This window comes from Rhodoferax sp. TS-BS-61-7, assembly GCF_002943465.1.
GTDB lineage: Bacteria > Pseudomonadota > Gammaproteobacteria > Burkholderiales > Burkholderiaceae_C > Allorhodoferax.
In genome coordinates this window covers 227,002-282,275 of record NZ_PTQY01000005.1, presented here as the reverse complement: position 1 = coordinate 282,275, position 55,274 = coordinate 227,002, and the positions used below count along the sequence as shown (strand labels likewise).

The window sequence follows — 55,274 nt, the reverse complement described above, 5'->3', positions numbered from 1 at the left end:
TTATAACTGTATTTATACACAGTATATGGAAAACACTCCTGCTATCAAAATCAAGAACAGGCTTGCAAGCCCCAGCGGGGGTTGCCACGGCTCTGGCTTTTGGCGGCTTTGCTAGAGTGGCCCGCATGACCGCCCTGCCCGCCTTCTGCACCCCCGTCCCGCTGGACAAAGCCTACCGCCTGCTCAACCACGGCCCCACCGTGCTGGTGTCATCCGCCCACGCGGGCCAGCACAACGTCATGGCCGCAGCCTGGTCCATGCCGCTGGACTTCAGCCCGCCCAAGGTGACGGTGGTGATCGACAAGGCCACGCGCACGCGGGCGCTGGTGGAAGGCAGTGGCTGGTTTGCGCTGAACGTACCGGCCCGCGCCCTGGCCCAGGCCACGCTGGGCGTGGGCAGCGACAGCGCGGCCAGCACGCCCGACAAGCTACGACGCCATGGCATCCAGACCTTTGCCGTGGAGGGCAGCGAACTACCGCTGGTGCAAGGTTGCGTGGGCTGGCTGCTGTGCAAGCTGGTGCCCGAGCCGCACAACCAGCACACCTATGACCTGTTCATCGGCGAGGTGACCCAAGCCTGGGCCGACAGCCGCGTGTTCGTCAACGGGCATTGGGAGTTTGACAAGGCGCCGGATGCGTTGCGGACCTTGCACTATGTGGCAGGGGGACAGTTTTTTGTGATTGGGGAGGGAGTGAAGGTAGATACCTAAAAACAACGGCATCCGGCACCCATCGGACTAGTCTTCGCAGCAAAAGCCTTACAGAGACTAGAATTTCCGGACAAAAACCAAGGGAGGAAAACATGAAGAAACTTCACGCCATGGCCATCGCGCTGGCCGCAGCAAGTGCATTGCCAGCTTGGGCATCCAGTGGGTCGCAGGCCTCCATCGGGCCGATTGCTGTGACCGTCTATGACTTGAACTTAACGGATGGCATCACATCCTCTGTCACCTTCTCGCCCAACAACAAGGCCGAAGATACTGCGGTTGTTGCGAACACATTCCAACCCAAACTCAATCTCCAAGACCGATACGTCTCTCTTGGAGACCATCCGTGGGACACACTAAGCGAATCCGCACACACCCCTCTGGCATGGGCCACCGCATCCTTGACAGGTGCGACATCGGCGACGCCCATCGGGGCACAGCTATCGATTGCGGGAGGGGCGCAAACACCTGCTCCCTCAGCCAATTACCTATTTGACTACGCGCTATACGAAAGTTTCTCGACCGTATACGACACAAGCTTCACACTGTCTGCCAATTCCAAGGTCACTTTCTCTGCTCTTGTCTCCATAGCAGGCTACGCAGACAACAGGGCAAACATTTTCCGCGATGGGGACTCTGCGTTTGCGCTAGCCACCCTCGATCTCACCGGGATAGGAATCAACGGAACTGGCATTCAGCGTAGCTACTCTGGCCTTAGCGAAACGACATATGGCAGCTATGCAGGTAATCGAACCAGTTTTTCTTTTGAACGCCTGGTGAACGTATCGTTCGAAAACCAAACAGATCACGACCTTGCCGGATCCATTACTGTCTTGAGCTGGATACAAGGCAGGTCATATGCCATCGCAGCCGCACCAGTCCCGGAGCCAGAAACCTATGCGCTGTTTCTGTCTGGTCTCGGCCTCGTAGGCTGGGCGGCTCGTCGGCGAAAAAAGAGCCTATAAAGCACAACGCGCCGGATTCAGGATTGCGATTCAACAGGAGCTGCGGCTCCTGTTTTTGATTTCCTGGCAGTCAACCCAACTGGTCGCCAAGAACCCAAAACGCTTCATCCACAACAGTGCTGCCTCTTACGGCCTCCGGTAACTCACCTGCTGCTTCGCCCAGTAAGTCGACTTGAGGCTATCCAGCCGCACCGTCCCGCCCGTAGAGGGCGCGTGCACAAATCGCCCCTCCCCCACATAAATGCCAGCATGCGTAGCGCGGCCGTTCTGCGCGAAGACGACCAGATCACCCGTGCGCAGACTTGGCGCTGGAATGCTGGTACCCCAATCAATCAACCCCGTCGTAGAGCGCGGTGCCACGACACCGGCGCGTTGTTTGTAGACATAACCGATGAGGCCGCTGCAATCAAAACCGCTGGCGGGCGTGTTGCCGCCATAACGGTAGGGTGTACCCACCAAACCAATGGCCATGACGGTGACGTCGTTGGCTTGTTCCAGCGTCAGGCGGCCAGCGGGCTGGGGTGCTGCCACCGGCGGTGCTGATGCCTGCGGCACTGAAGAGCACCCAGCCAGAACGACCAGCACACCGGCCATGAGCACCGCGCAGATAGGTGAAAACACACGGCCCGCCAATCGCACCGCGGCGCCCCTCACAACCCGTCCACCTTCTGTCCAATCTCGGGCCAGCGTTTGCGGATAAACATCCAGGCCACCAGCCCCAGACACATCATCAGCACCGACGATGCAGCTAGCCCGACGGTGGAGTGCATGACCAGCGGCGAGATGACACCGGCCACCAGGCCGTTGGCACTGGACCCCACAAACATCTGCAGGCTGGAGGCCATGCCGCGGCGGTCGGGGTGCAGGTCCAGCACCAAGAGGGTGACCACCGGCACCATCATGGCCCATCCGAAGGCGAAGATGGCGATGGGGAACAAGGCCCAGCTCACGTGGGCCTTGAAAACGAGGTTGGCCGCCAGGTTGAGCAAACCGATGATGAGCATGATGAGGAAGCCGTTGCGGATCTGCCGTTTGGGGCTGACCTTGCCGGCCACACGGCCGCTGACAAAAGCGCCGCCCATGATGCCGCTGATGGTGAGCACAAAAAACCAGAAGAACTGCTGGGGCTGCAGGCCCAAGTGGTCGCCCAGAAACACCGGCGCGCTCAGCACATACAAAAACATGCCGTTGAACGGAATGCCGCTGGCCAGCGCCAGCAGCACAAAGCGCGGGTCGGAGCCGAGCTGCCAGTAGCCGGCCATGAGGTTTTTGGCATGGAAGTGCTGGCGGTCGGCAGGGCGCAGCGTCTCGGGCAGCAAGAAGTAGTTGGCCACCCACAGCGCCACGCCCACCGCGGTCAGAAACCAGAAGATGCCGTGCCAGCTGGCGTGCACCAACAGCCAGCCGCCCACCATGGGCGCAATGGCCGGGGCCACCCCAAAAAAGATGGTGACCTGGCTCATGACCTTTTGCGCCTGCGAGGGCGGATACACATCACGAATGACGGCGCGCGACACCACAATGCCCGCGCCGGTGGACAGGCCCTGCATGGCGCGGAAGAAGATGAGCTGGCCAATACTCTGCGCCAGCGCGCAGCCGATGGAGGCGATGGTGAACGCCGCCAGCCCCCACAGCACCACCGGGCGGCGGCCAAAGCTGTCCGAAAAAGCCCCGTGGAACAGCGCCATGAAGGCAAACCCAAACAGGTAGGCCGACAGCGTTTGCTGCATCTGCACCGGCGTGGCGCCCAGCGACTGGGCGATGCCCGAGAACGCGGGGATGTAGGTGTCGATGGAGAACGGACCCAACATGCCCAACAGGGCCAGCAGGATGGAGAACGCCCATTGCGGGGCGCGCCAGAGTTTGAGGGCGTCGGGGTTCATGGCGAGGGGAAAGTGGGCTGTGCAGCGGGCTATTGAAACACGGCCAGCGCGGGCATGTGTTTATCCAGATCAAGCCAGCGCCAGGCACGCGGGTTTGCAGGTTATGCTTTATTTGCCCATCAAACTAAAGGATGTGTGTGAAGTCGCTGATTGCTTTCGTGTTTGGATTGCTTGTGTGGCCTGGTGCAGGGGCTGCTGACATTGCCGTGTTCAGCGGCGATGGTTCGCCGCCCAAAATGTACGTGCAAGAAGGCAAAAACCGCGGCATTCTGGTCGACATCCTGCAATACGCAGACCAACAGCTACACGACGACAGCCTGCGTCTGGCGCTCTACCCCTGGGCCCGCGCGTACCTGCAGGCCTCGTCGGGAGACGGCGGCATTGTCGGTTTGTCATGGACACAGCGCAGGGACGATTTGTTCGATTACTCGGAGCCGCTGTTTTTTGACGAGGTGGTCGTGGTGGTGCGCAAGGGGAGCGAGTTTCCGTTCAGGACGCTGAGTGATCTGCGTGGCAAGCGTGTGGGCATTGTGCGGGGTGCCAGTTATGGCGAGGCTTTTGAGAAAGCCCGCGATGCGGGCGTGTTTGTGGTGGATGGCGACAACGGGGCCAGCAACCGCTTGCACAAGCTCGTGGCGGGGCGCATTGACTGCGCACTTTTTAATGTGGGCAAGGCGGGTTTTGAAGAAACCTTGCGCATCCACAAGGAGTTTTTGCCCTTCAAAAATTCTCTGGTGGTGCTGCCCGTCCCACTGCGCAGCGACCCGAACTTTCTGGCGTTTCCCAAAAGCATGCACATGCGGCCTTGGTTGACCGAGTTCAACCAGGTCATCAAACGCGGCTACACGCGCGGCGATATTCCCAAAATCATTGCACAGAACCTCGGCTCCTAGCCTGCACCGGCTTGCCCGCAGCTCAGGCACGCACATGCCCCGAAAAGGCGGCATACTGCGCAGAGCTTTCGCATTGCGTTGGAGTGCATGAGAAGGAGATGGCCTTGAAAAAAATCCTTGGTGTTCTGCTGGGGCTGTTGCTGGCAAGTGCGGCCTGGGGCATGGAACTCACTATCTTCGGCGGTGACAGCTCTCCCCCCAAGATGTACCTGCAAGACGGCAAAAACCGCGGCATCCTGATCGACATCCTTCAGTACGCGGACCAAGAGTTGCGCGAAGACGAGCTGCGCATTGAGCTCTACCCCTGGGCCCGCGCCTACCGTTATGCAAGCAGCGGTGTGGGCGGAGTTGTGGGCCTGTCATGGACCCAGGAGCGTTCTGCCCTGTTTGATTACTCAGACCCGGTGTATGTGGACGACGTGGTGATTGTGGTACGCAAGGACAAACAGTTCAGCTTCAAGGAGCTGGCCGACCTGCAAGGCAAACGCGTAGGCCTGGGGCGCGGTGGCAGCTACGGCGAGGCGTTTGAAAAAGCCCGCGAGGCGGGCCTGTTTGTGGTGGATGGCGACGGTGGCGCCGCCGACCGCATCAACAAACTGGTGCTGGGTCGCCTGGACTGCGCACTGTTCAACGCGGGCAAAGCCGGGTTTGAAGAGCTGCTTCGCAGCAACAAGGCCCTGGAAGGGCTGCGCGACATGCTGGTGGTACTGCCCGTGCCGCTGCGCAGCGACCCGAACTTTCTGGCGTTTCCCAAAAGCATGCAGATGAAGCCCTGGCTGGCCACGTTCAACCAGGTCATCAAACGCGGCTACACACGCGGCGACATTCCCAAAATCATTGCGCAGAACCTCGGCTCCTAGCCGATGCCGGGCCGCTGCAGCGCTGCCACACGCGCCTGAAATCGCGCGCCGAGGCAAACCCACAGGCCTGTGCCAACCGCTCCTGCGACAGCGTGGGGTTGTGCGTCAGCATCTCCTGCGCCCGCGCGATGCGCAGTTGCTGCTGGTAGGCCACCACACTGATACCGGTGTGCTGTGCAAACAGGCGGCTCAGGTGGCGCGGGCTCACACAGGCCACCTCCGCCAGCTCTTCCAACGTCCAGCCACGTTCGGGCTCGCGGGCCACGGCGTCTTGCGCGCGGTGCACTGCAGGGTGCATGTGGTTGCGGTGCGCCAGCCAGGGCGACATTTGTGGGTCGTGCGCGCCGCGGCGCTGGTACATCACCAACCGGCGCGCCACACGGGCCGCCAACTCGGGGCCTGCGGCCTGCTCCACGATATACAGCGCCAGATCAATACCGGTGGTGATACCGGCACTGGTGAGCACCCGGCCGTCGTCCACAAAGATGCGGTCAGTCACCACCTGGGCGGTGGGGGCGCAGGCCTGCAGGTCGGTTATGAGGGTGTGGTGGGTGGTGCAGTGCCGCCCATCCAAACAACCGGCCTGCGCCAGCAGCAGCGCGCCCGAGCAGATGCTGGCCAGCCGTGTATCGGTCTGCGGAGCGGTCTTGAGCCACTGCACCACGGTGCGGGCGGCCTCCGTGGCGTAGTCCACCACCTCGTTGCTGTTGCCCACCACCAGCACCAGGCTGCGCGGTGGCAGTTGCGCGGGCAAGGGCTCCAGCCCCGACAGGCTGGTGCTGAGCGAGGTGCTGATCTGCGCCTGCGGCCCGCAGGTATGCAGCGCAATGGGGGCGCCCATGTCACGCGCCATACGCAGCGCCTCGGCCGGGCCGGCGTAGTCCAGCATCAGCACATTGGGCGTGAGCACCAGGTAGATGGAAAGTGTCAGGTCTTCCATGCCGCACCTTTCAGGCGTGCAAACAGCGGTGCGCCAAACACATTCACCAGCAGCCCGGCCATGAGCAACGCGCCGCCCGCAAAGTGAATCGGGCGCAGTGCCTCGCCAAACACCAGCCAGCCCGTGCTCAGGCCGACGATGGGCACCAGCAGCGTGAACGGCGCCACGCGGTTGGTGGGGTAACGCGACATCAAGTGGGTCCACAAGCCGTAACCCAGGAGCGTGGCAGCCCAGGCCAGGTAGGCGATGGCGCCCACAGCGGCCAGGTCGATGTGTTGCAGGGCTTGCAGCATGGCGTCGGGCCCTTCCAGCCAAAACGAGAGCCCCAAAAACGGCAACGGTGGTACCAGGCTGGCCCAGACCACAAAGGCCAGTTGGTTCATGGGGCCGTAGCGCCCTACCGCGCGGGTGACGATGTTGCCGCAGGCCCACATGACCGCGGCCGCAATGGTGAGCACAAAGCCCAGCAAGGGCATGGATACGCCATTCGCAGCACCGCTAGCGCTGCCAATCAGCACCAGCCCCACGGCCGCCAGCAACAGGCCCGCCATCTGGTTGGCCTGCCAGCGCTCCTTGAGCCACCAGGCCGCCAACAGCAACGTAAAGAACGACTGCGACTGCAGCACCAGCGAGGCCAGACCCGACGGCATGCCCACATGGATGGCGCTGAACAGAAACGCAAACTGCCCCACCGAGATAGTGAGGCCGTAGGCCAGGTACAGGCGCAGCGGCACCTTGGGCGGCTTGAGAAACAGCAGCGCAGGGAATGCCGCCAACATGAAACGCAGCGCCCCCAGCAGCAGCGGCGGTATGCCCACCACGCCCACCTTGATGACCGCAAAGTTGACGCCCCAGACCAGGATGACCAACAGGGCCAGCCCCAGGTCTTTGGGCCGCATGGGCAGGCCGGCGCTCATGCAGTGGCCAGTGCAGGGTGCGGTGGCGTCACACACCCCTGGGGTTTGAAGATGCGCTCGGTCGATGGCGGGTTGTTGAGCAGCTTGCCTGCCGGGCGCACGGGGCGGCGCACCAGTTCACCGCCGCAGTTGGGGCAGTTGCCTTGCAGGTGCGTATCGGCGCAGTCCGCACAAAACGTGCATTCAAACGAGCAGATGCGGGCATTGGTGGCCGCGGGGGGCAGGTCCACATTGCAGCATTCACAGTTGGGGCGCAATTGCAGCACGGGATTCTCCTTATTTGGATGACGGGGCCAGACCGGCCAGGCAGGTGTCTACATCGACGATGCGCGCAAAGCGGTCCGCCAACACCAGCTCGGTGCGCGTGGTGATCTCTTCGGCGCTGAAGGTGCGGCCACTGCCGGCGTGCGTCATGGGGAAGGTGAGCGTGGCCTCGGACACAAAGTCCACGTCGTAGCCCAGGTCCGCACCCACGCGGGCCGTGGTCTCGCAGCACTGCTCGGTGCGGATGCCGCTGATGATCAGTTTGGTCACGCCCTGGCGGCGCAGCCACAGGTCCAGCCCCGTGTCGGTAAAGGCGTTGTGCGTGTGTTTGTCAAAACGCACCGCCGGGTCACCGGGCAGCCAGGCCAAGGGTTTGACAAACCCCGACTCGGGCAGGAAAGGACCTGCGCGCCCCACATGGTAGATGTGCACCACGGGCACACTGGCCGCGCGGGCACCGGCATCCAGCTTTAGCAACGCCTGCTGGAACGGGGCGTGAATGCCTTGCGACCAAAAAGGCATCTGGGCGAAGGACTCCTGCACGTCAATGACGATAAGGGCGGCTTTGGGGGATGAGGACTTGGACATGGTGTTCTCGGTGCGATGAAAGATGGACCCATGCTAACGGAGCATGCCCGACGCAGAAAGCACCTGCGCAGACCACAAGAGGACAAAAAATGCCAAGTTTTCGCATGTAAATGATTAGGGTAAATACTGTAAAACCGCGTTTTTGCAGGGAAATAGTCGCCCAAAGCTCTCTACTGCCGCCAAATCACCAGACAATGCCGCAAGTATTTTAAAAACAGGAGACAAATCCATGGCCCAAGCCAAACTCATCCTCGACTACGTTTACGACCATGAGGCCACGCTGGCCGACCAGGTCTACCTGACCCAACCCGTGGGGGGCGGCCAGGTCAAAGACTACACCTGGCGCCAGGTGATGGACGAGTCGCGCCGCATGGCCACGCACCTGAAGGCGCAGAACCTGGCGCCCGGCGCACGTATTGCCATCCTGTCCAAAAACTGCGCCCACTTCATCATGGCGGAACTGGCCATTTGGCTAGCCGGCGGCACCACGGTGGCCATCTTCCCCACCGAGACGGCCGACACCGTGCGTTACGTGCTGGAGCACAGCGAGGCCAGCCTGCTGTTTGTGGGCAAACTCGACACCTTTGACCAGCAGCTGCCCGGCATTCCGGCAGACCTGCCCCGCATTGCCTTCCCCCTGGCGCCCAAGAACAGCTTTGAGAGCTGGGACGCCGTGGTTGCCCGCACCCAGCCCCTGCAAGGCAAGGTGGCGCGCGCAGCCACCGACATTGGCATCTTGATGTACACCTCGGGCTCCACCGGCCAGCCCAAGGGCGTGATGCACAGCTTTGAGCGCATCACCGCGGCGGCCGAAGGCATCAACCGCGACACCAAGTCGCGCATTGGCGCAGATGTGAAAAACCGCATGCTCTCTTACCTGCCCTTGGCACACGTGTTTGAGCGTGCCTGGGTGGAAAGCGCATCGCTGGTCGATGGCAATACCCATTTGTTCTTCGCCGAGTCGCTGGAGACTTTTGTACAAGACCTGAACCGCGCCAAGCCCGTGACCTTTATCTCGGTGCCGCGGCTCTGGCTCAAGTTCCAGCAAGGCGTGTTTGCCAAAATGCCGCCCAAAAAGCTGGACCGACTGCTCAGCATTCCCATCCTGGGCAAGATCGTCGGGCGCAAGGTGCTCAAGGGCCTGGGCCTGGACCACGCGTTGCTGGCTGGTAGCGGCTCTGCGCCCATTCCGGCTGAGCTGATTGCCTGGTACCGCCGCCTGGGGCTCAACCTCATTGAAGGCTACGCCATGACGGAGGACTTTGCCTACTCGCACAACTCCACCGACAAGGTGAACGCCCCCGGTTGTGTGGGCGTGCCGCTCAAGGGCGTGGAAGTGCGGCTAAGCGAGGACGGCGAGGTGTTGATCAAGTCGCCCGGCCAGTTTGTGGGTTACTACAAACGCCCCGACCTGGACGCTGAAGTCTTCACCGAAGACGGCTTCTTCCGCACCGGTGACAAGGGCGAACGCCGCGCCGACGGCCTGCTGCGCCTGACCGGCCGTGTGAAAGAGCTGTTCAAGACCTCCAAGGGCAAGTACGTGGCACCTGCGCCGATTGAAAACCGCATCAACGCCTGCCCGCTGATCGAGCTGAGCATGGTGTCGGGCGTGGGCCAACCCTCGGCCTACGCCATGGTGGTGCTGGCCGAAACCGTGCGCCCCACGGTCAAGGACCCCGCCGTCAAAGCCCAGATCACCGCCGACCTGACCCAGCTGCTCAAGGACGTGAACGCCGAGCTGCCGGATTACGAGAGGCTGCAGATGCTGGTGATCGCCCCCGAACCGTGGTCGATCGAAAACGGCTTCCTGACCCCCACCATGAAAATCCGCCGCAACCGTATCGAAGCGGCCGTGGAAACCCAGCTGGGCAACTGGTACGCCGGCAAAGGCACGGTGCAGTGGGCCTGAGCGCCACCCACCTGCTTTTGAATGGACAAGGGGCTTCGGCCCCTTTTTTGCGCCCAAAAATCAAGGACACGCGGCTTTACACAACTTCATCCGATTCCTATTGGGGTCATTGAACTTCCCTTTAGCACTCAACCCCTACGAGTGCTAATATGAAGTTTGAACACAAGGAGGTTCTGCATGTCCACACTGCTCGCTATGCCCCAAACTGCCCTGGCCCCGGCCAATCCGTGGTCGCTGGTGCCGCCGCTGGGGAACCTGGATGCCTATATTTCTGCCGCCAACCGCCTGCCCATGCTCACGCTGGAAGAAGAGCAGGAGTTTGCCCGCAAGTTCAAGAATGACAATGACCTTGACGCTGCCGGTAAGTTAGTGCTCTCTCACTTGCGCCTGGTGGTGTCGGTGTCGCGCCAGTACCTGGGTTATGGCCTGCCCCACGGCGACCTGATCCAGGAGGGCAACGTGGGCCTGATGAAGGCCGTCAAGCGCTTCGACCCCGAACAGGGCGTGCGCCTGGTGAGCTACGCGCTGCACTGGATCAAGGCCGAAATCCACGAATACATCCTGAAGAACTGGCGCATGGTCAAGGTGGCCACCACCAAGGCCCAGCGCAAGCTGTTCTTCAACCTGCGCTCCATGAAGCAGCGTTTTAAAGGTGAAGATGCCGCCGCCGACCTGGACACCCACCGCGAGACACTGAACCCCGCCCAGGTGGACGCGATGGCACGCGAGCTGAATGTGAAGCCCGAAGACGTGCTGGAGATGGAAACCCGTCTGTCCGGTGGCGATGTGCTGTTGGACCCCTCGCCGTCTGACGACGGTGAAGACGCGTTTGGCCCCATCGCCTACCTGACCGACACCAACCACGAGCCCGTGGCCATGATTGAGGCGCGCCAGCGCGATGTGCTGGCAACCGACGGCATTGCCACCGCACTGGCCAGCCTGGACGACCGCAGCCGCCGCATCGTGGAAGAACGCTGGCTCAAGGTGAACGACGACAGCTCGGGCGGCATGACACTGCACGACCTGGCAGCCGAATACGGCGTGAGCGCTGAGCGCATCCGCCAGATCGAGGTGGCGGCCATGAAGAAGATGAAGACTGCCCTGGCCGCCTACGCCTGAGTAGCAACCCCGAGCCAGGCGCTGCAGCGCTTGCGCGACAATGCCCCTGCAGGCCCCCACCGCAGGGGCCTTTTTTATTCTGGAGACACCTCACCATGCAACGCCGTACGCTCACCATTGCTACACTTTCTATAGCTGCTTGCGCACTATCCACGGAGGCTTGGGCCCAAAAAACACCTCAAACCGCGGCCTGGCCGAGCAAGTCGCTGCGCATCATCGTGGGCTTTCCCGGTGGCTCCTCGCCCGACCTGACGGCGCGCGCCTTTGCCGAGCCGCTGTCCAAAGCGCTGGGCCAGCCGGTGATTGTGGAAAACAAGGTGGGCGCGGCCGGCAACATTGCGGCCGATGCGGTGGCCAAGGCCACGGACGACCACACCATCGGCTTGATGATCAACGGCAATATGACGATTGCCAAGCTACTCAACCCCAAGCTGAGTTACGACCCGCTCAAGGACCTGCAGCCGATCAGCCTGCTCGGTGTGTCGCCCTTGGTACTGACGGCACCGGCCAACGCCCCAGGCAACAACGCCGCCGAGTTTTTGCAGGCCGCGCGTACCGCCGGCGACCGCTGGAACTACGGCACCCCCGGCATGGGCACCGTGGGCCACCTGGGCATGGAACTGCTCAAGTCGCAGGCCAAGATTGCCCCGGTGCATGTGCCCTACCCCGGCTACCCGCAGGTGGCCACGGCCATGATTACCGGTGACCTGCACCTGAGCCTGCTGCCCCCGGCGCTGGCCAACGCCCAAATCAAGGCCGGCAAGCTCAAGGCGATTGGAGTGACCGCCAGCGTGCGCAGCCCGCTGGCGCCGGAGATTCCCAGCCTGTCCGAAGCGGGTGTGAAGAACTTCAACCTGGAGATCTGGAACGCCGTGGCCGCCCCCAACAGCCTGCCACCGGCAGCCGCGGCCAAGCTGGCCACACTGTTCAGCGAGATTGCGCGCAGCCCCGAGATGCGCCAAAAGTTGTTTCAGCAGGGCTGGACGGTGGTGGGCACCACGGCTGAGGGCCTACGCCTGCGCGTGAAGTCTGACACCGCGTTGTTGGGCGGAATCATCGCCAGCCAGGGCATCAAGATCGACTGAACAAGACGCCAGCCACTATAAAAATAGGAGCTGCTTGCGCTTATTCCACGGGGGCTAGCAGTCTATTTGGCTCTTATTTTGTTCAGGAACTGCTTTTGAGCAGCTGGGCGATGTCGGACGCCAGCACCTTGGCACCGCTGCCATAACGCGTGAACAGGCGCAGATTTCCCTGCGGGTCGTAGATGTAGCTGCCTGCCGAGTGGTCCATGGTGTAGCTGGTGGGGGTCTTACCCTCCACCTTTTTGTAATAGACCTTGTAATCCTTGGCCAGCACGGCCAGTTTCTCGGGCGTGGTGGTCAGGGCCAAGAAGCTGGGGTCGAAGTTGCCCATGTAGGCCTTGAGCACCTCGGGCGTGTCGCGCTCCGGGTCCACCGTCACAAACAGGCCTTGCAGACGGTCACCGTCTTTGCCCAGCAACTGCTTGACATCGGCCAGCTCGGCCATGGAGGTGGGGCACACATCGGGGCACTGGGTGAAGCCAAAAAACATCACCACCACCTTGCCCTTGAAATCGGTCAGGTGGCGCAGCTGGCCGTTGTGGTCGGTCAGCTCAAAGTCCTTGGCGTAGTTGGCGCCAGTGACGTCCACCGAGGCAAACGAGGGCTTTTGCTCGGAACAGGCAGTCAAAACGGCCATAGCGCCCATGGACAGTGCGCCAGCAGCTATCGATTTAAGAGCAAAACGTTTATTCATGGCAGGGCTCACAGAAGGTAATGGTCTACCAGCAGTGCGGCAAACAGCACGCTCAGGTGGATGAGGGAGAAGCGGAAAGTGGCGCGTGCCAGCTCGTCCGAGTAGTTGCGCAGCAGGCGCACGGCGTACCAGCAAAAGCCGGCGCTCAAGCCCAGCGCCACCACCAGGTAAAGCCAGGAGCTCATGCCATACACAAACGGGAACACACAGGCCGCCGCCAGGATGATGGTGTAGAGCAGGATTTGCAGGCGCGTGAACTCGCTGCCGTGTGTGACTGGCAACATGGGCAAGCCGGACTTGCGGTAGTCCTCTACCCGGTACAAGGCCAGCGCCCAGAAGTGCGGCGGCGTCCACAAGAAGATGATGAGAAACAGGATGAGCGCCTCGGGACCCACGTCACCCGTCATGGCGGCCCAGCCCAGCACCGGCGGCATGGCGCCCGATGCACCGCCAATGACAATGTTTTGTGGTGTGAGCGGCTTGAGGATGACGGTGTAAACGACCGCGTAACCGACAAAGGTGGCAAAGGTCAGCCACATGGTGAGCGGGTTGACCCAGACATACAGAATGGCCGAACCGGCGACGCACAGCAGAGCCGAGAAAATCAGGGTTTGCGTGTCGCTGAGCTCACCACGCGCCGTGGGGCGCCAGGCGGTGCGCTTCATCTTGGCGTCAATGCCTTTTTCCACAATGCAGTTAAATGCTGCGGCCGCACCCGCCACCAGGTAGATGCCCGCGCAGGCGATGGCGGCCAGGCCGATTTGCGGGAAGGTGGGCACACCGGGCACCGCCAGCACCATGCCGATGAGGGCACAGAAGACGATGAGCTGAATCACCCGGGGTTTGGTCAGCGCATGAAATTGGCGCAGCACCGAGAGGTTGGCCGTAGAAGCGTTCGCAGTCATTCCGTTTTTCCGTTCAAGGGGGGCTGGCCCGCCAGGGTCAAAGTCCACACCAGGGTTACCAGCAAAGCCCCCGCGCCACCCGTGTGCAACACGGCCGCCAGCAGCGGCCAGTCCAGCACCACATTGCTCAGGCCCGTGGCCACTTGCAAAAGCAACAAACCACCGAGCCAGCGCGCAGGCTTGTGCAGCGCCACCACGGCACGCAGGCGCCAGGCCAAACTGGTCAGCAACAGCACGGTGCACACGGCCAGCAGGCGGTGGGTGAAGTGAATCGCGGTCAGCGCTTGGAAGCTGATGTGGCCGCCATCCTGACTCACGCCAAGGGGCCGCCAGAGTTCCAGCGCACCGGCAAAGTCCATCGCCGGCCACCAGTTGCCCTGGCACATGGGAAATTCGGTACAGGCCAGCACCGCGTAGTTGGTGCTGACCCAGGCGCCGGAGGCAGCTTGCAGTACCAGCATGGCCAGTGCGGCGGCGGCCCAGGGCTTGACCCAGGACGGCACCCCGGCAGCCACCATGCCGCCGTTGCGCACCACCTGCACCGTCAGCAGCGCCAGCAGCAGATAGGCGCCCAGCAGATGCAGGCTCACGATGGCGGGAAACAATTTCATGGTCACCGTGAGCGCGCCAAACGCGCCCTGCACACACACCCATACCAGGGTAAAGGTGGGCAACCACGGGCTCACGCGGTGTTGCTGAAGGTAACTTTTGCGGCCCAGCCAGGCCGACACTGCCAACACCAGAATCAAGCCCCCCACACCCGTGGCCAGGTAGCGGTGCACCATTTCCACCCAGGCCTTGCTGTGTGTCACCGGGCCGGTAGGCATGGCGGCCTGCGCGGTGGCAATGGCGTCGCGGGCGCCCAGCGGGCTGGCGCTGCCGTAACAACCGGGCCAGTCGGGGCACCCCAGGCCGCTGTCGGTCAGGCGGGTGAAGGCGCCAAACAGCACCAGGTCAAACGTCAGAAACAAGGTGATGATGGTGAGCGCCTGGTAACGCCCCATGGGGCTGGTGCGCCGGTGGCGCAGCAGCACCCACAGCAGCGGCACGGCAGCCAGCGCCACACCAACCAGCAACAGGCGCAGCAGGGGCGACAGGTCGTACAAGGCAGTGGACATGGTGTGCGCGGCCCCCGGTCTTAACGACCGGCCTTGTCCCAGAAAGCGGCAGCACGCATCAGGCGGTCCAGGTCACGCTTGGCCTTGGGGGCGCCTTCGGCATCCAGTTTGGGCGGAAAACGCATCATCAGGTTGCCGATCGGGTCCACCACATACAGATGGTCGGGCACCGCCGCGCCCTCTTGGGCCACCAGCCAGGCGGTCAGGTCGGCCTGCGGAACACGCAGGACGGTGGCGCCCTTGAGCGCGGGCAACAGGGCCTCCGCCACGGGCTGGGTGTCATTGATCAGCCAGACCCAGTCCAGACGGTCTTTCTCTTTGCCCAGCCCCTCGCGCAACTGGCGTTGCAAATACAGGCGTTGGGCACAGTCGGCATTGCAGTCGGCGCCGGCCACACTCACAAACAGCCATTGGCCTTTGAGGCTGCGCAGGTTTACGGAGGTGCCGTCCAGTGCCGTCCCCACTACATCAGGCAAAGGCCGCTGCGGGTCAACCAGCGTGCCGAAGTTGCGCCGGCCCTCGGGCCGCACCACGTAATAGGTGAAGTAGGAGGCAATCACCGGTGCGGCGCAGACCAGCAGCACCAGCAGCATCTTCCAGCGCCCGCCCCGCGTGCGGCCGCCATCGGCCAACCCCTGCTCGGGGACTGGCAGGGAGTGCACGGTCAGGCCCAGGGGGTGGTCGTCATTCGGGTTGGCGCGAGACATGGGAATCCTTGGAAACAAATAAAACGGGACGAAGCTGAAACCACGCGTACAACACCACGATCAGGGCCGCCAGTGCAAACCACTGCGCCGCGTAACCGTAATGTTTGTCGACACCCAGATTGATTTCAGGCCACTCTCGCAACAGGCCTTCGCTGGCAGCACCGGTCTGCACCACGCTCAGGTCTTGTACAAGCGGCAGGCCCGTTTCCTGTTGGAACTGGGCCAGGTCGAGATTTTGCCGGATTGCGCCCGCGGACGAAGGACCCGGCTCGTAAAGCTTGGACGGAGGCGGGGCCATCCGGCCTTCCAGCACCACCTCTGCGACCGGGGTGTGCACGGTGGGCAAAGCGGTGCGGTCTTCAAAATTGCGGGGTGCCCAGCCGCGCTGCACCATCACCACGGCAGGGCTGTCGGCCAGTTGCAGCGGGGTGAGCACAAAAAAGCCCACCCGGCCCTGCATTTGCCGGTTGTCCAGGTAAACCGTACGCTCGGGCAACCAATGCCCGCGCAGGCGCACTGTGCGGTACACCAGCGTGTCACGCTGGGTCGCCTGCAGGATGTCGCCGGCCGCCAGCGCCGCTTTGCTGCCCTGGGTCTGGATGGACTGGGCCAAGGCCTCTTTCTGCGCCGCACGGTCCAGCTGCCAGCGCCCCAACGAGACGGCCAACGCCACCGCAGCAACCGCGGCCATTCCCACCACCACGCGACGCCAACGCAGACTCACGGGATAATCCCCCGCATGACCCTACTCGTCGCACTTGCGTTCCTCGCCATCCTGGCCAGCCTGGGCGCTGCCCTGTTTTTCATGTTGCGCGGCGGCCAGGCGCACAGCAACAAGTCACGCGGCATGGCGCGGGCGTTAGCCTTGCGGGTGGGCTTTTCCATTGTGCTGTTTGTGTGCATTTTGTTGGCCTGGAAGCTGGGTTATATCCACCCCACGGGCATTCCGCAGGGCAGCTAAACCGCTCCATTAAAAAAGGCACCGCAAGCGGTGCCTTTTTTTGTGCGGCAAATAGTACTTAGAGCCAGTACACCAACACGTACAAGCCCAACCACACCACGTCCACAAAGTGCCAGTACCAGGCGGCGCCTTCAAAACCGAAGTGGCGCTCCGAGGTGAAGTGGCCCTTTTGCAGGCGCAAGGTAATGAACAACAACATCAACATGCCCACAAACACGTGGAAACCGTGAAAACCGGTCAGCATGTAGAAGGTAGAACCGAACACACCCGAGCTGAGCTTAAGGTTGTACGCGGTGTACGCGTGGTAATACTCATACCCTTGCACAAAGAGGAAAGTCACACCCAGCAACACGGTGGCCCACATGAAACCAATGGTCTTGCTGCGGTTACCGTCCACCAAAGCGTGGTGGGCGATCGTCAAAGTCACACCAGAGGTCAACAGCAAAGCAGTGTTGATGGTGGGCAACCAGAACGGTCCCATAGTGGTGAAGGGTTCCACAATGCCTGCCGGCGAAGCCGTCACACCGGCTACCAGGCTGGGCCATACGGCTTTGAAGTCAGGCCAAAGCAATGCATTTTCCAGGCTGCCCAAAGCGGGCACCGAGTGGGAGCGTGCCCACCACAAGGCCGTGAAGAAGGCGCCAAAAAACATCACTTCGGAGAAGATGAACCAGCTCATGCTCCAGCGGAAAGACAGGTCGATCTTGCGACCGTACTGCCCGCCTTCGCTCTCGGCAATGGCGTCACCAAACCATTGGTACAACACCACCAGCCACCAGACCATGCCCAGCGCCAGGGAATATTTGCCCCAGTCTGCGCCGTTGATCCACTGGCCTGCACCCAGAATCACAAAAAACAGCCCGGCAGCTGCCATGACCGGGTGGCGTGAAGGGCCGGGTACAAAGTAGTACGGGGTTCCACCATGCGTTGTTGAACTCATTTTTGCTCCATTCCTTCTCTAATCCAAATCTCTGAAATGCGCCAATCGATGGCCTACGCGGCCACGACCCATTTCGCCAAACTGATCAAACCGACTACCAGCACCACTGCACCGACCAAGCCCACCAGCACCACATGCAGGGGGTTCACTTTGGCCAGATCGTCGCGGTAGCCTTTGCTACTGCGGATACCCAAAAAAGACCACGCCACCAGCTTCACGCTGCGCAGAAACGAGGCCTTGGGCTTGTCCGCCGTATTCACACCATCGGCAGCCATCAGGAGCCTGCGCTTTCTGCAACCGAGGGTTTTACGATCGCAACCGGGGCGGGGGGCGTTTTGCCACCGACCTCAAAAAAGGTGTACGACAAGGTAATCGTACGGACATCTTTGGACAGCTTGGGATCAATCACAAACACCACAGGCCACGACTTCTTTTCACCGGGTTCCAGCGTGTACTGGTTGAAACAAAAACACTCCAGCTTGTTGAAATGCGCCGAGGCCTGCATGGGCGCATAACTGGGAATGGCCTGCGCCGACATGCGGCGGTTTTGCACATTCTGGAATTCGTAGACCACCGTCGTCAGTTCACCGGGATGTACTTGTAATGAACGCTGCGCGGGTTTGAATTCCCAGGGCCCGCGCGCATTGGCATCAAACTCCACGGTGATGGTGCGGCTGGTGTCCACCTGGGTGTTACTCGCCTGCGCCTTCTGGCCGGTCAGCATCTGCTCACCCAAGGCCAGCACATTGATGCCCGTCATTTCACAAATGGTTTTGTAAATGGGGACCAGCGCGTAACCGAACGCGAACATGCCAACGGTGATCACCGCCAGCTTGCCCAACATGCGGGAGTTTTCGCGCTTGAGGCCCATGCTCATTTACCCAGCAGAACCAGGCGTGCCATAAAGCCCACAAAAAACAGCACCGCCACCGAGGCCAAAATCAGGCCCAGGCGTAGATTGGCTTTCTTTTGCTCTGGCGTAGCCATTAACCGATCACCTTGGTCGCTGTGGCGTCCAGCTTGGGTGGGTTCTCGAACGTGTGGAACGGTGCAGGCGATGGCACTTCCCACTCCAGGCCTTCAGCGGCTTCCCAAGGCTTCTGGGGCGCTTTTTCGCCCTTGCCCATCATGGCGGGCACCACGATACAGACGAAGAAATAGACCTGCGCCAGACCGAAGGCAAATGCGCCCACGGTAGCCACGGCATTGAAATCAGCAAACTGCATGGGGTAGTCGGCATACCGACGTGGCATACCCGCCAAGCCCAGGAAGTGCATGGGGAAGAAGGTGATGTTGAACGCAATCAGCGACCACCAGAAGTGGATCTTGCCGCGTGTTTCGCTGTACATCACGCCCGTCCACTTGGGAACCCAGTAGTAGAAACCGGCGAACATGGCATACAGGGAACCTGCCACCAGCACATAGTGGAAGTGGGCCACCACGTAATAGGTGTCTTGCAACTGGATGTCGATGGGCGCCATGGCCAGAATCAGGCCGGTGAAACCACCCATGGTGAATACGAAGATGAAGCCCACCGCAAACAGCATGGGGGTTTCAAACGTCATGGAACCCTGCCACATGGTGGCGATCCAGTTGAAGATCTTCACAGCAGTCGGCACCGCGATCAGCATGGTGGCGTACATGAAGAACAGCTGGCCTGTCACCGGCATGCCGGTGGTAAACATGTGGTGGGCCCACACGATGAAGGACAGGATGGCGATGGAAGAGGTGGCGTACACCATGGAGGCGTAGCCGAACAGCTTCTTGCGGGCAAAGGCGGGAACAATCTGGCTCACGATGCCGAAGGCCGGCAAAATCATGATGTACACCTCGGGGTGGCCGAAGAACCAGAAGATGTGTTGGTACATCACCGGGTCACCGCCGCCAGCGGGGTTGAAGAAGCTGGTGCCGAAGTGGCGGTCCGTCAGCGTCATGGTGATCGCGCCAGCCAACACGGGCATCACGGCGATCAGCAAATAGGCAGTAATCAACCAAGTCCAGGCGAACATGGGCATCTTCATCAGCGTCATGCCAGGCGCGCGCATGTTGAGAATGGTCACGATGATGTTGATCGAACCCATGATGGAAGAAGCACCCAGGATGTGCATGGCAAAAATACCAGCGTCCATGGAGGGGCCCATTTGCAGGGTCAGCGGTGCGTACAGCGTCCAGCCGGCAGCGGGTGCGCCACCGGGCATAAAGAAGGAGCCCACCAGCATGCCAGCCGCAGGAATCATCAGCCAGAAGCTGAAGTTATTCATACGGGCGAACGCCATGTCGGATGCGCCGATTTGCAGCGGAATCATCCAGTTCGCAAAACCCACGAAGCCCGGCATGATGGCGCCGAACACCATGATCAGGCCGTGCATGGTGGTCAGCGAGTTGAACAACTCGGGATTCACCAGTTGCAGGCCGGGCTGGAACAGCTCAGCGCGGATCAGCAAGGCCAAGATGCCGCCGATGATCAACATCGTGAAGCTAAACAACAGGTACAGGGTACCGATGTCTTTGTGGTTGGTCGCAAACACCCAGCGCTGCCAGCCCGTGGGGGCGTGGTGGTGGTCGTCATGGGCGTGGTCGTGGTGGTCTAGTACGGCGCTCATTCTGATGTCCTTCTCAATTCTTTGCGTTCTGTTGGGTGCACATTACTTGCGCAAGGCCAACACATCAGCTGGCTGCACCAGCTGGCCCGTCTTGTTAGACCAGCTGTTTTTGGTATAGGTGATGACGGCGGCGATGTCGGTGTCGCTCAAGGACTTCCAGGCAGGCATCGCACCGTTGTTTTGGCCATTCAGGAGCACCAAAATCTGCTTGCTCTTGTCAGCGTCCAGCACCACGGCAGAGCCATCCACCGGCTTGATGGCGCCAGCGCCCTTGCCGTTGGCCTGGTGGCAGGCTGCGCAGTTTTGTGCGTACACCTTCTCGCCACGCTTGCTGATGTCGTCCAAGGTCCAGACCTTGCTCGGGTCGTCTTGCTTGGCAGCCATTTTCTTTTGTTCGGCAGACACCCAGGCGGAGTAGTCTTCTGCCGACAGCACCTTCACATGGATGGGCATGTAGGCATGTTCTTTGCCGCACAGCTCGGCGCACTGGCCGTAGTAGTCGCCGACCTTTTCAGCACGGAACCAGGTGTCGCGCACAAAGCCGGGGATCGCATCCTGCTTGATACCAAAGGCTGGCACCATAAAAGCGTGGATCACGTCATTGGCAGTGGTGATGATGCGGACCTTTTTGTCCACGGGCACGACCAGCGGGTTGTCCACTTTGAGCAGGTAGTTGTCGATCGACTCACCCTTCTTGGGGCCGCCCGCATCAGACATGGCGCGCTGGTCGCTATCCAGGGTAGACACAAAACCGATGCCTTCACCTTCGCCCTTGAGGTAGTCGTAGCCCCATTTCCACTGCATGCCGGTGGCCTTGATGGTCAGATCGGCGTTGGTGGTGTCTTTCATGGCAACCACCACCTTGGTGGCAGGCAGGGCCATCAGGATCACGATAACAAAAGGAACAATGGTCCAGATGATTTCCACGGTGACCGACTCATGGAAAGTCGCCGCCTTGTAACCCTGGGACTTGCGGTGTTTCCAGATGGAATAAAACATCACGGCAAACACGGCGACAAAAATGACCGAGCACATGATGAGCATGAACCAGTGCAGCCATTGCTGTTCGCGGGCAATGTTGGTCACCGCAGGCGGCAGATTCAATTGGTTGACTGCGGGCCCGCCCGGCAAATCATTGACAGCATGTGCCAAGCTCAGTGCCGCTGTGCCAACCCACGCGCCCACCGCCAGCAAGGGGGTAGCCAGTTTGTTCAATATGCTCTTCATCGTATTCACTTTTCTAAGCCCCAAAATTACCAAATGCGCTGCAGCTGCACGCGGCCCGTCAGGCTGCGCGCAGCGCGAGTCGGATTTCTTTGGCAAGCAGCGGACGCAGCTCTGGCCTGATAAACCGACCTACCCGGATAGTTTTGCCACGCCCTGACAACTCGATCAAAGATCCGTTGCCAGCCCGCGGCTCGACCCTTACCCATTCCCTCGGAAACTCGGCACGCTCCAGCTTGCCCGCACTTTCCCATTCCACCACCAGCTGCCCCTCCTGCAAGGAGATATGCTCGCCGTCGGTGGCATGCCGGGCATACGCCAGAAACGCCAAACCCACTGCGACCAGCTCAAGGGATGCAAAGGGAATCACCAAGGGCGCGCCCTGGAACCAGAAAAACATCCCGATCCCAAGCGACACCACACACAGTGACACATACAGCCAGACCAGTTGCAGTGGCGTAACCGAGCAGTTACGCCGCAAAAACCACTGAACGTGCCGCCCTTGTACCGTCGCAAAGCGAAAAACCAGATTCGTCATGCGTCTTGCCCGAAAAGGCCCGGTCGTTACCGAACCGGGACGAGACTGCAGGGGGAAATGCCGTTACCTCTTATTCCTAGCATTGTAGTGCAGACAACCTGTTGATCCGCCTCAAAAAGGCAAACCACCAGCCTCGGGTAATCGCCTAGGCACCACCCTTGGGGCCCGCAGGGCCGTGCTTGAGAACGGATCGCATTTGCTCCAGTGACACGGTCGTCTCGGCCTGGATGTTCAGACGGGGTGCGGGCTTGAAGGCGTGCCCATAGACCACCTCAAAGGTGAGCTGCAAACGCCCATCACCTGCGGGCGAGGCGAGTCCTTCTGCCAACGCGGCATGCAGGCGTGCCAGCCAGGCGCGTGAGCGCAAGCCCGCAAACCGCTGGGGGTGCAGGTTGCGCCCCAGCGAGCGCAATTCGGCCAGCAGACTTTGGGGTGTGGAATAGGTCAAGGTGATGCGCTCCATGTCCATCACCGGCTCGGCGAAGCCCGCATGGACCAGCATGTCGCCCCAGTCATGCATGTCGGTGAACTCATGGCCCGCCACCGGCCAACCCAGGCGCGCATAAACGGCGCGCAACTCACGCAGCGTGTCCGGCCCCAGGCACGAAAACATGGCAAACCCATCGACCGCGATCAGGCGGTGCCACTCGGCGATGAGCGCTTCGGGGTCAGCCGCAGTATGCAAGGCCATATTCGCCCACAACATCTGCACCGGCTGCGCAGGCGCCTCAAACGTCACCGCAGGCCCCGTCCAGCCACGGGGATTCCACCAGGGTTTTGCTATTAAATTGCGAGCTGCTTGCGCACGACCTGCGGTGCTTTCAAGCACAAAACAGTCTGATTCCGGGTAACGCTTGCTGAGCAAGGCTTGGGCCTGCAAACCACCCTGCAGGGCGCCCCAGTGCACCCACTGCCGGGGTTTTTGCACGATCCACTGCAGGCGTTCCTCCATGCGACGCGCCACCTCTTCGTGCAACCAGGGCGACTCGGTCTGCTGCGGTGGCAGGGTGGCCCAGCGGGTGGCGGCAACGGGGTCGATGGTGGGGGGGCGCTGGGTGCTCATGGGGTGGGTGCGGAAAGCGCTGGCGAGTATATTGCCTGCATGTTCCTCCAGCTGCTCCAGGGGGTATCGCAGCGCCTGCCCAGCCGGTGTGCCGTGTGCCACGCCTGGCCGGCCCATGCCGTGTGTGAGGACTGCGTGGCCCAGTTCGCGCAACCCGTGCACCGCTGCGAGACCTGTGCCCTGCCCCTGCCCGCTGGCATGCCGCGCTGTGGCACCTGTATCACCACCCCACCGCTGTGGGACGCCGCGCTGGCCGCCGTGCCTTACGCTTACCCCTGGTCAGGCCTGGTGGTGGAGTTCAAGTTCCAGCAGCACCCGGCCTGGGCCCGTACCCTGGCCACGCTGATGCGCAGCGCCCCCTGGGTGGAGCCGGCCCTGGAGGCCGCGCACTTGGTGCTGCCCCTGCCCTTGTCGGCACAGCGCCTGCAGACGCGTGGTTTCAACCAGGCACTGGAACTGGCGCGCCACCTGGCACCCGGCAAGGTCCACACCGAACTGCTGCTGCGGGTGCGCGACACACCACCCCAAAGCAGCTTGCCACGCCACGCACGCCTGCGCAGCGTGCAAGGGGCGTTTGCCGTGGAACCTCTGCGCGTGGGTGCATTGCGGGACCGGCACGTGGTGCTGGTAGACGATGTAATGACCAGTGGCGCCTCGCTGCACGCCGCCACGACCGCCTTGCGCACAGCAGGAGCCGCGCACATCACGGTACTGGTTTTTGCGCGAACCGAATGAATGGCCCCCACGGTCGCGCGACAATAGCAGCCATGTTCCATATCGTTCTGGTCGAGCCCGAAATCCCTCCCAACACGGGCAATGTCATCCGCCTGGCGGCCAACACCGGCTGCACGCTGCACCTGGTGGAGCCGCTGGGGTTTTCCATGGACGACAAGCACATGCGCCGTGCGGGGCTGGATTACCACGAGTACGCAGCGCTCAAGCGCCATGCGGACTGGCAAACCTTTTTGGACACCGAGCAGCCCGCCCCGGATCGCATGTTCACGCTGACCACGCGCGGAACGCGCAGTCCTTACGCGGTGGCATTTCAGCCGGGCGACTGGCTGGTGTTTGGTTCGGAGACCAAGGGAATTTCAGACACGGTGCGCGCTGCGTTTGACGCCCCGCGCAGCCTGCGGCTGCCCATGATGGCGGGGCAGCGCAGCTTGAACCTATCGAACGCGGTGGCCGTGACGGTGTTTGAGGCCTGGCGGCAGCAGGGGTTTGCCACCCCCAGCGTTTAAGGGTACTGGCGCGCCAGCGATTCGGCCACGCAGACCGGTTTGGGCGAGCCCTCGCGCTCAATCGTCACTTCCCAAGTCTGCTGGCGGCCGCCGTTGTCGATGGGGTCGCTGGCCAGCAGTTTCACCTGGGCACGCAGGCGGCTGCTCACCGGCACCGGGGCGATAAAGCGCACCTTGTTCAAGCCGTAGTTCACCCCCATGCGCGCCTCGGTCACGGTGATGGCGCTTTCAAAAAAGCGGGGGATCAGCGACAGCGTGAGGAAACCGTGTGCGATGGGTGCACCAAACGGGCCAGCCTTGGCGCGCTCCACGTCCACATGGATCCACTGGTAGTCGCCCGTGGCTTGGGCGAACAGGTTGATGTGTTCCTGGGTGACGGTGATCCACTCGCTGGTGGCCACGTGTTGGCCCACCAGGGCGGAAAGTTCGGCTAGGGTGGCAAAGGTTTTCATGCTGTCCACTGTAGCCAGCCGCGGCGCACCGGCGTGTCCGCCGGGTGACAAACAGGCCTTCTGTTCTGACTACTTGGCGTTCAACCAGCGGCAGATGGGTTCCCACTGCACCAGGTCGCGCTCTACGCGGCCCGGCGTGACGTCAAACACCGTAAGCCCGCGGGCGGCAAGCTGGATGTAGTTTTGCGTGTCGCGCACAAAGCCCAGCACCGGCAGGCCCAGACTGTCGACAAAGGTATGCAACTGGTCGGCTGCGCGGGTGCGCTCGTCCACGCGCATGCCCACGATGCCGATCTGCGTCTTGGCGGCATGGGCGCTGTCGGCCAGCTCGTCCAAAAAGGCGCGCGTGGCAAAAATGTCGAACACGCTGGGCTGCAGCGGCACCACCACCTTGTCGGCGAGTTTGAGCACTTCCTTCAGCCGCTTGCCATGCAGGCCGGCCGGGGTGTCCAGCACCACATGGGTGGTGCCCTTGGGCGGTTTGGCGATTTGGTCGTCGCCCACCTCCCAGCTGCTGATGGGCCGCGCCGCGGCGGGCCGCAGCGTGAGCCAGAGCCGGGAGGACTGTTGCCGATCGGCATCCCCCAGCATGACGGCATGCCCCTGGGAGGCAAAGTAGCCCGCGATCTGGGTGGACAGGGTGGACTTTCCCACCCCGCCTTTGGGATTGGCGACAACAACCACGGGCATACACGACTCCTTGGAGGGTGGAACTGCGCTATGTTATCGGCATGGACACCGAACACCAAGCACCGCCCGCCACACCGACCAAACCCGTTTACGTGGTCGCCGCCCACCCCAACTGGCGCGAATCCCGCGTCAACCGGCGCCTGCTGCAGGCCGCCCGCGCCGCCGACACAGCCACCGTGTGTGACCTGTACGCGCGTTACCCGGACTACAGCATTGCCATCCCGACGGAGCAGGCCAGGCTCCAAGCGGCACAACTCGTGGTGCTGTTGCACCCGGTGCAGTGGTACTCCATGCCCGCGCTGCTCAAGCTCTGGCTGGACGAGGTGTTGACCCACGGCTGGGCCTATGGCGGCGGCCACGCCCTGCAGGGCAAAGACCTGTGGCTGGTGGCCACCACCGGCGGACCCGAGGGTTCGTACCACCCCCAGGGCTACAACCGCTATTTCTTCGATGCCTTTTTGCCGCCTTATGAGCAGACCGCCGCCCTCTGCGGCATGCGTTTTCTACCCCCGATGGTGCTGCACGGCGCACACCGCGTGGACAGCGCCGAGGTGGACAGCCACGTGGCCATGTTCGCCGAGCGCCTGGCCAGCTACCCGGCATGGCCCGAGCTGGACGAGATGGAAAGCTGCCCGGCCTGTGTGGTGCCTGACACGGACCGGCCGACCCATAGCGACTTGAGCGTCGCCGGGCCGCCCCAAGACGCGAGGGCCCCCTCGGGGGGCAGCGCAGCACACGCAGTGGCAAGCGTGGGGGCCAGTAACTAATGGAACACGCACCGACCTGGCTGATCAACAGCTTCATCTATTTAAGTGCGGCGGTGATTGCCGTGCCACTCTCCAAGGCCGTGGGCCTGGGCTCCATCATTGGTTACCTGGCGGCGGGCATTGCCATTGGCCCCTGGGGCCTGGGCCTGGTGACGAATGTGGAAGACATCCTGCACTTTGCCGAGTTTGGTGTGGTGCTGATGTTGTTCCTGGTGGGCCTGGAGCTGGAGCCCAAGCGGCTGTGGAACCTGCGCCGCTCCATCTTTGGCTGGGGCAGCCTGCAGGTGCTGGGTTGTGCGCTGCTGCTGGCGCTGGTGGCCATGGCCTGCGGCGTGGGCTGGCGCCTGGCCGTAGTGGCCGCGCTGGGCCTGGCCCTGTCCAGCACGGCCATTGCGCTGCAGGTGATGGGCGAGCGCAACCTGCTGCCTACCCGCAGCGGCCAGGCGGCGTTTTCCATCCTGCTGTTCCAGGACGTGGCAGCCATCCCCATCCTGGCGCTGCTGCCACTGCTGGGCGTCGTTTCAGTGACAAATGAGGCCTCAGCCCCCATGGAATATGCGCAAGCAGCTATCAAAATCATAGCTGTCATTGCCGGCATTGTGCTCGGTGGACGCTTGCTCATCCGCCCGCTGCTGCGCTGGATTGCGCGCTCCAAGACGCCCGAGATCTTCACCGCCGCGGCGCTGCTGCTGGTGGTGGGCATCTCGGCGCTGATGCTGCTAGTGGGCCTGTCCATGGCGCTGGGCGCTTTTCTGGCCGGCGTGCTGCTGGCCGAGAGTGAATACCGGCGCGAGCTGGAAACCGACATCGAACCCTTCAAGGGCCTGCTACTGGGCCTGTTTTTCATCGCCGTGGGTATGAGCATCGACTTTGGGGTGCTGCTGCAATCGCCCGGTGTGATGGCGCTGGTGGTGCTGGGGTTTCTGGCCGTCAAAGGCCTGGTGATTTACGCGCTGGCGCGCCACATCCAGCTGCCGTTCCAGGAGCGCCCGGTGTTCACCCTGCTGCTGGCCCAGGGCGGCGAGTTTGCGTTTGTGGTGTTCCAGGCGGCGGCGGGGGCCAAGGTGTTCCCGGCCGAGACCGCATCCCTGCTGATTGGCGCGGTGGCCGTGTCCATGCTGCTGAGCCCGTTGATCCTGGTGGCGGTGGACCGGCTGCTGCTGCCGCGCTACGCGAACTGCGGCGTACCGCAGCTCGAGGAAATCTCCGAGCAGCAAGAGGCGCCCATCGTGATTGCGGGTTTTGGCCGCTACGGCCAGATCGTGGGCCGCCTGCTGACGGCCGAGGGCATTGCTACCACCGTGCTGGACCACGATGCCGAGATGATCGAAGTGGCGCGTAACATTGGTTACCGCGTGTTTTATGGCGACGCGACCCGGCTGGACCTGCTGCGCACCGCGGGCGCGGCCAGCGCCAAGGTGCTGGTGGTGGCGGTAGACGATGTAGAACAGTCGCTGGAGATTGTGGACCTGGCGCAGGCGCATTTTCCGCAGCTGCAGATTGTGGCGCGGGCGCGCGACGTGACCCACTGGAACCAGTTGCGCGACCGCGGTGTGATGCTGGTGGAGCGCGAGCTGTTCGAGTCCAGCCTGCGCAGCGCACGCAGCGTGCTGGAGCTGCTGGGCCACGAGCCCCATGCAGCGCGCCAGACCGCACTGCGTTTTCGCCAGCACAACCTGGACCTGTTCGAGAAGCTGCACCCCCACTACAAAGACAGCTCCAAGCTGATTGCCGTGATCAAACAAGGCCGCCAACAGCTGGAAGAGCAGATGGCGCAGGAACGTGCCGAACAAACCCAGCGCCGGCCCCACAACTGGGATAGGTAATATGCGCCCATGAACGCCGCCAATTGGAATCGCACCCGGTTCGCCTGGGTCAGCACGCTTAAATTCAAAATTGTGGCCATGGCTGCGGTGACCGGGGTGCTGTCTGCGGTGGTCACGGCCCAGTTGGTTCTAAGTACGACGAAGAGCAATATCCAGCAAGTCCTGCTGCAAAGCAACAGTGACGATGTGCAGCGCACCGCCGAGCTACTCTCCACCAAACTGGACATGCTGCAAGGTTCGCTGTGGGCCGTGGCCCGCCAGGTGCGCCCCGAGTTGTGGAGCCAGCCCGAGGCCATGACCCGCTACCTGGCCGACAAGCCTGCTGTGGGTGCCCTGTTTGACAGCGTGCTGGCAGCCCGGGCCGACGGGGTCATGCTGGCACGGCTAGTCAAGGGACAGGCATCGACCGAACTGCCCAACATCGCAGACCGGACCTACTTTCAGCAAAGCCTCAAAACCGACCAGCCTGTGGTGTCCGAACCCCTGGTGGGCAAGGTGAGCAAAACACCCATCCTCATCATCTCCACCCCTGCGCTGGGCGCGGATGGCAAGGTGGTGGGCGTGATCGCAGGCTCGCTAGGCCTGCAGTCCACCAGCCTGTTCTCTGACGTGACACACCTGGCACGCGACACCCCATCGCGCACGCTGGTGATGGACCGAAAAGGCGTGCTGCTGGCCCACCCGGATCCCACACGGGTGCTGGGCCGGGCCGCGGACGAGGAGGGCCTGCGTGCGGTGTACCAGCGCTGGAGTGATATGGGCAGCCCCATCGACACCACCGGCAGCGCCGTACTAAGTGAAGACCACCTGGTGTCCATGGCCGGCATTCCGGTATCTGACTGGGTGCTGGTGCGGCTTACCCCACGGGCCGTGGCTTTGCAACCGGTGCAGGCTGCGCAAGCCACCGCCTGGCAAGCCGCCATGGGTGTGGGCCTCTTGGCCGCGGCCCTGGCGGGGGTGCTGGCCTGGTACTTGACACTGCCCATCTCCAAGTTGCGCAACCGGGCCGAGCGCATGCTGGCCGAGACCGCCCCCTCCAACGAGGGCTGGCCCCGCGATGGCGGCGAAGTGGGCGAGCTGGCGCTGGCCTTTCAACACGTGGTGGAACACCGGCAACAAAAACAAACCGAAACCCAGGCCCTGCTGATGCAACTGGAGGCGGTGCTGGACCATGCCGAGGTGGGCATTGCACTCACCCGCAACGGCCATTTTGAGCTGGTGAGCCGGCACTTTTGCCATATTTTCCGCTGCGAAAAACACCACGCCATCGGCCAGCCCACCCGCATGATCCACCCCTCCGACGAGGCCTACCAGGCACTGTCGGCCCGCGCCCACCCCTCGTTCATGCAGCACGGCGCTTTTGACGGCGAAGTGGAGCTGATCCGCCGCTCGGGCCAGCTGTTCTGGGCGCACATGCGCGGGCGTGCCGTAGTGCCCGGTGACCGCTCGCAAGGCACCATCTGGACGGTGGAAGACGTGACCGAAGCGCGCGAACAGCGCGAGCGCCTGGCCTGGACCTCCAGCCACGACTCACTCACTGGTTTGGCCAACCGCCCGGCCTTCGAGACCCTGCTGGAGCGCGCCACGCTGAACGCCAACACCGAGCCGTTCTGCGCCATGTTCATTGACCTGGACCACTTCAAACAGGTCAACGACACCGGTGGCCATGCCGCCGGCGACGCCCTGCTGCGCGATGTAGCCCACGCACTGGCCGCGCAGGTGCGCCAGACCGACACCGTGGCCCGGCTGGGCGGCGATGAATTTGCCGTGTTGCTGAGCCGCTGCCCCCTGCCGCAGGCCGTGGCCCTGGCCGAAAAATTGCGTAGTGCCGTGGTGGCCTACCGCCTGGCCTGGGAGGGCCAGAGCTTTGGTGTGGGTGCCAGCATTGGCCTGGTGCAGGTCAACGGCAGCTTCACCACCGCGGCCGATGTGCTGCGCGCCGCCGACGCCGCCTGCTACACCGCCAAACAGGCCGGGCGCAACTGCGTGGCCGTGTTCGACGCCCAAACCACCACCCCCAACCCGGAAATGCGCTAAGCCCTTGGCGCGGCACGCCCCCGAATCACTCTTTTGGGGGATGGTGCGCCACTGCCCGGGCCGTTAGCATCGCAGCAGTTTGAATACCAATAATAGGGAGACAAGTTTTGCGTTTTTGCAGCACCGCACGCACCACCGCGTGCCTTCTGGCCGGCCTGGCGGCCGGCATGACCAGCACCACCAGCCACGCCCAAGTGGCTTACGACAAGATCGAAGTGGGCACCACCCTCACGGCCAGTGGCATTGCACTGGGCTTGTTTTCCAAACCCATTCCGCTGCCGGAAGGCCAGTGGGAAGTCGTGAGCAAACACGAAGAAGCTCTGTCCCTTACGGGCGGGCGCAGTGACAGCCCGGGCACCACCCCACGGGTATCGCTCACCCTGCGCAACCTGGACCGCCAAGGTGGCCCCCTGTTTGCGATGGCGCTGAACTTCACGCCCAACTCCCTGCCCATCAACTGGGGCAACCAGCCCTGCACCACCGACAACCCGGTAGGCCTGGTGGACGACTTTGGCCTCAACGCCAGCGCCATGCTCTTCGCCTGCGCCCGCGGCGATGCTATCTCCAACTTTCGGCAACTCCTTGCCAGCGCGCCCAACCACCCCAACAGCTGGGTGAAGTCCACGTTGGCAAGCCTGACGCCCTACGCCAGCGACTTCCCGGTCAGCGCGGTGCTGATCAACGTCTATGGCAACAAATTCCGCGGCAAGTCCATGGGCATCACCTTCCTGCTGCGCGCCGATGCCAACCTGGATGCGAGCCTGGCCTACCGCGGCCACCTGCAGGGCTGGATACACGAGACCGGCACCCGCTGGATGAAGGTGCTGGACAACGAGGCCACCCCGCTGCCCGGCCCTGCCACCTACTGGGCTTCCAAATAAGCGCGTGTACGGCGGGCTGGCTCAGGCCAACCCGTCCCACAGCAGCTTCACACCAGTCAAGAACATGCCGGCGTACAGAAAGCGGTAGAAAAGCTGCTGGCTGATGCGCCGCGCCAGGCGCACGCCAATCCACACACCCACCGGGGCGATGGGCAGCAGCACCAGGCTGGTGGCCATGTTGCGCATGTCCAGCAGGCCCAGCATTCCATAGGGAATCCATTTGCTCAGGTTCACCACAAAGAAGAAAAACGCCATGGTGGCGGTGAACTTGAGGGGAGTGAGCTTGAGCGGGATCACATAGGCGTTGATGGGCGGGCCACCCGCATGGGCAATGAAGCTGGTAAAGCCCGAGGTGGCGGTGAGCATGGCGCCCAGCCAGCGCGGCGGTGGTGCGCTGTCGGGCTTGGGCGGAAACAACAAGCGCTGCGCCAGAAACAGCAGCGTGAAACCGCCCACCAGCGCCGCCACCGTGTGCGGGTTCAGCACCTTGAACAACAGCGCGCCGATGGCGATGCCCACCAGCCCACACGGAATCAGAAACTTCAGCAACGCCAGGTCAAAGTCTTTGCGAAACGCCGCCATGCCCAGCACGTCCATGAGGAACAACACCGGCATCAGGATGGCGGCAGCCTCGGGCACCGTGACGGCAAGCGCCATCATGGGCACGGCCAGAGAGCCAAAACCCGCGCCAAAGCCACTTTTGCTGATGCCCAGCAGCAACACGGCGGGGATGGTGACGGCGTAGAAAAATGGATCGGTGATCAGCGGAAAGGTCATGAATATGGGTGTTTTAGGGCTCTAGCCCCCGTGGATACTGCGTGAGCAGCTTCCAAAACCATAGCAACCAGCCGCCCTACACACGCGCCAGCACCACCGCCATGCCCTGCCCCACACCGATGCGCATGGTACACAGGGCCCGGCGCCCGTGCGGCCCTGGGGGCATGCCCGCAAGGCCGCACCGGAGTGACAGACGCGTGCTAACCTTGGCCCCATGTTCAGTCCCTCCCAAGAAGACGTACGTCGATTTTTTTGCTCTACTTATGCCAAGGCCCGCTCAGGTGTTGCGCTGGAAGCTATTGAAACCATAGCATCCCAGTGGATGGACGAGCACCCCGAGTACGCCGCCGACTTTGCCGATGTGGACACCGCGCTGGCCACCATGTACGAGGCCACCGAGGGCCGCACCAACCCGTTTTTGCACCTCTCTATGCACCTGTCGATCAGCGAGCAGTGCAGCATCGACCAGCCGCGTGGCATTCGCCAGGCGGTGGAGCTGCTCACGCACAAGCGCAACTCGCTGCACCAGGCGCACCACGAAGCTATGGAATGTTTGGGCACCATGCTGTGGGAAAGCCAGCGCGCCGGTCGCCCACCCGACGGCAATGCCTACATTGCTTGCGTGCAGCGGCACGCTACCAAAGACTGATCAGGCCCGGGCGGCTGCGAGCAGCCCTTGCACCCAGGCCTCGGCCTCGTCCGCCGTGGCAAACACCTGACAGGCCGGCCAACCGGCGTGTGCAAAACTCTGCACCAGCAAGGCGGGCATGAAGTGGCTGCCCTCCACCTCGGGCGCCATCACAAAGGCCGTGCCCACCGGGGCCAGGCCTTCCTGTACAAACTTGCGCAATTCCCCGGTCAACGCCGTCAGCGCTTCGGGGCCGGCCAGTGCACTGCCGTGCACGATGACCACTTCGGCACACGGCCCCTGGGCACACAACAAGGCATAGGCCTGGTGCAAGATGGGTCCGATCGCCTCGGCCAGTTCCCGGTTAAACGGCCCCACCACGTCGGTGCGCAACACGTCACCATCAATGCGCCAGTCTGCCCGTCCATGGGGGCGAAACAAGGCCTTGCCAAGACCCTCGGTCGAGAAAGGCTGGTCGCGGGAAATAGTCATGGCACCAGTCTAGGAGCGATGACTCACCGCCACAAGCAGGGAAAACCAGACACAAAAAAGCCGCTCAAGAGCGGCTTTTTTGGGGAGGTGCTGTCCGGTTTAACGGAAGCGGTTTTGAGGCACGACCTTGAGGTCGGTTGGCAGCTTGCCCAGGTAATTGGACAGCTCTTTGAGCTCGGCATTGGTGAACTGCTTGGCCACACCGCCCATGATGGCGTTGCCGCGGCCCACTTGGGCGTTGCCTTCTACCTTGTAGGCCTTCAGGGCCACGAACAGGTAGTCGCTGTGCTGGCCAGCGATCTTGGGGTAGGTGGGGTCGATGGGTTTGCTGAACGAATCGCCGTGGCAGGAGGCACAGGCGCCTTTGGTCAGCAGCGCGTTCACTTTTTCCGAGGCCTCGGGCGCCTTAGCCAAGGCTGGAGCACCTTCCACCGCACCGCTGGCTTCGTAGTAGGCGGCCAAGTCGGCGATGTCCTGGTCGGTCAGCGAGGCAGCAATGCCGCGCATGGACGCGTGTTTGCGCTCACCGGTTTTGTAGGCGTTGAGGGCGGAGGCAATGTACTTGCCGCCCTGGCCCGAGATCTTGGGGACCTTGTGGATTTCGGGGAAGCTGGCTTGGTAGCCCACAATGCCGTGGCAGCCAATACACATGGCGTTCTTCTTTTCGCCAGCCTTGATGTCACCTTGGACGCCCTGGGCGTGGGCAGCGAAAACGGTCACAGAGGCGACAAGCGCAGCGGACACGGAGAAGAGGAATTTGTTCATTTTGCGGGGACAATCCAGACGGTGATTGATATAAATCAGCCTGCCGATTATATCGACCACCACCCGTGCCCTTTGCAGGCTTTTTCTGCCTCGTTGGGTCCGCCCATCCTTGCCCTGTCCGCCCACGCCATGAAATTCCACGGAACCAAGAACTACGTCGCCACCCAGGACCTGATGCTGTCGGTCAACGCGGCCATCACGCTGCAGCGCCCGCTGCTGGTGAAAGGTGAGCCCGGCACCGGCAAAACCATGCTGGCCGAGGAAGTGGCGCAGGCGCTGGACATGCCCCTGCTGCAATGGCACATCAAGTCCACCACCAAGGCCCAGCAGGGTCTGTATGAATACGACGCGGTGAGTCGTCTGCGCGACTCGCAGCTGTCCGACATTGACGGCGGCGAACGCGTCAAGGACATCCACAACTACATCATCAAAGGTGTGTTGTGGCAGGCATTTACCGCCGACAAACCGGTCGCGCTGCTGATCGACGAGATCGACAAGGCCGACATCGAGTTCCCCAACGACCTGTTGCGCGAAATCGACCGCATGGAGTTCTACTGCTACGAAACGCGCGAGCTGATCAAGGCCAAACACCGCCCGCTGGTGTTCATCACCTCCAACAACGAAAAAGAACTGCCTGACGCGTTTTTGCGCCGCTGCTTCTTCCACTACATCAAGTTTCCCGATGCCACCACCATGCAGAGCATTGTGGAGGTGCACTTTCCCGGCCTGAAGAAAGAGCTGCTGGCCGCGGCCATGAAAACCTTTTTTGAGGTGCGCAACCTGCCCGGCCTGAAGAAAAAGCCCTCCACCAGCGAACTACTGGACTGGCTCAAGCTGCTGCTGGCCGAAGACATTCCACTCGAAGCACTGCAAAGCAAGGACGACAAAATGGCCGTCCCCCCGCTGGTAGGTGCGCTGCTGAAAAACGAGCAGGACACCACGCTGTTCGAAAAACTGATGTTCATGCAACGCCACAACCGCTAAGCCACACCCCATGAAAAACAATCCAATGATCGAAGGCGTGTCTGACGCCGTGGGCTTTGTGGGCGGTGCGCTGCTCGGCTTCTGGGCCGGCCGCCTGCTGGGGCTGGATGTGTTTGCGCCAGGTTACGGCGCCGCCAGCATTGGCGGCATCGTGCTGGTGGGCTTGGGCGGTGGCCTGGGCCTGCAACTGGCCCGCCGCTGGCGCAACCGCAAAACACCGTCGGACAAGGAATAACCATGGCCTTTGTGGAACCCGTCACCCTGGCCGCCCGCGGCGTGAAGTTGGTCCCGCTGGGCCTGGAACATGAGGCCGGCCTGCGCGCTGCGGCCGCTGATGGCGAGCTGTGGACCCTGCGCATCACCTCGGTGCCCGAACCTGAATACACCCGCAAGTACATCGACGACGCGCTGTCCATGCGCGAGGCTGGCAACCGCTTTGCCTTCGCCGTGACGGACGAAGCCACTGGCCGCGTGCTGGGCAGCAGCAGCTACCACGACATCGTGCCCGCCGTGAAACGTGTGGAAATTGGCTACACCTGGTACGGCAAAAGCAGCCAGCGCAGCCACGTCAACACCACCTGCAAACTCTTGCTGCTGACCCACGCGTTTGAAACCCTGGGCTGCCATGTGGTGGGCTGGCGCACTGATAACTTCAACTTTGCGTCCCAGGCCGCCATCGAGCGCCTGGGCGCGAAGAAAGATGGCGTGATCCGCGGCCACGCGCTGCGCCGCGACGGCACCATCCGCGACACCGTGATGTACAGCATGCGCAGCGGCGAATGGCCCGAAGCCAAGGCACAGCTGCTGTACTTACTGGACAAGCCGCGCGCCTGATACGCGCAAGGAGCACCCTATGCTGCTGGACTTTTTCTACACCCTGCGCTCTGCCAAGCTGCCGGTCTCGGTCAAGGAATACCTGACCCTGCTGGAAGCCTTACAAAAAGGCGTGGTGGGGCCGATGACACCGCAGCCCGAAGATGCGTCCGAGCCCACGGGCTACACGATTGACGACTTTTATTACCTGAGCCGCACCACGCTGGTGAAGGACGAGAAACACTACGACAAGTTCGACCGCGCCTTTGCCGCCTATTTCAAAGGCGTGGAGATGATTGCCGACTTCACCAAGGACATTCCGCTGGCATGGCTGCGCAAGAACCTGGAGCTCAACCTCAGCCCCGAAGACAAGGCCAAGATCGAGAAAATGGGCTGGGACGAGCTCATGGAGACGCTGAAAAAGCGCTTTGAAGAGCAGAAGGAACGCCACGAAGGCGGCAGCAAATGGATTGGCACCGGCGGCACCAGCCCGTTTGGCGCCAATGGCTACAACCCCCAGGGCATCCGCATTGGACAGGACAAGGGCCGCAACAAAAGCGCCGTGAAGGTGTGGGACCAGCGCGCCTACAAAGATTACGACGACACCCAGGAGCTGGGCACACGCAACATCAAGGTGGCGCTGCGCCGCCTGCGCAAGTTTGCGCGCGAAGGCCACGAGGACGAGCTGGACCTGGACGAAACCATCAGCAAGACGGCAGCCAACGCGGGCTACCTGGACATCAAGATGCGGCCCGAGCGCCACAACAACGTCAAGGTGCTGCTGCTGATGGACGTGGGCGGCACCATGGACGAGCACATTGCGCGCGTGGAAGAACTGTTCAGCGCCACCAAGACCGAGTTCAAGCACCTGGAGTTCTATTACTTCCACAACTGCGTGTACGACTACATGTGGAAGAACAACCGCCGCCGCTTTGCCGAGAAATTCAATACCTGGGACATCCTTCGCAAGTACAACAAGGACTACAAGCTGATCTTTGTGGGCGACGCGACCATGAGCCCCTACGAGATTTTGCAGCCCGGCGGCAGCGTGGAATACAACAACGAAGAGGCCGGCGCCGAATGGCTACAGCGCCTGACCAGCACCTTCCCCAAGTTCGCCTGGATCAACCCCGAGCCCCAAGGCGTGTGGCAGTACCGCCAGAGCATCAGCGTGATCCAGCAGCTGATGCACAACAAGATGTACCCGCTGACCCTCAAGGGCCTGGAAGAGGCGATGCGCCAGCTGACCAAGTAGACAGTGCCCCCACGCTCCGCCGCTGCGCGGGTCGCTGCCCCCCAAGGGGGCGCATTTCCCTGGCGGGGCTGACCGCCAAGCGGTTCAGAGCGCCTTGGGGCGGCCCGGCGGCGAAACCGGCCGCTCCCTGTGCCCCCTTACAATCCCGGCTCGCTGGTCTCCGTAGTTCAATGGATAGAACGGCCCCCTCCTAAGGGGCAGATACAGGTTCGATTCCTGTCGGGGGCACCAGCCTTTTCAGAATGCTATGAACTTGATAGCTGCTCGCGCAATATCCACGGGCCATTCAGCCACTTTTGGCACTCAAACCTTGCTGCGCAGCGTCCGGCTCAGCATCACCACCGGAATCAGCCCCACCAGCACCAGCGCCAGGCTGGGCACGGCAGCTTCGCCTAGGCGCTCGTCGCGGGCCAGCTGGTAGGCCACCACGGCCAGCGTGTCGCTGTTGAAGGGGCGCAGCACCAGTGTGGCGGGCAGCTCTTTCATCACGTCCACAAACACCAGCAAGGCCGCGGCGGCGGTAGAGCGGCGCAGCAGCGGCCAGTGCACACGCAGCAGGGTGCCCGCGTCGCTGGTACCCAGCATGCGGGCCGCGTCGTCCATACTGGCGGGAATGCGCGCATAGCCGCTTTGCAGTGACTGCAGCGCCACCGCGCAAAAGCGCACTAGGTAGGCCCAGACAATGCCCAGCGCCGTGGCGGTGACAAAGTAGCCCACCTGCCACTCGGGCTGCCAGGCCTGCACCCAGCCCACGGGCAGCAGCAGGCCCACCACCACCACCGCCCCAGGAATGGCGTAGCCCAGGCCCGCCAGTTGGGCCGCCACACGCGGCCCCCAGTGGCTGCTGCGGCGCGCACCGTAGGCCAGAGCCAGCGCAATGCCCACAGCCAGCACACTGGTGATGCCGGCCAGGCGCACGCTGTTCAGCGCCCACTCGCCAAAGCGGCTCCAGGGCAGCGCGTTTTGCTCCACCCACAGCGGGCGCAGCATAAACAGCACCGGCAGCACAAAACCCATCAAGATGGGCAGCGTACACACCAGCCAGGCCCAGCCGGCGCGGTGCCCGTCCAGCCGCAGGGGCTGCGCATCACTGGCGTTGGCGCGCGCGCCCTTGCCGGATGCAAAACGCATACGCGCCTGCGCGCGCTGCTCCAGCCAAAGCAGTAAGGCCACCAGCGCCAGCAGCAGCGTGGCCAACTGGGCCGCGGCAATGCGGTTGTCCATGGCCAGCCAGGCTTTGTAGATGCCAGCGGTAAAGGTCTGGATGCCAAAGTAGCTGGAGACACCAAAGTCCGCCAGCACCTCCATCAGCGCCAGCGCCACACCGGCCGCCACGGCCGGGCGCGCCAGCGGAAGCGCCACCACGGCCATGCGCCGCAGCAAGCCGGCGCCCATCAGGCGGGCCGCCTCCATCAGGTGGCTGGCGCGTTCGGACAGGGCGGTGCGCGCCAGCAGGTAAACATACGGATACAGCACAAAGGTGAACACCCAGGCCGCGCCCGCGACGCTGCGCACCTCGGGGAATACCCGCCCCTCCAACTGCAGCCAGGCGCGCACGCTGGTTTGCAGCGGGCCGCTGAATTGCAGGAAGTCGGTATAGGCATACGCCACCACATAGGCAGGCATGGCCAGCGGCAGCAGCAGCGCCCACTCAAACACGCGCCGACCCGGAAAGTCGAACAGCGTGACCGCCGCCGCCGTACCCAGGCCCACCAGCACCACGCCCACGCCCACCATCAGGCACAGCTGCACGGTGGTCCAGGCGTATTCGGGCAGCACGGTGCGCGCCATCTCCTGCACGATCAGCAGCGACTGCGCGCCCGACTCGCCCCAGGGCAGCCAAGCGCCAAACACCGCCACCACAGGCAGCAACAGCGCCACAACAAACAAGGCCAGGGGAATGCGCGTGAGGCGCGAGAAAGACATAAGGGAGGTGGGGGTCGCGGGCAGGTGGATGGGGCTCTGAATGCGAATTGTAAGTATCTACAATCCCAGCATGTTTCTAGAAGTCTCTCAGCTGCAGGTGCATTACCCGGGCCGCACGCAGGCGGCGGTGCAAAACGCGTCGCTAAGCCTGCGGGCAGGAGACATTGGGGTGCTGATCGGGCCCTCCGGTTGTGGCAAAACCACGCTGTTGCGCGCCGTGGCCGGGCTGGAGCCGGCCAGTGGTGGGCACATCCACCTGGGTGGCGCGCTGGTGAGCTCGGCCCAGAGCAGTGTGCCGGCGCAGGAGCGCCGCATTGGCATGGTGTTCCAGGACTACGCCCTCTTCCCTCACCTGGATGTGGCACGCAATGTGGCGTTTGGCATCCACCAGTTGCCCAGCGCCGAGCGCCAGCGGCGAGTGGCCGAGGTGCTGGAATGGGTGGGCCTGTCGGGCCAGGAGCACCGTTACCCACATGAGTTGTCGGGTGGGCAGCAACAACGCGTGGCCCTGGCGCGTGCGCTGGCACCCCGCCCCCAGCTGCTGCTGCTGGACGAACCGTTTTCCAACCTCGATGTAGACCTGCGCGAACGCCTGGCACATGAGGTGCGTGGCATCCTCAAAACCGCAGGCGCCACGGCGCTGTTTGTCACCCATGACCAGATGGAAGCGTTTGCGATTGGCGACATGATTGGTGTGATGCATGAGGGCACGCTGCACCAGTGGGACGACGCCTACACGCTGTACCACCGCCCGGCCACCCGTTTTGTGGCCGACTTCATTGGCCACGGGGTGTTTGCCCCCGCCACCATTGCCATGGCGCACGGCGAGCCAGTGGTGCACACTCCGCTGGGCGTGTTGCAGGACGTGAGTGAATGCCCCTTGCCCAGCGCGTATCCGCAAGGCGAATGTGATGTACTGCTGCGCGCTGATGACATCGTGCACGACGACGACGCGCCGGTGAAGGCCGAGATTGTGCGCAAGGCGTTTCGGGGGTCAGAGTTTTTGTACACGCTGCGGCTGGACAGCGGCCTCACCGTCATGGCCCATGTGCCCAGCCACCACAACCACCGCCTGGGCGAATGGATTGGCATCCGCCCGCAGGTAGACCACGTGGTGACCTTCAGCCGCCTGGCCTAAGGTTTCGGCGCCGGAGCCCCAAGGTCGGCACGCAGGTCTACCACGGCCTGGTGCAGGTCTGCCGCCCAGGCACGGCGGTCGCGCCCTTCGGGCAACTGCACTTGGCCAAAACTCACCACCGCCTGCAGGCCCTGGGTCTTGAGCGTGCGCCAGAGCGAATCCCAGAGGCTGTCGTCCCCGATATAACAAGGCGCCAAGCTGTGCTGCCCCGCGCTGTCGCCAAAGTGCAGGCCCACGGGCTGCACCGGGGCCTGGGCCGCAATGGCGGCCTGCAGCATGTTGGCGTGGAAGGGGCGCACGGTAGTGCCATCGCCCGTGGTGCCTTCGGGAAACACGGCCAACACATCACCCGCGCCCAGGCGTTCAGCCATGTGGTGCACCACCCGCATGGCGTCGCGGCGCGACTCGCGTTCGATGTACAGCGTGCCCGCACCATTCGCCAGAGTACCCACAATGGGCCAGTGCTGCACCGAGGCCTTGGAGATAAAGCGACAGTGGCGTGCGGCGTGCATCACCACAATGTCCAACCAGGAGATGTGGTTGGCCACCAGCAGCACCGGGCCGACCGCGGGTGGCTGGCCATGCACTATTAATTTGATAGCTAGTCGCGCAAGCATTTCGCGGGCCCAGGCCTGAACTTCTGCATCACGCGCAGGCTGCTGCAGACGCGGAAACACCCACCGGATGCGCCAGGCGCCCGCCAGCACATGGGTAAATACACGCAGCAGACGCCAGCAGGCCAGCACGCGGGCCATGGGTCAGGCCGCGAAGGCGATGCGCCCCGCCACTATGGTGGCGCGCACACAACCCGGCAACTCATACCCACTGAAGGGCGTGTGCAACCCCTGGCTGCGCAGCGCGGCGGGCTCGACCACCCAGGCGGCTTTTGGGTCGAACACACACACATCGGCCATACCCCCCACCGTGAGCTGGCCCAGGCTGCCGGCCAATGGGCCTGCGCCGTTGCCCAGCACCCGGGCTGCCTGGCTGCTGACCACGGCCAGAGCACGGTCAAGCCCCAGTTGGCTGTCGTGTGCCCATTTGAGGGACAGGCTCAGCAACAGCTCCAGCCCGGTCGCACCCGGCTCACTTTCGGCAAATGGCAGGGCTTTGTCGTCTTCATCCACCGGTGTGTGGTCGGACACCAGCGCGTCGATGGTGCCATCGGCCAGGCCGGCACGCAGCGCGTCACGGTCGCGCTGCTGACGCAGCGGCGGGTTCAGGCGCATGCGGCTGTCGAAGTAACCAATGTCCACATCGGTCAGGTGCAGCGAGTTGATGCTCACATCGCAGGTGATGGGCAGGCCCTCGGCCTTGGCTTGGCGTACCAGCGCCACCCCGGCCGCACTGCTGATGCGGCACAGGTGCACACGGGCCTGGGTCGAGCGCACCAGCTCGAAGATGGTGTGCAAGGCAATGGTTTCGGCCGCCACGGGCACGCCAGCGAGGCCCAGTCGTGTGGCCAGTGGGCCGCTCGCGGCCACGCCTTTGCCCAGGTGGTATTCCTGCGGTCGCAGCCACACGCTGTAGCCAAAGGTGCTGGCGTACTGCAAGGCACGCTGGGTTACTTGGGTGTTGACCAAGGGCACTTCGGCCTGGCCAAACCCCACACAACCGGCATCGGCCAACTGCTGCATGGGCGAGAGCACTTCACCCGCCAGTGCGCGGGTCAGCGCGCCAAGGGGCAACACACGCGGCCCACCCTGAATCTGGGTGCGGTAGTGCAACATCTCCACCAGGCCGGCTTCGTCCAGCACCGGCTTGGTGTCGGGCGGGCACACCAGCGTGGTAACGCCGCCCGCGGCAGCCGCAGCACGTTCGCTGCTGAGCCGGCCGGCTTGAGGCTGACCGGATTCGCGCAGGCGCGCGCACAGGTCCACCAGGCCAGGTGCGACCACGAGGCCGTGTGCGGCAATCGTCTGGTCGGGGACAAAACCCGCGGGTGTGTCGCCGATCGCGAGGATGCGGCCCTCGGCAATGGCCAGGTCGGCCACACGGTCGGTGCCACTGGCAGGGTCCAGGACGCGTCCGCCTTGAATCAACAGGTTCATCTTCATTCCTCTTTCAGCGCGGATCGGCGTCGTTGCCCGCCACAATGCCCATCACCGCCATACGTACGGCGATGCCAAAGGTCACCTGCGGCAGGATGACACTCTGCAGCCCATCCACCACCGCGGAGTCGATCTCCACACCCCGGTTGATGGGGCCCGGATGCATGACGATGGCATCACTCTTGGCGAGTTGCAGCTTCTCGGGCGTCAGGCCAAAACTCTTGAAATACTCTTGTGTAGACGGCAGCAGCGCACCACTCATGCGTTCGTTCTGCAGGCGGAGCACGATGATGACGTCGCAGTCCTTGATGCCTTCTTCGAGTGTGTGGCACACGCGCACCCCCATCTGCGCCATGTCGGATGGCACCAGCGTTTTGGGGCCGACCACGCGCACCTCGGCACAGCCCAGCGTGGTCAGCGCATGGATGTCGGAGCGCGCCACACGCGAGTGCAACACGTCGCCCACGATGGCCACGGTGAGGTTGGCAAAGTCTTTCTTGTAGTGCCGGATGGTGTACATGTCCAGCAGACCCTGGGTGGGGTGGGCATGGCGGCCATCACCTGCGTTGATCACATGCACATGGGGCGCCACATGCTGGGCGATCAGGTAGGGGGCACCCGATTCGCTGTGGCGCACCACGAACATGTCGGCAGCCATGGCACTCAGATTGGCGATCGTGTCCAGCAGTGATTCGCCTTTGCTGGCGCTGGACCGCGCGATGTCGAGGTTGATGACGTCGGCGCTGAGGCGTGTGGCGGCAATTTCGAAGGTGGTACGGGTGCGCGTGCTGTTCTCAAAGAACAAATTGAACACGCTTTTGCCACGCAAAAGCGGCACCTTCTTCACTTCGCGGTCGTTGACCGACACAAAGTTGGAGGCGGTGTCCAGAATGTGGGTCAGGATGCTCTTGGGCAGGCCTTCGACCGACAACAGGTGCACCAGCTCGCCGTGTTTGTTGAGTTGGGGGTTGCGTTTGTAGAGCATGTCAGGCGTCCTGTACATCGAAAGAGAACACGCCTGCATCGCTGCGCGCCAGTGCCAGCGACTGGGTGGGCGCCACGCTCACGCGCGCCGCGGCAAAGTCAGGCTGGATGGGCAGTTGGCGACCACCGCGGTCCACCAGCACCGCCAGCTGCACCGAGGCGGGGCGGCCAAAGTCAAACAGCTCGTTGATCACCGCGCGCAAGGTGCGGCCGGTGTACAGCACATCGTCCAGCAGCAGAATTTGTGCGCCGTTCACATCGAAAGGCAATTGCGTTTGCCCGCCCGCCGACAGACCGCGTTGGGCAAAGTCGTCGCGGTGCATGGCCGACGAAATGGCGCCTGCCTTGCCCGGTAGTTTCAGGTCCGCCTGCAAGCGCTCGGCCAGCCAGGCGCCGCCCGAGGTAATGCCCACCAGGCGGGTATCGGCGCTGCACAACTGCTGCACACCGCGCAACAGTTCGCGGTAAAGCGCCTCCGCATCTAAAGCCAGGATACTCACGTCAAACTCCTCAAAAACTGTTCCAGGATGATGCAGGCCGACGCCGCATCGGCGTCTTTCGCACCCGAGCTGATCGCCTCGGTGGTGCTGTAGCGCTCGTCCACCTCAAACACCGGCAAGCCAAAGCGCCCATTCAGCTGGCGTCCGAACTTTTTGGCCCGTGTGGTGTTTTCGTGGGGTGCACCATCGGGGTGGTAGGGCACACCAATCACAATCGCATCGGGCTGCCATTCCTTGAGCTTGGCAGCCACGCCGTCAAAACGTGCGCTGCCTTCGGCATGAATGGAACCTTGCGGTTGCGCGGTCTTCAGCAGCCGATTGCCCACCGCCACACCAGTACGTTTTAGGCCAAAGTCAAACGCAATAAACGTTGTCAGATGCACGGGGACGGGCACATCCGGTGTGCTCATGCGTGCCCCGCTTGGGTGGAAATCATCCAGGCCTGCAGGCCCAGCAAGGCAAGTGCCTTGTCGTAGCGCTGGTCCACGGGGGTGTCAAAAATAATGCCTTGGTCGGCGTCAACCGTGATCCAGCTGTTCTCACCGAGTTCGGTTTCCAGCTGCCCGCCGGCCCAGGCGGAGTACCCCAAGGACACCAGTACCCTGCGCGGGCCCGAACCACTGGAGATGGCTTCGAGCACATCTTTGGAAGTAGTCATTTCCAGTCCGCCGGGAATGGTCATGGTGGAGGCATACAGGGAGGACTTGCTGTCTTCCGCACCTGGGACCTCCGTGCCTTCGTGTAATACAAAGCCGCGTTCGGTTTGCACGGGCCCGCCCTGGAACACGCTGTTGCCCTGCAAATCACTGCGCGCCATGGGCAGGTCAATTTTCTCGAACAAGGCCTTGAGGTCCATGTCCGCGGGCTTGTTGATCACGATACCCAAAGCACCTTTGCTGTTGTGTTCACAGACATAAACCACGCTTTTGGAAAAAAGGGCATCTTCCAGCCCGGGCATTGCAATCAAAAAATGGTTGGTGAGATTGATGGGTGCAGAATCGCCGGACATAGTTTGATTTTAACGGGTGGCATGCACACACAATACGCCTCTGGCTTGGTCTGGTTCCGCCGCGACCTGCGCACACACGACAACACCGCACTGAATATCGCCTTGCAGCAATGCGAGCGTGTGTACTGTGTGTTTGTCTTCGACACAGACATTTTGGCCCCCCTGCCCCGCCAGGACCGGCGTGTGGAGTTCATTCGTGAATCGCTGGTGGAGCTGGATGCACGCCTGCGCGACCTTAGCGGACAAGCCCACGCAGGCCTCATCGTTTTGCACGGCCGCGCCGAAGAAGAAATCCCCACACTGGCCCAAACACTGGGCGTACAAGCCGTGTATGCGGGCAAGGACTACGAACCCCAAGCCATTGCGCGGGACGGCGTTGTGCAACAAACGCTGCAGAAGGCCGGTACGGCACTCCATCTGCGCAAGGACCACGTCATTTTTGAAGAGCGCGAAGTGCTGACCCAAATGGGCAAGCCCTACGGGGTGTTTACGCCTTACATGCGGGCCTGGTTGGCGCGCCTGGCGCTGCACCCGGCGCAGGAACACGCCCCATCGACTCCCCAGCGTTTGGCCGCACGTCCTGAGGCTTACCGCACCCCAGTTCCAAGCTTGGCAGACATCGGCTTTGCCACCACCAACCTGCAAGACCTGCGCGTCCCTGCGGGAGAAGCCGGGGCCCAGAGTTTGCTGACCGACTTTGTTACGCGCATGGACCGGTACGAGCAGACACGCAATTTTCCGGCCGTGAAAGGGCCCAGTTATCTCAGCGTACACCTGCGTTTTGGCACAGTCTCTATCCGACAGTTGGTGAACCTGGCCTACCCACGCCACCTGCAGGGCAGCGAGGGGGCTTCCACCTGGCTAGGCGAGCTGGTGTGGCGGGATTTTTATGTGCAGATTTTGGCCAATTACCCACATGTGGCCACCGCGTCCTTCAAGCCAGAGTACGACCAGATCGCCTGGGAGGACGGCCCGCGTGCGGATGCGTTGTACCAGGCTTGGTGCACCGGCCAAACCGGTTACCCACTCGTGGATGCGGCCATGGCCCAGCTCAACCAGACGGGTTACATGCACAACCGACTGCGCATGGTGACCGGCAGCTTTCTGGTCAAACACTTGGGGCTGGACTGGCGCTGGGGAGAGCGTTATTTTGCGCAGACGCTCAACGACTTTGACCTGTCAGCCAACAACGGCGGATGGCAATGGGTCAGCTCCAGTGGCTGCGATGCACAGCCCTATTTCCGGATCTTCAACCCCATTGCCCAGAGTGAAAAATTTGACGCAGAGGGCAAGTTCATTCTGCGGTACCTGCCGCAGTTGTCCAAGCTGGGGCCCAAGGCCATTCACGCCCCCTGGCTCGCAAAACCGCTGGAACTAGCAGCAGCAGGACTCACCTTGGGGCAGGCTTACCCACTGCCAGTCGTCGACCACGCGCAAGCAAGGGCGCGAACCCTGCTGCGGTATGGCGTGGTGAAAAAGCCGGCTTAGGCTTCTACGGCATTGCTGCAGTAGCTGCGCACCAAGCCAAGCAATTCGTCTTCGGAGTAGGGCTTGCCAAGGTAGTGGTCCACACCCAATTCACGCGCATGTTCACGGTGTTTTTCCGCGATGCGTGAAGTGATCATGATGATGGGCACCGCACGCGTGCGTGCATCTGCCCGGATGTTGCGCGCCAGGTCAAACCCGTCCATACGCGGCATCTCGATGTCCGACAAGATGACGGTGGGAACCTCTTCTTGCAGACGCTCCAATGCTTGCAAGCCATCGTTGGCCAACGCCACGCGGTAACCTTCGCGTTTGAGCAAACGCTGGGTGACGCGGCGCACGGTGATGGAGTCATCCACCACCAACACCAAAGGCAGCTGGTTGGCCGGCTCGACCAACTTGGGGGCCACATCAGGCGCATCGGTGGCCTGGCCAGCCCTGTCGCCAGAGGCGCCCAACACACGGGCCAAATCACCGTACACCGCCGCCAGCGCGACCGGGTTGTAGATCAGAACCACTGCACCCGAGGCCAGCACCGACATACCCGCCAAACCCGGCAAACGTGCAAGCTGCGGCCCGAGGTTTTTCACCACCACTTCGCGGTTGCCCAGCACTTCGTCCACGTGCAGGGCCAAACGTTGACCCGCGCTGCGAAACACCACCACGGGCAAGGTCTTGCTCAGGGGTTCGTGGCTGCGTGCCGACACCTGCAACAAGGCACCCGCCCAGAAGAAGGGTAGCACTTGCCCCGCCATACTGAAGGACTGGTCTGCATAGGCCTGCTCCAGTTGGGCAGCCGGCACACGCAAAACAGTTTCCATGATGTTGGCCGGAACCCCGATGGTGAACTCGCCCATGCGCAGAATCACCACCTGGGTGACCGCCGTCGTCAGGGGCAGCACCAGCTTGAAACTGGTCCCTTTGTCAGGTTCGGTTTGGGTTTCGATGCGACCACCCAATGCATTCACCTCGGAACGCACCACGTCCATGCCGATACCGCGACCGGCCAGCTCCGTGATTTGCTCCGCCGTAGAAAACCCCGGCATAAAAATCAGGTTGGCGGCATCGCCGTCGCTGAGCGCGGCACCCGCCTCGATCACACCATTGGCAATTGCCTTGGCGCGGATACGGTCCAGGTGCAAGCCACCACCGTCGTCACTGAACGAGACAGAGACGTCATTGCTCTCCTGCAACACGTGGATCAGGATGTTGCCTGCTGCGGGCTTGCCCGCCGCGACACGCGCCTCTGCAGACTCGATGCCGTGCGCCACCGCATTGCGCAACAAATGTTCAAACGCGGGGGCCATACGGTCGAGCACCCCCCGGTCCATTTCGATGGAGCCACCGGTGATATCAAGTTTGACCTGTTTTCCAGAGTCTTTGGCGGCCTGACGCACCACGCCGTACAGGCGGTCTGAAATGCCTTCAAACTCCACCATGCGGGTGCGCAACAAGTCGCGTTGCAATTCGCGCGCCTGGCGGCCTTGGGCGATCAGATCGTCTTCAGTACCTTCCACTGAGCGTTGCAAGTTGCGCTGCACCGTCGCCACGTCGTTCACCGACTCTGCCATCATGCGGGTCAATTCCTGCACACGGGTAAAGCGATCGAACTCCAGCGGATCAAACGCCTGCGCTGAATCCTTAGTTTGTGCGAGGCGTGACTGCATTTGCGACTCGGCCTGCAACTCGACATCGCGCAACTGTTGTCGCAAGCGATCCAGGTTACCCCCTAGCTCCCCCAAAGACGAGCGCAATTGGTTCAGGCGCGCATCCATGCGCGAGCGGGTGATCATGACCTCACCAGCCTGATTGACCAAACGGTCCAGCAACTGAGAACGCACACGCACCGACTGATTTCCTGTACTGCGTGGCATGGCGGCTTGGGGCGCATGCACCACCGGGCGAATACTCAAGGGAGCCACTGTCGCTGCGGTGCTGGCCACAGGCGCTGCTGCCGCCACCGTTGCCACGACTGTGTCTTCTACTTGCACAGACTCTTGGCCCAAGGCCGCGAACACCGCTTGCAGGGAGTCAAACCGGGTGAGCAAAGGCTCCAGCTGTACCGCCTGCAGAGCTTCAGTACCAATCTGCTCGATGGACGACTCCATGCGGTGGGCCATTTCACCCAGTCGCATAGCGCCAGCCAGGCGTGCACTGCCTTTGAGCGTATGCAACAAGCGCAAAATTTCGTTGCGAGCCGCCATATTGTCTGGCTGGGCTACCCACTGGCGCAGTGCAGTCCCAAGCTGGGGCATGAGCTCTGCAGCCTCTTCTTCAAAAATGGGCAAAAGATCATCGTCCAGATGGTCCTCTGCATCAATGTCGTCGTCTTGCGCATCGGCGATCGTCAGAGGTGCCGCCACCGCCATGGCCGGTGCAGCAATTTCAGGCATCGCGTCAACCAAAGGCATCGTTGGCAAACTGTCCTCAAACTCGGAGACGGGCTCCTCCATCACATCGATCGTTGCCTGGTCCAACGAAGGTGCCGGGAACTCCGTCTCGGTAATCGTCTGCAGTTCGACCAGTACGCGTGCATCGGCCTCTTTCAGGAAACCAGCAGCAAACTGGTGCAACAAGCGGCGAATATCCTCGGCCGCGTCATTGAACACTGAAGCTTGGTCCGCCGTGCCCTGGCGGTGCAACTGCACGTGCTGCAGAGCTTGCTCCAGGGCGCGAGCCATATCGGAGAGTGCAGAAAACCCCACCGTGGCGGAGCTACCCAAGAGGGAATGCGCCAGCGCAATGACCGAATCGGGCAAGGCTTTGGGCAATTCCATGGCCCACTCACTCAGCTCCGTCTGCAAGCGCCGTGACCACTCGTCCGCCTCGTTGAGGTACACGTTGTAGAGAGGAATGCTCAATCGCAAAGATCCAATGACCTTCATGCCATCGTCAGCATCCAGCATCGGCACATCCGCCATCACCGCAGGTGCATCGTTGGCGGCTTCGACCTCCGGCATGACAAGCATGTCCATGGTCAGAGTGGGTACCGCTACGTCCAGGGCGACAAGCTCTGCCGCGACAGGTTCAGACGGCATTTCCAGAATATCTGCGATGACCGTGTCCGGAGCGTCTTCCTGAGCAGACTGGGCCTCGAAGTCGCCAAAATCGAAATCACCGAGATCGACTTCGCGAACTTCCGTTGCACTCGCCTCTGGCACAGAGCTTGTTACGTCCAACGCTTGCGTGCTGTCGAAACTGAACAGCTGGGTGGACACAAAATCCACTGGCGGTGGTACCGCTGCGGCAGGTGCCATGTCGAGGTCATTGAACATCTGCGTAGACGCAAAGTCTGCAGAAATCTCAGGCTCTGCCAGCGCCGGCATTTCCGACACCGCAAACTCGACTGAAGGTGCCTCGGGCTCCTGCGGTGCCTCAGGCGCGACGGCGAAGGCAAGACCAGGAACCTGCAAAGGCAGGTATTGGCCATCCAGGCGCAGTGCATCGGCAGTCTTGCGGAACTCTTGGGTACTCCAAGGTGTAGTCGCGTGGGTTGCAATGTCCTCCACCCAGCGCTCAAACGCCTGCATGGCCTGCTCGGATACGGAGACCAATGCCTCGCTGGCGGGACGTTGCTCGGCAAGAGAGGTATTGAGCAACTGCTCAAAGGCCCACGCGGCCTCGCCAAAATCATTAAGCCCCACCATGCGGGAGCTGCCCTTGAGGGTGTGGAATGCCCGGCGCAGTGTGGTTTGGTCCGCCAGATTGGTCGGTTCTGCCCGGAGGGCTGCCAACGCAGCCAAACCATTCTGGACAACTTCGCGTGCTTCTTCCAGGAAGATGTCGCGCAACTCGGCATCATCGTCGGCATCGGGATCCACCACGGGCACCGCCGCAGATATGACCGGCGCAGCGACTGAAACAGGTGCTGGTGCCGCCACGGCTTGTGGAGCAACCGCCATTTGCAAAGCCGCCAAATCGTCTTGAACCGCAACGTCTGCCGCGGCTGACGTTTCTGCCTCTGCTTGCACATCGACCCGCTCACGCCCCATCAGGGGACGGAACTCACCCAACTCCTCGTCGTACACAAACAAGGTCTTGGCGAGCGAGCGCTGGTAACTGAGCATGTCAATCAGAAACCCCATGGCCCCCAGACTGTTACCGACTTTCTCGAAAATACCTGTCCGTGCGCTGGCCTCATCGATGTCATCGACCAGAAACTGCTCGACACTGGAACGCATGCGCAGCGCCGCAATAGAGGGCTGGTCTAAACCCAACACGGAAAACACGCCACGCATCTGGGCCAACTGGCTCGGCACCTCACGCAAAGGCGCCTTGTCTTGTGGATTGCGGAAAAACTGGTCCAGCGATTTTTCCACCTCGCCCAGTGTGGTGCGCAACTCGTCCACGACACTGCCCATGGTTTGGCGATCGCTCACGCGTCGGTACAACTCCTCCATCCAGGACTCCAGCGGCTCCGGCTCACCACCTGAAGTGACATGGGCCAGGCGCTGCGACAAACGCGCACTGCGCTCCGCCATTTGGCTGTCTGTTGGATCGAGGTCTTCGTACGCGGCTTCCAGGTACAGCACAGAGGTTGCGACCTCCATGGCCACCGCGGGGACAGGCGCCGCACCGGCGCGGATGGTCAATTCAATCGCGCGCGACAGGGCTTTGCCCAACTCACCACTTTCGACATGCAGCTTGGTGACCGTTTCGGCCACCGCTGCAAACTGCTCACCAGCCACTTTGAGTCGATTGGTATCCCCTCCGGCCAACGCCGACCAGGTTTCGGCGGCTGCGGCAATGCGCTTGCGTGCTAATACCAGCAAGGCCGGATCGAAGCGGCCAAACTGCTCTGTTTCATAGTCAACGGGCTTGCTGCGAGCCAGGCCATAGGCGGTCTTGACGGCCTGCAGCACAGGCGCGGCCATCGTAGATGGCGGCATGGCCAGCGAACAAAAGAACACCAAGTCCTGCGCCAATCGGTCTGAGATAGCGCCATCACCTTTTGCCAAGCTCACGTACTGCTGCAGGATACGCGAGGCCGCGCGCTTGCTGTAAATGTCGCCAGCAAACAGGCCCAACGCCGTACCTTCAAAATACGCAGCACAAGCCATCCAAAACGTGCGGGATTCCAAATCGGTGCGTCCCGCAGCCAAGCCCAAGCTGATCTCCTGCAAGCGACGGGCCGATTTCATATCGGCATATTTGACCAACCGCAACACGCCATGGTCCATCTCACGGCGCACTTCGGGGCTGTAAGCCAACTGCTGCGCAGACGCTGGCACAGGCACTGGCAACCAGCGCCATTCGGGCGGCCACAAGTCCGCGGGGTGGATGCGGTCCGCACCTGCCAGCTCTTGCAAAGCCCGGTACTGAGGAAACAGGGCGACAGATGACGCGGACTTGCCTTTCAGCACACCGTCCAGATATTCAGTGAGCGCAAAGCTTGCACGTTCCATGCAATTGGCCGCATCGTCGCTACACAACTCGGGCCGCTGTACAAACTTCTGTGCCAGCGACTCCATTGCCCGCAAAATTTTGGCCGGAGCCACCAAGCCCACCATCTCCAAAGCACCAACCGCCTGGTGAAGTTGCTGACGTGCAATACGCAGGTGGCTGGCATCCAGCTCTGTCAGGTCCGAGCCACGAGCCAGTTCGGCGTCGCGCACAAAACGGCGCATGGCTTTGGTAGCGCCGTCCAAAGACTTGCGCAATTCGTCCAACACCCAAGCCAAGGGGCCCAGATCGCTGACCGCTAGTTCGTTGTCGCCGGGAGTGGCTGTGTTCGATGACATGGGTTCAGGCTCTCCTGGATCTCACGGGGCAAGGTGAATGCGGGACACGGGGATCAAGCGATCTTGAATCGGGACACCGACTGGCGCAGCTCTTCCGCCATGCGGGAGAGTTCACGCACTTGGTTGGCCGTGGCACGTGTACCTTCACCGGTCTGCTCGGTCACCGCAAAAATGTGCTGGATGTTGTCGGCCACCACGTTGGCCAAACCAGCTTCACGCGAAGCAGAGTTCGAAATCTGCTCAATCAGATCGGCCACGCGGCGTGACACACGGTCAATCTCGGTCAGCGCAGTACCTGCGTTATCGGACAACTTGGCCCCTTCCACCACACCCTGGGTAGAACGCTCCATCGCGCCGATAGCATCCTGTGTATCCGTCTGAATAGCCTTCACCAGTGCAGCAATCTGGCGCGTCGCATCGGCAGAACGCTCCGCCAAGCGCTGCACTTCTTCCGCCACCACGGAGAAGCCGCGACCCGCCTCACCGGCGGACGCAGCCTGAATGGCAGCGTTCAAAGCCAACACGTTCGTTTGTTCGGTAATGTCCGAGATCAGTTCGGTAATTTCACCAATCTCTTGTGAGGACTCGCCCAGGCGCTTGATGCGCTTGGAGGTTTCCTGGATCTGGTCACGGATGGAGTTCATACCGCCGATGGCGTTTTGCACCGCCTGCAATCCCGACTCGGCGGCTTGCAGCGATTGACGGGCTACGGCAGCAGACTCTTGCGCCTGGGCAGACACCTCGTTGATTCGACCAGCCATGTCCACCACGGACTTGCCGGTTTCACGAATCTCGTGCAGCTGCTCATTGGAGGCCGCCAACAATTCGGTCGACGTGGCATCCACATCGGCCGTCGTCTGGGCCACGCGGGCCGCCGTGTTTTGCACGTTGGACACCAGGGAGCGCAATTCTTCCACCGTGTAATTCACCGAGTCGGCAATAGCGCCGGTAATGTCTTCGGTCACCGTGGCTTCCTGGGTCAAGTCACCTTCAGCCACCGTCTGCAATTCGTTCATCAAACGCAAAATGGCCGCCTGGTTGGCATCGTTCACGCGTTTGGCTTCATGCTCCTGGCGCTCAGCTTCCAGACGCTGGTCTTCGGCCAGCACCTGGCGCTTGCGGCTGTCTTGCAGCTGCACATAAGACAGACCACCCGCGCACAACAGAGCAAACGCCGCCGCAGCCACCATGATGGCCAAGGATCCACCACTGATACCAGCTTGGCTGGACAACTTGGACTGCAACTCTTCCAAATTGCGACGCAAAGGCTCGCTGTCCGCAATAATCGCGCCCTGCGCTTCACGCGCAGATACCAGGCCCTGCAAGTTACCCAAAATGGCACCCGCTTGCACGCGGGTCTCTTCGTACATTTTGATCAGCGCTTCCAACTGCTCGCGGGTTGCAGGGTCTTTGGTCGCGGTCAAGCGCAGCTCGGTACTACCGGACAACAGGGCTTCAGAAATTTCCTTGAAGGTATTCAAGTCCTTACCCAGCAAAAACACCGCCTCTGGGCTCACGCCTTCGGCCGTCAAAAACTCATTGGACGACTTGCCGATACGCTGGGTCAACATCACCAATTGACCGACCGCAGAGATTTCCACGGCGGGCGCGTTTTGCTGCAGCTTCAAGGAAGCCACGGTTTCCGCAATTTCCAGCAAGTCGGAGGATTGGCGGTTGATCAAGCGCAGCGCGGAACCGATCTGCGTCAACATCTTCTGCTGACCCATCACGGCCTTGGCATTCTTCTCAGCCCGCTCCACCAGTGGCATCACTTTGCTCAACTCTGGGGCATAGGCTTCGTCCAGAGGATTAATGCGCATTTCGTCATCACCCGCCTGCAAACCATGGGCTGACTTGGCCAGAATGCCCGCACTTTCTGACACATCGGGAAAGGCCTGGGCACTTCCCACTACCGCCTGCGACACCGACTTGGCCAGACGCTGCGACTGCATCAAGGATTGGCCTGTTGCCCCCAGTTGCTGGGCCACGCGATCCGATTGACTCAACACAATGAACACCACAACCGCCAGCACCAGCAACGCGCCCCCCAGTAAAAAGGACAGCGTACGCTGGTGTTGCGACACCGTACGACGCCCCAGTCCCGGAACCGAAACCAGATCACCCTCGTTGCTTGCCAGCTCTTCATGCACCGCTTCTGGTGCACCCTGGGCCTGCAGCGGTGTATGTTGAGATTCCTGCACCGTCTCTTGGACCGCATCCACCGTCGCCTCGGGCATCGCCAGACTCAAACGCGAATCCAGCTCGGACTCCTGCGGCTTCTTGGAAAACAGATTTTTCAATTGATCGACAACAGACATGATGGGGCCTTACTGGTGAACTAAGCGCTGATGCTCAAAAACTGGGGGGTTTGGGACAGGGTACGCAAATTAATTTCTTGCCACTGCTCGCCGGCAGCATCAAAAAATTGATTGCCGAAGTACACAGGAGCATCCGCAGACGCGGGTTTGGAAGCGGTAAAGGCGTCCGGGCCACGCAGACCGGAGAGTACATCCACCTGGAGTGCGCAATTCACCTCCAGCAGAGCGTTGAAGGTCACGACACTCGGCTCGGCCACCGACGGCTCGGTGCGCGCATCACCACCACTAATGGCAATAAACCCCGCAAGATCCACAACCCCAAAAAGGCCGCCACGGATATTGAGCACCCCCCGAAACCAATCCAGCGCGTAAGGCACGGGCTGCAATTGCGTCAAGGGAACGATTTCACCCGACTGCCCTAAAGGAAACAGGTAGTTGTGTCCCCCGGCGCGAACAGCCAGCCAGGCCACCGACATACCCTCGGTACGGGCCGCCTGGAGGCGGCTTGCCAAGCGGGCTTGGAGTTCTCGGAGTGCTTCTCTGTTGGCCATGGATGGTGTGGATCAGTCCAGGGCCTTGATTTTTGCGAACAGCTCCGACGCATCGACGGGCTTGGTGATGTAGTCCTTGGCACCCTGGCGCATACCCCAGACGCGATCCGTCTCCAGACTCTTGCTGGTGCACATGATGATGGGGATTTCCGAATACTCGGGGGTGCGGTTGATGGCACGCGTGAGCTGAAATCCATTCTGACCAGGCATGACCACATCCATCAGAATCAAATGGGGCTTCTCTTCCGAGAGGCGCTTGAACGCTTCATCAGCATTCTCTGCAGACCGAACGGTAAATCCATTTTTTTGCAGCAACTCGGTTAGGAACATGAGTTCGGTTTTCGAGTCGTCAACGATCAATACTTTAGTTATAGCCATTAGATAGCTCCTTGCAAGACAGCACCAAACTGCTGCACTGCTTGCAACAACTGGTCTTTGGTAAAGGGTTTGGTCAAGTAGTCCTGGGCGCCGACCATGCGGCCACGCGCCTTGTCAAAGACACCATCCTTGGAGGACAGCATGACCACAGGAACCCCGGAAAACTTGGTGTTGCGTTTGATGATGGCGCAGGTCTGGTATCCGTCCAGACGGGGCATCAAGATATCGCAAAAAATCAGGTGCGGCTGGTAGTCGTTGACCTTGGCCAGCGCATCAAAGCCATCCTCGGCCAGCATCACCTCATGCCCACCCTGCTTGAGAAAAATCTCTGCACTGCGCCGTATGGTGTTGCTGTCGTCAATAACAAGAACTTTAAAGGTAGGTGCTGTGGTGCTCAAGGGGCTTTGCTCCAGTACTAGCGTGGACGGTCAGGATAGGTCAAATCCGCACCAGCGATGCAGCATCAGATCTGCACCATTTCAAAATCTTCTTTGCGTGCGCCGCACTCAGGACAGGTCCAGTTCATGGGCACATCGGCCCAGAGGGTGCCCGGTGCGATGCCATGGTCTGGCGCGCCCGTGGCTTCGTCGTAGATCCAACCGCAAATCAAGCACATCCAAGTTTTAGTATCGGTCACAGCTTAAGGGGCCTTCGAATAGAATGCAACGATTGTATAGAGCAGCTCTTGCGAAATTGCGGGCC

At 61.9% G+C, this 55,274-nt stretch carries 58 protein-coding genes and 1 tRNA gene; 22 read left to right on the top strand and 37 right to left on the bottom strand.

The features are described from left to right. Positions 1-125 precede the first annotated feature (125 nt). Both C5F53_RS15070 and C5F53_RS15065 read left to right on the top strand, forming a co-directional pair. Positions 126-710: a flavin reductase family protein gene (locus C5F53_RS15070; protein WP_105262193.1), complete on the top strand. Its 585-nt coding sequence runs from the start codon at positions 126-128 to the stop codon at positions 708-710. Positions 711-802: 92 nt separating this feature from the next. Next, positions 803-1,672 (top strand): PEP-CTERM sorting domain-containing protein, encoded by an 870-nt coding sequence (locus C5F53_RS15065; RefSeq protein WP_201740865.1) that lies wholly within the window; start codon positions 803-805, stop codon positions 1,670-1,672. A 126-nt stretch (positions 1,673-1,798) separates the two neighbouring features. On the opposite strand, the gene C5F53_RS15060 is transcribed toward C5F53_RS15065, so the two are convergent. Further along, positions 1,799-2,266 carry a C40 family peptidase gene (locus C5F53_RS15060; protein WP_105262192.1) on the bottom strand — a complete coding sequence of 156 codons (468 nt, stop codon included), beginning with the start codon at positions 2,264-2,266 and terminating at the stop codon, positions 1,799-1,801. A gap of 56 nt (positions 2,267-2,322) precedes the next feature. Next, the gene (locus C5F53_RS15055) at positions 2,323-3,555 is read right to left on the bottom strand and encodes a multidrug effflux MFS transporter (RefSeq protein WP_105262191.1); all 1,233 of its coding nucleotides are present in this window, start codon (positions 3,553-3,555) and stop codon (positions 2,323-2,325) included. A 158-nt stretch (positions 3,556-3,713) separates the two neighbouring features. Between C5F53_RS15055 and C5F53_RS15050 the strand changes: the two genes are divergently transcribed. Next, positions 3,714-4,448 carry an ABC transporter substrate-binding protein gene (locus C5F53_RS15050; RefSeq protein WP_161499947.1) on the top strand — a complete coding sequence of 245 codons (735 nt, stop codon included), beginning with the start codon at positions 3,714-3,716 and terminating at the stop codon, positions 4,446-4,448. A 104-nt stretch (positions 4,449-4,552) separates the two neighbouring features. Continuing rightward, a complete protein-coding gene (locus tag C5F53_RS15045) occupies positions 4,553-5,308 on the top strand; it encodes an ABC transporter substrate-binding protein (RefSeq protein ID WP_161499946.1) in 756 nt (251 codons plus the stop codon). On the opposite strand, the gene C5F53_RS15040 is transcribed toward C5F53_RS15045, so the two are convergent. From C5F53_RS15040 to C5F53_RS15025, 4 genes are read right to left on the bottom strand one after another with little or no spacing between them, the layout of a single operon-like run. Then, the gene (locus C5F53_RS15040) at positions 5,283-6,248 is read right to left on the bottom strand and encodes a GlxA family transcriptional regulator (protein ID WP_105262188.1); all 966 of its coding nucleotides are present in this window, start codon (positions 6,246-6,248) and stop codon (positions 5,283-5,285) included. The genes C5F53_RS15045 and C5F53_RS15040 overlap by 26 nt on opposite strands. Further along, a complete protein-coding gene (locus C5F53_RS15035) occupies positions 6,236-7,165 on the bottom strand; it encodes an EamA family transporter (protein ID WP_370446736.1) in 930 nt (309 codons plus the stop codon). Before C5F53_RS15035 ends, C5F53_RS15040 begins: the two co-directional genes overlap by 13 nt. Continuing rightward, positions 7,162-7,431 (bottom strand): DUF1272 domain-containing protein, encoded by a 270-nt coding sequence (locus C5F53_RS15030; protein ID WP_105262187.1) that lies wholly within the window; start codon positions 7,429-7,431, stop codon positions 7,162-7,164. The genes C5F53_RS15035 and C5F53_RS15030 overlap by 4 nt, the downstream gene beginning before the upstream one ends. 10 nt (positions 7,432-7,441) lie before the next feature. Next, positions 7,442-8,017 carry an isochorismatase family protein gene (locus C5F53_RS15025; RefSeq protein ID WP_105262186.1) on the bottom strand — a complete coding sequence of 192 codons (576 nt, stop codon included), beginning with the start codon at positions 8,015-8,017 and terminating at the stop codon, positions 7,442-7,444. A 229-nt stretch (positions 8,018-8,246) separates the two neighbouring features. Between C5F53_RS15025 and C5F53_RS15020 the strand changes: the two genes are divergently transcribed. From C5F53_RS15020 to C5F53_RS15010, 3 genes are all read left to right on the top strand, one after another. Then, on the top strand, positions 8,247-9,926 hold the full coding sequence (locus tag C5F53_RS15020; RefSeq protein WP_105262185.1) for an AMP-binding protein: 1,680 nt from the start codon (positions 8,247-8,249) through the stop codon (positions 9,924-9,926). Between the two features lie 177 nt (positions 9,927-10,103). Next, on the top strand, positions 10,104-11,045 hold the full coding sequence (rpoH, locus tag C5F53_RS15015; protein ID WP_105262184.1) for an RNA polymerase sigma factor RpoH: 942 nt from the start codon (positions 10,104-10,106) through the stop codon (positions 11,043-11,045). A gap of 95 nt (positions 11,046-11,140) precedes the next feature. Then, complete coding sequence (locus C5F53_RS15010) at positions 11,141-12,130, top strand: tripartite tricarboxylate transporter substrate binding protein (RefSeq protein ID WP_105262183.1); 990 nt, start codon at positions 11,141-11,143, stop codon at positions 12,128-12,130. 82 nt (positions 12,131-12,212) lie between these two features. Here C5F53_RS15010 and C5F53_RS15005 read toward each other — a convergent pair whose 3' ends face one another. From C5F53_RS15005 to C5F53_RS14985, 5 genes are read right to left on the bottom strand one after another with little or no spacing between them, the layout of a single operon-like run. Beyond that, a complete protein-coding gene (locus C5F53_RS15005; RefSeq protein ID WP_105262279.1) occupies positions 12,213-12,824 on the bottom strand; it encodes an SCO family protein in 612 nt (203 codons plus the stop codon). 8 nt (positions 12,825-12,832) lie between these two features. Then, positions 12,833-13,729: a heme o synthase gene (gene cyoE, locus C5F53_RS15000; RefSeq protein ID WP_105262182.1), complete on the bottom strand. Its 897-nt coding sequence runs from the start codon at positions 13,727-13,729 to the stop codon at positions 12,833-12,835. Beyond that, positions 13,726-14,847, bottom strand: a complete 1,122-nt coding sequence (locus tag C5F53_RS14995; RefSeq protein WP_105262181.1) for a heme A synthase — start codon at positions 14,845-14,847, stop codon at positions 13,726-13,728. The genes cyoE and C5F53_RS14995 overlap by 4 nt, the downstream gene beginning before the upstream one ends. A 20-nt stretch (positions 14,848-14,867) precedes the next feature. After that, positions 14,868-15,554, bottom strand: coding sequence for a hypothetical protein (locus tag C5F53_RS14990; protein ID WP_105262180.1), 687 nt, complete (start codon positions 15,552-15,554; stop codon positions 14,868-14,870). Then, the gene (locus tag C5F53_RS14985) at positions 15,532-16,245 is read right to left on the bottom strand and encodes an SURF1 family protein (RefSeq protein WP_105262179.1); all 714 of its coding nucleotides are present in this window, start codon (positions 16,243-16,245) and stop codon (positions 15,532-15,534) included. The genes C5F53_RS14990 and C5F53_RS14985 overlap by 23 nt, the downstream gene beginning before the upstream one ends. Before the next feature lie 48 nt (positions 16,246-16,293). Between C5F53_RS14985 and C5F53_RS14980 the strand changes: the two genes are divergently transcribed. Further along, a complete protein-coding gene (locus tag C5F53_RS14980) occupies positions 16,294-16,515 on the top strand; it encodes a twin transmembrane helix small protein (RefSeq protein WP_201740864.1) in 222 nt (73 codons plus the stop codon). 58 nt (positions 16,516-16,573) lie between these two features. Here C5F53_RS14980 and C5F53_RS14975 read toward each other — a convergent pair whose 3' ends face one another. The 8 genes from C5F53_RS14975 to C5F53_RS14945 all read right to left on the bottom strand — a co-directional run bounded on the left by C5F53_RS14975 (position 16,574) and on the right by C5F53_RS14945 (position 22,883). Next, on the bottom strand, positions 16,574-17,455 hold the full coding sequence (locus C5F53_RS14975; RefSeq protein ID WP_105262178.1) for a cytochrome c oxidase subunit 3: 882 nt from the start codon (positions 17,453-17,455) through the stop codon (positions 16,574-16,576). 53 nt (positions 17,456-17,508) lie between these two features. Then, positions 17,509-17,730 carry a DUF2970 domain-containing protein gene (locus C5F53_RS14970; protein WP_105262177.1) on the bottom strand — a complete coding sequence of 74 codons (222 nt, stop codon included), beginning with the start codon at positions 17,728-17,730 and terminating at the stop codon, positions 17,509-17,511. Next, positions 17,730-18,326 carry a cytochrome c oxidase assembly protein gene (locus C5F53_RS14965; protein WP_105262277.1) on the bottom strand — a complete coding sequence of 199 codons (597 nt, stop codon included), beginning with the start codon at positions 18,324-18,326 and terminating at the stop codon, positions 17,730-17,732. Before C5F53_RS14965 ends, C5F53_RS14970 begins: the two co-directional genes overlap by 1 nt. A 2-nt stretch (positions 18,327-18,328) precedes the next feature. Then, on the bottom strand, positions 18,329-18,442 hold the full coding sequence (locus C5F53_RS20580; RefSeq protein WP_236635383.1) for a cytochrome oxidase small assembly protein: 114 nt from the start codon (positions 18,440-18,442) through the stop codon (positions 18,329-18,331). After that, entirely contained in the window at positions 18,442-20,058 is a 1,617-nt protein-coding gene (gene ctaD / locus C5F53_RS14960; protein ID WP_105262176.1) for a cytochrome c oxidase subunit I, read from the bottom strand. The genes C5F53_RS20580 and ctaD overlap by 1 nt, the downstream gene beginning before the upstream one ends. Before the next feature lie 42 nt (positions 20,059-20,100). After that, entirely contained in the window at positions 20,101-21,285 is a 1,185-nt protein-coding gene (coxB, locus tag C5F53_RS14955) for a cytochrome c oxidase subunit II (RefSeq protein ID WP_105262175.1), read from the bottom strand. A 58-nt stretch (positions 21,286-21,343) separates the two neighbouring features. After that, a complete protein-coding gene (locus tag C5F53_RS14950) occupies positions 21,344-21,820 on the bottom strand; it encodes a DUF2244 domain-containing protein (protein ID WP_105262174.1) in 477 nt (158 codons plus the stop codon). A gap of 145 nt (positions 21,821-21,965) precedes the next feature. Then, positions 21,966-22,883: a biotin synthase gene (locus C5F53_RS14945; RefSeq protein WP_105262173.1), complete on the bottom strand. Its 918-nt coding sequence runs from the start codon at positions 22,881-22,883 to the stop codon at positions 21,966-21,968. 39 nt (positions 22,884-22,922) lie between these two features. On the opposite strand from C5F53_RS14945, the gene C5F53_RS14940 reads away from it, so the two are divergent. Next, complete coding sequence (locus C5F53_RS14940; protein WP_105262172.1) at positions 22,923-23,618, top strand: ComF family protein; 696 nt, start codon at positions 22,923-22,925, stop codon at positions 23,616-23,618. Between the two features lie 32 nt (positions 23,619-23,650). Then, complete coding sequence (gene trmL, locus C5F53_RS14935; protein ID WP_105262171.1) at positions 23,651-24,124, top strand: tRNA (uridine(34)/cytosine(34)/5-carboxymethylaminomethyluridine(34)-2'-O)-methyltransferase TrmL; 474 nt, start codon at positions 23,651-23,653, stop codon at positions 24,122-24,124. Here trmL and C5F53_RS14930 read toward each other — a convergent pair. Next, entirely contained in the window at positions 24,121-24,576 is a 456-nt protein-coding gene (locus C5F53_RS14930; RefSeq protein ID WP_105262170.1) for a MaoC family dehydratase, read from the bottom strand. The genes trmL and C5F53_RS14930 overlap by 4 nt on opposite strands. 69 nt (positions 24,577-24,645) lie before the next feature. Continuing rightward, on the bottom strand, positions 24,646-25,266 hold the full coding sequence (locus C5F53_RS14925; protein ID WP_105262169.1) for a ParA family protein: 621 nt from the start codon (positions 25,264-25,266) through the stop codon (positions 24,646-24,648). Positions 25,267-25,307: 41 nt separating this feature from the next. Here C5F53_RS14925 and C5F53_RS14920 point away from each other — a divergent pair, with 41 nt between their 5' ends. From C5F53_RS14920 to C5F53_RS14905, 4 genes are all read left to right on the top strand, one after another. Continuing rightward, positions 25,308-26,033 carry an NAD(P)H-dependent oxidoreductase gene (locus C5F53_RS14920; protein WP_105262276.1) on the top strand — a complete coding sequence of 242 codons (726 nt, stop codon included), beginning with the start codon at positions 25,308-25,310 and terminating at the stop codon, positions 26,031-26,033. Further along, the gene (gene kefC, locus C5F53_RS14915) at positions 26,033-27,859 is read left to right on the top strand and encodes a glutathione-regulated potassium-efflux system protein KefC (RefSeq protein ID WP_105262168.1); all 1,827 of its coding nucleotides are present in this window, start codon (positions 26,033-26,035) and stop codon (positions 27,857-27,859) included. Before C5F53_RS14920 ends, kefC begins: the two co-directional genes overlap by 1 nt. A 9-nt stretch (positions 27,860-27,868) precedes the next feature. Beyond that, on the top strand, positions 27,869-29,896 hold the full coding sequence (locus C5F53_RS14910) for a diguanylate cyclase (RefSeq protein WP_105262167.1): 2,028 nt from the start codon (positions 27,869-27,871) through the stop codon (positions 29,894-29,896). 167 nt (positions 29,897-30,063) lie between these two features. Then, positions 30,064-30,777 carry a hypothetical protein gene (locus C5F53_RS14905; protein ID WP_146097371.1) on the top strand — a complete coding sequence of 238 codons (714 nt, stop codon included), beginning with the start codon at positions 30,064-30,066 and terminating at the stop codon, positions 30,775-30,777. Positions 30,778-30,798: 21 nt separating this feature from the next. Here the strand turns inward: C5F53_RS14905 and C5F53_RS14900 are convergent, their stop codons facing one another. Next, positions 30,799-31,554 carry a sulfite exporter TauE/SafE family protein gene (locus C5F53_RS14900; RefSeq protein WP_105262165.1) on the bottom strand — a complete coding sequence of 252 codons (756 nt, stop codon included), beginning with the start codon at positions 31,552-31,554 and terminating at the stop codon, positions 30,799-30,801. A 214-nt stretch (positions 31,555-31,768) separates the two neighbouring features. On the opposite strand from C5F53_RS14900, the gene C5F53_RS14895 reads away from it, so the two are divergent. Then, complete coding sequence (locus C5F53_RS14895; protein WP_105262164.1) at positions 31,769-32,203, top strand: DUF1841 family protein; 435 nt, start codon at positions 31,769-31,771, stop codon at positions 32,201-32,203. Here C5F53_RS14895 and C5F53_RS14890 read toward each other — a convergent pair whose 3' ends face one another. After that, positions 32,204-32,674, bottom strand: coding sequence for a hypothetical protein (locus C5F53_RS14890; RefSeq protein WP_105262163.1), 471 nt, complete (start codon positions 32,672-32,674; stop codon positions 32,204-32,206). A 99-nt stretch (positions 32,675-32,773) separates the two neighbouring features. Then, on the bottom strand, positions 32,774-33,439 hold the full coding sequence (locus tag C5F53_RS14885) for a cytochrome c (protein WP_105262162.1): 666 nt from the start codon (positions 33,437-33,439) through the stop codon (positions 32,774-32,776). Between the two features lie 129 nt (positions 33,440-33,568). Between C5F53_RS14885 and C5F53_RS14880 the strand changes: the two genes are divergently transcribed. The 5 genes from C5F53_RS14880 to C5F53_RS14860 all read left to right on the top strand — a co-directional run bounded on the left by C5F53_RS14880 (position 33,569) and on the right by C5F53_RS14860 (position 36,722). Beyond that, a complete protein-coding gene (locus C5F53_RS14880; RefSeq protein ID WP_105262161.1) occupies positions 33,569-34,423 on the top strand; it encodes a MoxR family ATPase in 855 nt (284 codons plus the stop codon). Between the two features lie 10 nt (positions 34,424-34,433). Further along, the gene (locus C5F53_RS14875) at positions 34,434-34,658 is read left to right on the top strand and encodes a hypothetical protein (RefSeq protein ID WP_105262160.1); all 225 of its coding nucleotides are present in this window, start codon (positions 34,434-34,436) and stop codon (positions 34,656-34,658) included. Between the two features lie 2 nt (positions 34,659-34,660). After that, positions 34,661-35,257, top strand: coding sequence for a GNAT family N-acetyltransferase (locus C5F53_RS14870; protein WP_105262159.1), 597 nt, complete (start codon positions 34,661-34,663; stop codon positions 35,255-35,257). Positions 35,258-35,276: 19 nt separating this feature from the next. Continuing rightward, positions 35,277-36,491, top strand: a complete 1,215-nt coding sequence (locus C5F53_RS14865) for a VWA domain-containing protein (RefSeq protein ID WP_105262158.1) — start codon at positions 35,277-35,279, stop codon at positions 36,489-36,491. A 156-nt stretch (positions 36,492-36,647) separates the two neighbouring features. Further along, positions 36,648-36,722: transfer RNA gene (locus C5F53_RS14860), tRNA-Arg, on the top strand. Between the two features lie 72 nt (positions 36,723-36,794). On the opposite strand, the gene C5F53_RS14855 is transcribed toward C5F53_RS14860, so the two are convergent. After that, positions 36,795-38,417, bottom strand: a complete 1,623-nt coding sequence (locus tag C5F53_RS14855; protein WP_105262157.1) for an iron ABC transporter permease — start codon at positions 38,415-38,417, stop codon at positions 36,795-36,797. A gap of 70 nt (positions 38,418-38,487) precedes the next feature. On the opposite strand from C5F53_RS14855, the gene C5F53_RS14850 reads away from it, so the two are divergent. Beyond that, the gene (locus C5F53_RS14850) at positions 38,488-39,555 is read left to right on the top strand and encodes an ABC transporter ATP-binding protein (protein WP_105262156.1); all 1,068 of its coding nucleotides are present in this window, start codon (positions 38,488-38,490) and stop codon (positions 39,553-39,555) included. Here C5F53_RS14850 and C5F53_RS14845 read toward each other — a convergent pair. From C5F53_RS14845 to C5F53_RS14820, 6 genes are read right to left on the bottom strand one after another with little or no spacing between them, the layout of a single operon-like run. Then, positions 39,552-40,310 carry a 1-acyl-sn-glycerol-3-phosphate acyltransferase gene (locus tag C5F53_RS14845; RefSeq protein WP_105262155.1) on the bottom strand — a complete coding sequence of 253 codons (759 nt, stop codon included), beginning with the start codon at positions 40,308-40,310 and terminating at the stop codon, positions 39,552-39,554. The genes C5F53_RS14850 and C5F53_RS14845 overlap by 4 nt on opposite strands. 3 nt (positions 40,311-40,313) lie before the next feature. After that, positions 40,314-41,606, bottom strand: coding sequence for a dihydroorotase (locus C5F53_RS14840; RefSeq protein WP_105262275.1), 1,293 nt, complete (start codon positions 41,604-41,606; stop codon positions 40,314-40,316). Positions 41,607-41,619: 13 nt separating this feature from the next. Then, the gene (locus C5F53_RS14835) at positions 41,620-42,591 is read right to left on the bottom strand and encodes an aspartate carbamoyltransferase catalytic subunit (protein WP_105262154.1); all 972 of its coding nucleotides are present in this window, start codon (positions 42,589-42,591) and stop codon (positions 41,620-41,622) included. Between the two features lies 1 nt (position 42,592). Continuing rightward, positions 42,593-43,090, bottom strand: coding sequence for a bifunctional pyr operon transcriptional regulator/uracil phosphoribosyltransferase PyrR (pyrR, locus tag C5F53_RS14830; RefSeq protein ID WP_105262153.1), 498 nt, complete (start codon positions 43,088-43,090; stop codon positions 42,593-42,595). Continuing rightward, positions 43,087-43,500 (bottom strand): Holliday junction resolvase RuvX, encoded by a 414-nt coding sequence (ruvX, locus tag C5F53_RS14825; protein WP_105262152.1) that lies wholly within the window; start codon positions 43,498-43,500, stop codon positions 43,087-43,089. Before ruvX ends, pyrR begins: the two co-directional genes overlap by 4 nt. Continuing rightward, entirely contained in the window at positions 43,497-44,099 is a 603-nt protein-coding gene (locus C5F53_RS14820; RefSeq protein WP_105262151.1) for a YqgE/AlgH family protein, read from the bottom strand. The genes ruvX and C5F53_RS14820 overlap by 4 nt, the downstream gene beginning before the upstream one ends. A 21-nt stretch (positions 44,100-44,120) precedes the next feature. On the opposite strand from C5F53_RS14820, the gene C5F53_RS14815 reads away from it, so the two are divergent. Then, a complete protein-coding gene (locus tag C5F53_RS14815; protein ID WP_105262150.1) occupies positions 44,121-45,587 on the top strand; it encodes a deoxyribodipyrimidine photo-lyase in 1,467 nt (488 codons plus the stop codon). On the opposite strand, the gene C5F53_RS14810 is transcribed toward C5F53_RS14815, so the two are convergent. The 6 genes from C5F53_RS14810 to C5F53_RS14785 form a co-directional block, all read right to left on the bottom strand. Then, positions 45,584-51,325: an Hpt domain-containing protein gene (locus C5F53_RS14810; protein ID WP_105262149.1), complete on the bottom strand. Its 5,742-nt coding sequence runs from the start codon at positions 51,323-51,325 to the stop codon at positions 45,584-45,586. The genes C5F53_RS14815 and C5F53_RS14810 overlap by 4 nt on opposite strands. Positions 51,326-51,378: 53 nt before the next feature. Then, entirely contained in the window at positions 51,379-53,643 is a 2,265-nt protein-coding gene (locus C5F53_RS14805; protein ID WP_105262148.1) for a methyl-accepting chemotaxis protein, read from the bottom strand. A 20-nt stretch (positions 53,644-53,663) separates the two neighbouring features. Continuing rightward, positions 53,664-54,194, bottom strand: a complete 531-nt coding sequence (locus C5F53_RS14800) for a chemotaxis protein CheW (RefSeq protein WP_105262147.1) — start codon at positions 54,192-54,194, stop codon at positions 53,664-53,666. A 12-nt stretch (positions 54,195-54,206) separates the two neighbouring features. Next, complete coding sequence (locus C5F53_RS14795; protein ID WP_105262146.1) at positions 54,207-54,572, bottom strand: PleD family two-component system response regulator; 366 nt, start codon at positions 54,570-54,572, stop codon at positions 54,207-54,209. Next, positions 54,572-54,970 carry a PleD family two-component system response regulator gene (locus C5F53_RS14790; RefSeq protein ID WP_105262145.1) on the bottom strand — a complete coding sequence of 133 codons (399 nt, stop codon included), beginning with the start codon at positions 54,968-54,970 and terminating at the stop codon, positions 54,572-54,574. Before C5F53_RS14790 ends, C5F53_RS14795 begins: the two co-directional genes overlap by 1 nt. A 65-nt stretch (positions 54,971-55,035) precedes the next feature. Beyond that, positions 55,036-55,188 carry a rubredoxin gene (locus C5F53_RS14785; RefSeq protein WP_370446738.1) on the bottom strand — a complete coding sequence of 51 codons (153 nt, stop codon included), beginning with the start codon at positions 55,186-55,188 and terminating at the stop codon, positions 55,036-55,038. Positions 55,189-55,274 lie beyond the last annotated feature (86 nt).

Bases quoted from the DNA above. Each gene is read 5' to 3' on its own strand.
- C5F53_RS14980 (WP_201740864.1), top strand. From the start codon at position 16,294: ATGACCCTACTCGTCGCACTTGCGTTCCTCGCCATCCTGGCCAGCCTG.
- C5F53_RS14920 (WP_105262276.1), top strand. From the start codon at position 25,308: ATGGACACCGAACACCAAGCACCGCCCGCCACACCGACCAAACCCGTT.
- C5F53_RS14795 (WP_105262146.1), bottom strand. From the start codon at position 54,572: ATGGCTATAACTAAAGTATTGATCGTTGACGACTCGAAAACCGAACTC.
- C5F53_RS14840 (WP_105262275.1), bottom strand. From the start codon at position 41,606: ATGAACCTGTTGATTCAAGGCGGACGCGTCCTGGACCCTGCCAGTGGC.
- C5F53_RS15020 (WP_105262185.1), top strand. From the start codon at position 8,247: ATGGCCCAAGCCAAACTCATCCTCGACTACGTTTACGACCATGAGGCC.
- C5F53_RS14855 (WP_105262157.1), bottom strand. From the start codon at position 38,417: ATGTCTTTCTCGCGCCTCACGCGCATTCCCCTGGCCTTGTTTGTTGTG.
- cyoE (WP_105262182.1), bottom strand. From the start codon at position 13,729: ATGACTGCGAACGCTTCTACGGCCAACCTCTCGGTGCTGCGCCAATTT.
- C5F53_RS14865 (WP_105262158.1), top strand. From the start codon at position 35,277: ATGCTGCTGGACTTTTTCTACACCCTGCGCTCTGCCAAGCTGCCGGTC.
- C5F53_RS14835 (WP_105262154.1), bottom strand. From the start codon at position 42,591: ATGCTCTACAAACGCAACCCCCAACTCAACAAACACGGCGAGCTGGTG.
- C5F53_RS14885 (WP_105262162.1), bottom strand. From the start codon at position 33,439: ATGAACAAATTCCTCTTCTCCGTGTCCGCTGCGCTTGTCGCCTCTGTG.
- ctaD (WP_105262176.1), bottom strand. From the start codon at position 20,058: ATGAGCGCCGTACTAGACCACCACGACCACGCCCATGACGACCACCAC.
- C5F53_RS14850 (WP_105262156.1), top strand. From the start codon at position 38,488: ATGTTTCTAGAAGTCTCTCAGCTGCAGGTGCATTACCCGGGCCGCACG.
- rpoH (WP_105262184.1), top strand. From the start codon at position 10,104: ATGTCCACACTGCTCGCTATGCCCCAAACTGCCCTGGCCCCGGCCAAT.
- C5F53_RS15065 (WP_201740865.1), top strand. From the start codon at position 803: ATGAAGAAACTTCACGCCATGGCCATCGCGCTGGCCGCAGCAAGTGCA.
- C5F53_RS14800 (WP_105262147.1), bottom strand. From the start codon at position 54,194: ATGGCCAACAGAGAAGCACTCCGAGAACTCCAAGCCCGCTTGGCAAGC.
- C5F53_RS14995 (WP_105262181.1), bottom strand. From the start codon at position 14,847: ATGTCCACTGCCTTGTACGACCTGTCGCCCCTGCTGCGCCTGTTGCTG.
- C5F53_RS15025 (WP_105262186.1), bottom strand. From the start codon at position 8,017: ATGTCCAAGTCCTCATCCCCCAAAGCCGCCCTTATCGTCATTGACGTG.
- C5F53_RS14985 (WP_105262179.1), bottom strand. From the start codon at position 16,245: ATGGCCGCGGTTGCTGCGGTGGCGTTGGCCGTCTCGTTGGGGCGCTGG.
- C5F53_RS14925 (WP_105262169.1), bottom strand. From the start codon at position 25,266: ATGCCCGTGGTTGTTGTCGCCAATCCCAAAGGCGGGGTGGGAAAGTCC.
- C5F53_RS15005 (WP_105262279.1), bottom strand. From the start codon at position 12,824: ATGAATAAACGTTTTGCTCTTAAATCGATAGCTGCTGGCGCACTGTCC.
- C5F53_RS14940 (WP_105262172.1), top strand. From the start codon at position 22,923: ATGTTCCTCCAGCTGCTCCAGGGGGTATCGCAGCGCCTGCCCAGCCGG.
- C5F53_RS14975 (WP_105262178.1), bottom strand. From the start codon at position 17,455: ATGAGTTCAACAACGCATGGTGGAACCCCGTACTACTTTGTACCCGGC.
- C5F53_RS14910 (WP_105262167.1), top strand. From the start codon at position 27,869: ATGAACGCCGCCAATTGGAATCGCACCCGGTTCGCCTGGGTCAGCACG.
- C5F53_RS14820 (WP_105262151.1), bottom strand. From the start codon at position 44,099: ATGTCCGGCGATTCTGCACCCATCAATCTCACCAACCATTTTTTGATT.
- C5F53_RS14880 (WP_105262161.1), top strand. From the start codon at position 33,569: ATGAAATTCCACGGAACCAAGAACTACGTCGCCACCCAGGACCTGATG.
- kefC (WP_105262168.1), top strand. From the start codon at position 26,033: ATGGAACACGCACCGACCTGGCTGATCAACAGCTTCATCTATTTAAGT.
- C5F53_RS14810 (WP_105262149.1), bottom strand. From the start codon at position 51,325: ATGTCATCGAACACAGCCACTCCCGGCGACAACGAACTAGCGGTCAGC.
- C5F53_RS14965 (WP_105262277.1), bottom strand. From the start codon at position 18,326: ATGGGCCTCAAGCGCGAAAACTCCCGCATGTTGGGCAAGCTGGCGGTG.
- C5F53_RS15035 (WP_370446736.1), bottom strand. From the start codon at position 7,165: ATGAGCGCCGGCCTGCCCATGCGGCCCAAAGACCTGGGGCTGGCCCTG.
- C5F53_RS14870 (WP_105262159.1), top strand. From the start codon at position 34,661: ATGGCCTTTGTGGAACCCGTCACCCTGGCCGCCCGCGGCGTGAAGTTG.
- C5F53_RS14785 (WP_370446738.1), bottom strand. From the start codon at position 55,188: ATGTGCTTGATTTGCGGTTGGATCTACGACGAAGCCACGGGCGCGCCA.
- C5F53_RS15070 (WP_105262193.1), top strand. From the start codon at position 126: ATGACCGCCCTGCCCGCCTTCTGCACCCCCGTCCCGCTGGACAAAGCC.
- C5F53_RS14930 (WP_105262170.1), bottom strand. From the start codon at position 24,576: ATGAAAACCTTTGCCACCCTAGCCGAACTTTCCGCCCTGGTGGGCCAA.
- C5F53_RS15055 (WP_105262191.1), bottom strand. From the start codon at position 3,555: ATGAACCCCGACGCCCTCAAACTCTGGCGCGCCCCGCAATGGGCGTTC.
- C5F53_RS14900 (WP_105262165.1), bottom strand. From the start codon at position 31,554: ATGACCTTTCCGCTGATCACCGATCCATTTTTCTACGCCGTCACCATC.
- C5F53_RS20580 (WP_236635383.1), bottom strand. From the start codon at position 18,442: ATGGCTACGCCAGAGCAAAAGAAAGCCAATCTACGCCTGGGCCTGATT.
- C5F53_RS14805 (WP_105262148.1), bottom strand. From the start codon at position 53,643: ATGTCTGTTGTCGATCAATTGAAAAATCTGTTTTCCAAGAAGCCGCAG.
- trmL (WP_105262171.1), top strand. From the start codon at position 23,651: ATGTTCCATATCGTTCTGGTCGAGCCCGAAATCCCTCCCAACACGGGC.
- C5F53_RS15010 (WP_105262183.1), top strand. From the start codon at position 11,141: ATGCAACGCCGTACGCTCACCATTGCTACACTTTCTATAGCTGCTTGC.
- C5F53_RS14890 (WP_105262163.1), bottom strand. From the start codon at position 32,674: ATGACTATTTCCCGCGACCAGCCTTTCTCGACCGAGGGTCTTGGCAAG.
- C5F53_RS14970 (WP_105262177.1), bottom strand. From the start codon at position 17,730: ATGGCTGCCGATGGTGTGAATACGGCGGACAAGCCCAAGGCCTCGTTT.
- ruvX (WP_105262152.1), bottom strand. From the start codon at position 43,500: ATGAGCACACCGGATGTGCCCGTCCCCGTGCATCTGACAACGTTTATT.
- coxB (WP_105262175.1), bottom strand. From the start codon at position 21,285: ATGAAGAGCATATTGAACAAACTGGCTACCCCCTTGCTGGCGGTGGGC.
- C5F53_RS14895 (WP_105262164.1), top strand. From the start codon at position 31,769: ATGTTCAGTCCCTCCCAAGAAGACGTACGTCGATTTTTTTGCTCTACT.
- C5F53_RS14815 (WP_105262150.1), top strand. From the start codon at position 44,121: ATGCACACACAATACGCCTCTGGCTTGGTCTGGTTCCGCCGCGACCTG.
- C5F53_RS15060 (WP_105262192.1), bottom strand. From the start codon at position 2,266: ATGGCCGGTGTGCTGGTCGTTCTGGCTGGGTGCTCTTCAGTGCCGCAG.
- C5F53_RS14950 (WP_105262174.1), bottom strand. From the start codon at position 21,820: ATGACGAATCTGGTTTTTCGCTTTGCGACGGTACAAGGGCGGCACGTT.
- C5F53_RS14905 (WP_146097371.1), top strand. From the start codon at position 30,064: ATGACCAGCACCACCAGCCACGCCCAAGTGGCTTACGACAAGATCGAA.
- C5F53_RS14990 (WP_105262180.1), bottom strand. From the start codon at position 15,554: ATGTCTCGCGCCAACCCGAATGACGACCACCCCCTGGGCCTGACCGTG.
- C5F53_RS14875 (WP_105262160.1), top strand. From the start codon at position 34,434: ATGAAAAACAATCCAATGATCGAAGGCGTGTCTGACGCCGTGGGCTTT.
- C5F53_RS14945 (WP_105262173.1), bottom strand. From the start codon at position 22,883: ATGAGCACCCAGCGCCCCCCCACCATCGACCCCGTTGCCGCCACCCGC.
- C5F53_RS14845 (WP_105262155.1), bottom strand. From the start codon at position 40,310: ATGGCCCGCGTGCTGGCCTGCTGGCGTCTGCTGCGTGTATTTACCCAT.
- C5F53_RS15040 (WP_105262188.1), bottom strand. From the start codon at position 6,248: ATGGAAGACCTGACACTTTCCATCTACCTGGTGCTCACGCCCAATGTG.